At 71.0% G+C, this 51,288-nt stretch carries 47 protein-coding genes and 1 pseudogene (1 of these 48 cut by a window edge); 29 read left to right on the top strand and 19 right to left on the bottom strand.

The features are described 5' to 3' along the window. The 3 genes from ABD140_RS21230 to bluB form a co-directional block, all read right to left on the bottom strand. Positions 1-971, bottom strand: a 971-nt coding sequence (locus ABD140_RS21230) for a serine/threonine-protein kinase (RefSeq protein ID WP_344242648.1), incomplete at its 3' end; no start/stop codon positions are given. A gap of 79 nt (positions 972-1,050) precedes the next feature. Next, entirely contained in the window at positions 1,051-2,019 is a 969-nt protein-coding gene (locus tag ABD140_RS21225; protein WP_344242647.1) for an aldo/keto reductase, read from the bottom strand. A 45-nt stretch (positions 2,020-2,064) separates the two neighbouring features. Beyond that, on the bottom strand, positions 2,065-3,837 hold the full coding sequence (gene bluB, locus ABD140_RS21220; protein ID WP_344242646.1) for a 5,6-dimethylbenzimidazole synthase: 1,773 nt from the start codon (positions 3,835-3,837) through the stop codon (positions 2,065-2,067). A gap of 56 nt (positions 3,838-3,893) precedes the next feature. Here bluB and ABD140_RS21215 point away from each other — a divergent pair, with 56 nt between their 5' ends. Then, positions 3,894-5,294, top strand: coding sequence for an NAD(P)/FAD-dependent oxidoreductase (locus ABD140_RS21215; protein WP_344242645.1), 1,401 nt, complete (start codon positions 3,894-3,896; stop codon positions 5,292-5,294). On the opposite strand, the gene pgm is transcribed toward ABD140_RS21215, so the two are convergent. After that, positions 5,252-6,877: a phosphoglucomutase (alpha-D-glucose-1,6-bisphosphate-dependent) gene (pgm, locus tag ABD140_RS21210; protein WP_344242644.1), complete on the bottom strand. Its 1,626-nt coding sequence runs from the start codon at positions 6,875-6,877 to the stop codon at positions 5,252-5,254. The genes ABD140_RS21215 and pgm overlap by 43 nt on opposite strands. Before the next feature lie 56 nt (positions 6,878-6,933). Then, on the bottom strand, positions 6,934-7,743 hold the full coding sequence (locus tag ABD140_RS21205; protein WP_344242643.1) for an Fpg/Nei family DNA glycosylase: 810 nt from the start codon (positions 7,741-7,743) through the stop codon (positions 6,934-6,936). Positions 7,744-7,804: 61 nt separating this feature from the next. Here ABD140_RS21205 and ABD140_RS21200 point away from each other — a divergent pair, with 61 nt between their 5' ends. Next, a complete protein-coding gene (locus ABD140_RS21200; RefSeq protein WP_344242642.1) occupies positions 7,805-8,428 on the top strand; it encodes a TetR family transcriptional regulator in 624 nt (207 codons plus the stop codon). Here ABD140_RS21200 and ABD140_RS21195 read toward each other — a convergent pair. Beyond that, complete coding sequence (locus ABD140_RS21195) at positions 8,418-9,071, bottom strand: carboxymuconolactone decarboxylase family protein (protein ID WP_344242641.1); 654 nt, start codon at positions 9,069-9,071, stop codon at positions 8,418-8,420. The two genes, ABD140_RS21200 and ABD140_RS21195, sit on opposite strands and share 11 nt — an antisense overlap. 9 nt (positions 9,072-9,080) lie before the next feature. Then, a complete protein-coding gene (locus ABD140_RS21190; RefSeq protein WP_344242640.1) occupies positions 9,081-9,647 on the bottom strand; it encodes a VOC family protein in 567 nt (188 codons plus the stop codon). A 279-nt stretch (positions 9,648-9,926) separates the two neighbouring features. Between ABD140_RS21190 and ABD140_RS21185 the strand changes: the two genes are divergently transcribed. Next, positions 9,927-12,104: an anthranilate synthase component I gene (locus ABD140_RS21185; protein WP_344242639.1), complete on the top strand. Its 2,178-nt coding sequence runs from the start codon at positions 9,927-9,929 to the stop codon at positions 12,102-12,104. A gap of 81 nt (positions 12,105-12,185) precedes the next feature. Here ABD140_RS21185 and ABD140_RS21180 read toward each other — a convergent pair whose 3' ends face one another. Further along, positions 12,186-12,800 (bottom strand): TetR/AcrR family transcriptional regulator, encoded by a 615-nt coding sequence (locus ABD140_RS21180; protein ID WP_344242638.1) that lies wholly within the window; start codon positions 12,798-12,800, stop codon positions 12,186-12,188. A 122-nt stretch (positions 12,801-12,922) separates the two neighbouring features. On the opposite strand from ABD140_RS21180, the pseudogene ABD140_RS21175 reads away from it, so the two are divergent. Further along, positions 12,923-13,516: pseudogene (locus ABD140_RS21175) on the top strand (gamma-glutamyl-gamma-aminobutyrate hydrolase family protein); the annotation flags it as partial. Between the two features lie 198 nt (positions 13,517-13,714). Here the strand turns inward: ABD140_RS21175 and ABD140_RS21170 are convergent. Next, complete coding sequence (locus tag ABD140_RS21170; RefSeq protein ID WP_344242636.1) at positions 13,715-14,896, bottom strand: acyl-CoA dehydrogenase family protein; 1,182 nt, start codon at positions 14,894-14,896, stop codon at positions 13,715-13,717. A 320-nt stretch (positions 14,897-15,216) separates the two neighbouring features. Between ABD140_RS21170 and ABD140_RS21165 the strand changes: the two genes are divergently transcribed. Genes ABD140_RS21165 through leuE form a run of 11 tightly spaced genes read left to right on the top strand, consistent with a single transcriptional unit; the run spans position 15,217 to position 27,550 of the window. Then, the gene (locus ABD140_RS21165; RefSeq protein ID WP_344242635.1) at positions 15,217-16,008 is read left to right on the top strand and encodes an MlaE family ABC transporter permease; all 792 of its coding nucleotides are present in this window, start codon (positions 15,217-15,219) and stop codon (positions 16,006-16,008) included. A 42-nt stretch (positions 16,009-16,050) separates the two neighbouring features. Then, the gene (locus ABD140_RS21160; RefSeq protein ID WP_344242634.1) at positions 16,051-16,875 is read left to right on the top strand and encodes an ABC transporter permease; all 825 of its coding nucleotides are present in this window, start codon (positions 16,051-16,053) and stop codon (positions 16,873-16,875) included. After that, positions 16,872-17,918: an MlaD family protein gene (locus tag ABD140_RS21155; protein ID WP_344242633.1), complete on the top strand. Its 1,047-nt coding sequence runs from the start codon at positions 16,872-16,874 to the stop codon at positions 17,916-17,918. Before ABD140_RS21160 ends, ABD140_RS21155 begins: the two co-directional genes overlap by 4 nt. Further along, the gene (locus ABD140_RS21150) at positions 17,915-18,970 is read left to right on the top strand and encodes an MCE family protein (RefSeq protein ID WP_344242632.1); all 1,056 of its coding nucleotides are present in this window, start codon (positions 17,915-17,917) and stop codon (positions 18,968-18,970) included. Before ABD140_RS21155 ends, ABD140_RS21150 begins: the two co-directional genes overlap by 4 nt. Next, the gene (locus tag ABD140_RS21145; protein WP_344242631.1) at positions 18,970-20,001 is read left to right on the top strand and encodes an MCE family protein; all 1,032 of its coding nucleotides are present in this window, start codon (positions 18,970-18,972) and stop codon (positions 19,999-20,001) included. The genes ABD140_RS21150 and ABD140_RS21145 overlap by 1 nt, the downstream gene beginning before the upstream one ends. Next, entirely contained in the window at positions 19,998-21,059 is a 1,062-nt protein-coding gene (locus tag ABD140_RS21140; RefSeq protein WP_344242630.1) for an MCE family protein, read from the top strand. The genes ABD140_RS21145 and ABD140_RS21140 overlap by 4 nt, the downstream gene beginning before the upstream one ends. Next, positions 21,056-22,099: an MlaD family protein gene (locus ABD140_RS21135; protein ID WP_344242629.1), complete on the top strand. Its 1,044-nt coding sequence runs from the start codon at positions 21,056-21,058 to the stop codon at positions 22,097-22,099. Before ABD140_RS21140 ends, ABD140_RS21135 begins: the two co-directional genes overlap by 4 nt. Next, on the top strand, positions 22,099-23,391 hold the full coding sequence (locus tag ABD140_RS21130; RefSeq protein WP_344242628.1) for an MCE family protein: 1,293 nt from the start codon (positions 22,099-22,101) through the stop codon (positions 23,389-23,391). The genes ABD140_RS21135 and ABD140_RS21130 overlap by 1 nt, the downstream gene beginning before the upstream one ends. 16 nt (positions 23,392-23,407) lie before the next feature. Continuing rightward, positions 23,408-24,289 carry a hypothetical protein gene (locus ABD140_RS21125; RefSeq protein WP_344242627.1) on the top strand — a complete coding sequence of 294 codons (882 nt, stop codon included), beginning with the start codon at positions 23,408-23,410 and terminating at the stop codon, positions 24,287-24,289. A gap of 41 nt (positions 24,290-24,330) precedes the next feature. Then, positions 24,331-26,814, top strand: a complete 2,484-nt coding sequence (locus ABD140_RS21120; protein ID WP_344242626.1) for a hypothetical protein — start codon at positions 24,331-24,333, stop codon at positions 26,812-26,814. A gap of 55 nt (positions 26,815-26,869) precedes the next feature. Next, positions 26,870-27,550, top strand: a complete 681-nt coding sequence (gene leuE / locus ABD140_RS21115; RefSeq protein WP_344242625.1) for a leucine efflux protein LeuE — start codon at positions 26,870-26,872, stop codon at positions 27,548-27,550. A gap of 161 nt (positions 27,551-27,711) precedes the next feature. Here leuE and ABD140_RS21110 read toward each other — a convergent pair whose 3' ends face one another. After that, positions 27,712-28,734: a CHAP domain-containing protein gene (locus ABD140_RS21110; RefSeq protein ID WP_344242624.1), complete on the bottom strand. Its 1,023-nt coding sequence runs from the start codon at positions 28,732-28,734 to the stop codon at positions 27,712-27,714. A 201-nt stretch (positions 28,735-28,935) separates the two neighbouring features. Here ABD140_RS21110 and ABD140_RS21105 point away from each other — a divergent pair, with 201 nt between their 5' ends. Together ABD140_RS21105 and ABD140_RS21100 are read left to right on the top strand one after the other, a co-directional pair. Then, a complete protein-coding gene (locus ABD140_RS21105) occupies positions 28,936-30,171 on the top strand; it encodes an MFS transporter (RefSeq protein WP_344242623.1) in 1,236 nt (411 codons plus the stop codon). 39 nt (positions 30,172-30,210) lie between these two features. After that, positions 30,211-31,005, top strand: a complete 795-nt coding sequence (locus ABD140_RS21100; protein ID WP_344242622.1) for a hypothetical protein — start codon at positions 30,211-30,213, stop codon at positions 31,003-31,005. Between the two features lie 22 nt (positions 31,006-31,027). Here ABD140_RS21100 and ABD140_RS21095 read toward each other — a convergent pair whose 3' ends face one another. Together ABD140_RS21095 and ABD140_RS21090 are read right to left on the bottom strand one after the other, a co-directional pair. Further along, on the bottom strand, positions 31,028-33,454 hold the full coding sequence (locus tag ABD140_RS21095) for a Tex family protein (RefSeq protein ID WP_344242621.1): 2,427 nt from the start codon (positions 33,452-33,454) through the stop codon (positions 31,028-31,030). Beyond that, positions 33,384-33,614 (bottom strand): hypothetical protein, encoded by a 231-nt coding sequence (locus tag ABD140_RS21090; protein ID WP_344242652.1) that lies wholly within the window; start codon positions 33,612-33,614, stop codon positions 33,384-33,386. Before ABD140_RS21090 ends, ABD140_RS21095 begins: the two co-directional genes overlap by 71 nt. 93 nt (positions 33,615-33,707) lie before the next feature. Between ABD140_RS21090 and yczR the strand changes: the two genes are divergently transcribed. From yczR to ABD140_RS21075, 3 genes are all read left to right on the top strand, one after another. Next, the gene (gene yczR, locus ABD140_RS21085; RefSeq protein ID WP_344242620.1) at positions 33,708-35,156 is read left to right on the top strand and encodes a MocR-like transcription factor YczR; all 1,449 of its coding nucleotides are present in this window, start codon (positions 33,708-33,710) and stop codon (positions 35,154-35,156) included. 99 nt (positions 35,157-35,255) lie between these two features. Next, positions 35,256-35,621, top strand: coding sequence for a hypothetical protein (locus tag ABD140_RS21080; RefSeq protein ID WP_344242619.1), 366 nt, complete (start codon positions 35,256-35,258; stop codon positions 35,619-35,621). Then, on the top strand, positions 35,614-36,006 hold the full coding sequence (locus ABD140_RS21075; RefSeq protein WP_344242618.1) for a hypothetical protein: 393 nt from the start codon (positions 35,614-35,616) through the stop codon (positions 36,004-36,006). The genes ABD140_RS21080 and ABD140_RS21075 overlap by 8 nt, the downstream gene beginning before the upstream one ends. Before the next feature lie 41 nt (positions 36,007-36,047). Here the strand turns inward: ABD140_RS21075 and ABD140_RS21070 are convergent, their stop codons facing one another. Together ABD140_RS21070 and ABD140_RS21065 are read right to left on the bottom strand one after the other, a co-directional pair. Beyond that, entirely contained in the window at positions 36,048-36,281 is a 234-nt protein-coding gene (locus tag ABD140_RS21070; protein WP_344242617.1) for a DUF5302 domain-containing protein, read from the bottom strand. 41 nt (positions 36,282-36,322) lie between these two features. After that, the gene (locus ABD140_RS21065; RefSeq protein ID WP_344242651.1) at positions 36,323-36,667 is read right to left on the bottom strand and encodes an ankyrin repeat domain-containing protein; all 345 of its coding nucleotides are present in this window, start codon (positions 36,665-36,667) and stop codon (positions 36,323-36,325) included. A gap of 110 nt (positions 36,668-36,777) precedes the next feature. On the opposite strand from ABD140_RS21065, the gene ABD140_RS21060 reads away from it, so the two are divergent. Next, positions 36,778-37,452: a DUF402 domain-containing protein gene (locus tag ABD140_RS21060; RefSeq protein WP_344242616.1), complete on the top strand. Its 675-nt coding sequence runs from the start codon at positions 36,778-36,780 to the stop codon at positions 37,450-37,452. Between the two features lie 121 nt (positions 37,453-37,573). Here ABD140_RS21060 and ABD140_RS21055 read toward each other — a convergent pair whose 3' ends face one another. Next, the gene (locus tag ABD140_RS21055; protein ID WP_344242615.1) at positions 37,574-38,779 is read right to left on the bottom strand and encodes a beta-ketoacyl-[acyl-carrier-protein] synthase family protein; all 1,206 of its coding nucleotides are present in this window, start codon (positions 38,777-38,779) and stop codon (positions 37,574-37,576) included. Between the two features lie 189 nt (positions 38,780-38,968). Here ABD140_RS21055 and ABD140_RS21050 point away from each other — a divergent pair, with 189 nt between their 5' ends. The 5 genes from ABD140_RS21050 to ABD140_RS21030 all read left to right on the top strand — a co-directional run bounded on the left by ABD140_RS21050 (position 38,969) and on the right by ABD140_RS21030 (position 41,543). Beyond that, a complete protein-coding gene (locus ABD140_RS21050; RefSeq protein WP_344242614.1) occupies positions 38,969-39,583 on the top strand; it encodes a helix-turn-helix transcriptional regulator in 615 nt (204 codons plus the stop codon). Positions 39,584-39,595: 12 nt separating this feature from the next. After that, positions 39,596-40,036, top strand: coding sequence for a DUF3291 domain-containing protein (locus ABD140_RS21045; protein ID WP_344242613.1), 441 nt, complete (start codon positions 39,596-39,598; stop codon positions 40,034-40,036). A 12-nt stretch (positions 40,037-40,048) separates the two neighbouring features. Next, complete coding sequence (locus ABD140_RS21040) at positions 40,049-40,504, top strand: FluC/FEX family fluoride channel (RefSeq protein ID WP_344242612.1); 456 nt, start codon at positions 40,049-40,051, stop codon at positions 40,502-40,504. Continuing rightward, entirely contained in the window at positions 40,501-40,857 is a 357-nt protein-coding gene (locus tag ABD140_RS21035; protein WP_344242611.1) for a fluoride efflux transporter FluC, read from the top strand. The genes ABD140_RS21040 and ABD140_RS21035 overlap by 4 nt, the downstream gene beginning before the upstream one ends. 134 nt (positions 40,858-40,991) lie before the next feature. Further along, a complete protein-coding gene (locus tag ABD140_RS21030; RefSeq protein WP_344242610.1) occupies positions 40,992-41,543 on the top strand; it encodes a TetR/AcrR family transcriptional regulator in 552 nt (183 codons plus the stop codon). A gap of 6 nt (positions 41,544-41,549) precedes the next feature. Here the strand turns inward: ABD140_RS21030 and ABD140_RS21025 are convergent, their stop codons facing one another. After that, positions 41,550-42,500, bottom strand: a complete 951-nt coding sequence (locus ABD140_RS21025; RefSeq protein ID WP_344242609.1) for a DMT family protein — start codon at positions 42,498-42,500, stop codon at positions 41,550-41,552. Positions 42,501-42,669: 169 nt separating this feature from the next. Between ABD140_RS21025 and ABD140_RS21020 the strand changes: the two genes are divergently transcribed. The 3 genes from ABD140_RS21020 to ABD140_RS21010 all read left to right on the top strand — a co-directional run bounded on the left by ABD140_RS21020 (position 42,670) and on the right by ABD140_RS21010 (position 46,387). Then, positions 42,670-43,488: a hypothetical protein gene (locus ABD140_RS21020; RefSeq protein ID WP_344242608.1), complete on the top strand. Its 819-nt coding sequence runs from the start codon at positions 42,670-42,672 to the stop codon at positions 43,486-43,488. Positions 43,489-43,583: 95 nt separating this feature from the next. After that, complete coding sequence (locus tag ABD140_RS21015; RefSeq protein WP_344242650.1) at positions 43,584-44,729, top strand: acyl-CoA dehydrogenase family protein; 1,146 nt, start codon at positions 43,584-43,586, stop codon at positions 44,727-44,729. A gap of 620 nt (positions 44,730-45,349) precedes the next feature. Beyond that, a complete protein-coding gene (locus ABD140_RS21010) occupies positions 45,350-46,387 on the top strand; it encodes a RelA/SpoT domain-containing protein (RefSeq protein ID WP_344242607.1) in 1,038 nt (345 codons plus the stop codon). 746 nt (positions 46,388-47,133) lie between these two features. Here ABD140_RS21010 and ABD140_RS40185 read toward each other — a convergent pair. The 3 genes from ABD140_RS40185 to ABD140_RS21000 all read right to left on the bottom strand — a co-directional run. Next, on the bottom strand, positions 47,134-47,328 hold the full coding sequence (locus ABD140_RS40185) for an IS3 family transposase (RefSeq protein ID WP_425544139.1): 195 nt from the start codon (positions 47,326-47,328) through the stop codon (positions 47,134-47,136). A gap of 348 nt (positions 47,329-47,676) precedes the next feature. Next, entirely contained in the window at positions 47,677-50,577 is a 2,901-nt protein-coding gene (locus ABD140_RS21005) for an RNaseH domain-containing protein (RefSeq protein WP_344242606.1), read from the bottom strand. Positions 50,578-50,632: 55 nt separating this feature from the next. Continuing rightward, positions 50,633-51,288: the 3' end of a hypothetical protein gene (locus tag ABD140_RS21000; protein ID WP_344242605.1), read on the bottom strand. 2,677 nt of this gene lie beyond the right edge of the window; 656 of the gene's 3,333 nt are visible here — the last part of the coding sequence; the start codon falls outside the window, past its right edge; the stop codon is at positions 50,633-50,635.

Genomic DNA, 51,288 nt, shown 5'->3' with positions numbered 1-51,288 from the left:
GCCGGGGCGGGCCGGGTGGCGTCGAAGGCCGACGCCCCCGCGGCGGCGGGCGCGGGCCACGGGTCGGACGACAGCGGGGCGGTCGTCCGCTCCGGTACCGCCCTGTCCTCGCCGAGCTCCAGCAGCGCGGTGGGCGGCGCCTGCGCCGCGGCGGCCGGGAGTTCGGGCCCGCCCAGCAGCCGCAGCAGCAGGTCCTGCGCGCTGGGCCGGGCGTTCGGGTCCTTGGCCAGGGACTCCCGCACCAGGTCGCGCAGCGGCCCGCTCATCCCGCCGAGGTTGGGGTCGGCGTGCAGGATCCGCCCGATGACCGTGGTGATGCCGTCCAGCCCGAACGGCGGCACCCCCGTCGCGGCGAACACCAGGGTCGCCGCCCACGCCCACACGTCGGCGGGGCGGCCCACCGCCTCGCCCCTGACCTGCTCGGGCGCCATGTAGGCCGGGGTGCCGATGACCTCGCTGGGCTGGGTGGCCAGGGCCGCGCCGTCCAGCGCCTTGGCGATGCCGAAGTCGATGACGCGCGGTCCGTCCCTGCCCAGCAGCACGTTGCCGGGCTTGAAGTCGCGGTGCACCACCCCGGCCTGGTGGATGGCGGCGAGCGCGGTGAGCGTGCCGGTCGCCAGGCGCTCCAGCGCGCCGTCGGCCAGCACGCCCTCGGCCTCGACCGCGGCCGACAGGGAGGGCCCCTCCACGTACTCGCTGACGATGAACGGGCGGTCGCCGTCGAGGTCGGCGTCGAGCACCTGCGCGGTGCAGAACCGCGCGACACGCTTGGTGGCGGCCAGTTCCCGCACGAACCGCCGGCGCGCGGCGTCGTCAAGGTTGGCGTGCAGCAGCTTCACCGCCACCGGGCGCCCCTCGGGCCCCTCGCCGAGGTAGACCACGCCCTGCCCGCCCTGTCCCAGGCGTCCCGTCAGCCGGTATCCGCCGACGGCCTCGGGATCGCCGGATCGCAGGGGTTGGACATCGGGCATGGGCGGGCTCCTCGCATACGTCGTCACCGGTAGGACGCCCGAGCGTCCCCGGAGGTTTGCCCCGTGACCCTACGGTGACTCAGTAGCGGCTGCCTGTCACCTGCGCGGCGAGCGGGTCGAGCCTTTCCCGTTCGGAGGGGGTCAGTTGCAGTTCGGCGGCCGCGGCGTTCTGCTCCAGGTAGGCCGGGCGCTTGGTGCCGGGAATGGGCACGACGTCCGCGCCCCGGGAGTGGACCCAGGCCAGGGCGATCTGGCCGGGCCGCACGCCCCGCTCCGCGGCGATCTCCTTCACGACCTCGACGATGGCCTGGTTGGCGGCGATGGCCTCGTGGCTGAAGCGGGGGTTGGTGCGGCGCATGTCGTCATCGGTGAACTCCGCCCCGGCGACCGTGCCGGTGAGGAAGCCGCGGCCGAGCGGGGAGAAGGGGACGATCCCGACGCCCAGCCGGCGGGCGGCGGGCAGCACCGACTCCTCGATGCCGCGCGTCCACAGCGAGTACTCGCTCTGCAGGGCGCTGATGGGGTGGACGGCGTGCGCCTTCTCCAGCTGCTCGGCGGTCACCTCGGACAGGCCGAGGTGGCGCACCTTGCCCTCGCGGACGAGTTCGGCCATCGCGCCGACGGTCTCCTCGATGGGGGTCTCGGGGTCGACGCGGTGCAGGTAGTACAGGTCGATCCGGTCGGTGCGCAGCCGCTCCAGCGAGTCCTCGCAGGCCCGCTTCACGTATTCGGGGGAGGCGCCCACCTGGAATCCGCGGCCGCTGGGGTGGATGCCGTGGATGCCGCACTTGGTGGCGAGGACGATCTCGTCGCGGCGGCGGTGGAGGGCGTGGCCGAGCAGCTTCTCGTTCGCGCCGAACCCGTAGACGCCCCTCTCCCCGTACACGTCGGCCGTGTCGAAGAAGTTGACGCCCAGCTCGAGCGCCCGCTCCAGGGTGGCGATGGACACCGAGTCGTCGGCGTGCCCGTACGACTGGCTCATGCCCATGCAGCCCAGTCCCTGCGCGGAGACGGTCAACCCTTGGGACCCCAGCTTCACCTGCTGCATCTCATGTCCTCTCAAAGATCCTTAGGTCAGACTAATCACCCTGGATCATGATGTACGAGCCATTTCCCTACGGATGCGCAGGCCGTCGAGGACGAGCCCGGCGGCCAGACAGGCACCGGCGCCCTCGCCCGCCCGCAGGCGCAGGTCCAGCAGCGGCTCCAGGCCGAGCGCGCGCAGCACCGGGGCGTGGCCGCGCTCCCGGCTGCGCTGGCCGGCCACCAGGTGCGCGGCGGCGCCCGGCGACAGGCGCACGGCCGCCAGCGCCGCGACCGAGGTGGCCAGCCCGTCCAGCAGGACGATCCCGCCCTCCTCCGCGGCGCCCAGCACCACGCCGGTGAGCAGCGCGAACTCCGCCCCGCCCGCGACCGCCAGCACCTCCAGCGGGTCGCGCCGCCCGTCCAGCCGGGTCAGGACGCGCCTCACCACCCCCAGTTTGCGCCCGACCATGGCGCTGTCGGCGCCGGCGCCCAGGCCCACCGCCTCCTCCGCCGGGACGCCCAGCAGCGCGGCGGCCAGCGCGGCGGCCGGAGTGGTGTTGCCGATGCCCGCCTCGCCCAGCACGACCAGCCCGCGCGGGGCCGTCCAGGCACCCACGGCGCGTCCGGCCTCGACGAGCGCCCGTACGCCTTCCGCGGTGAGGGCGTCCTTCTGTGCGAGGTCGCCGCGCTCGGAGGCCGCCTTCACCGCCCGCGCGACGATCTCCTCCAGTCCGTCGGGCAACGGCGGCCGGGGCACGGACTCGGGCGGCAGCACCCCCGCGTCCACCGCGAGCACGCCCAGGCCCGCCGCCCGCGCCGCGACGGCTCCCTGGGAGGTACCTGCGGAGGTCGCGTCGAGGATCTGGCGGGTGACCGACACCGGGTAGGCCGACACCGCGTGCCGGGTCACGGGGTGGTCGGAGGCCGCCAGCACGAGGTGGCCCGACTCCAGGCCTTGGGGGCGTACCGCCAGGATCCTGTCCAGGACGGCGTCCAGCACGCCCAGCGACGCGGGGACGGCCAGCAGTTCGTCGGCGTCGTCGCGGGCGGCGACGACCGCCGGGGGCGGGGGCGCGGCCAGATGGGACGGCGGGGGCGCCGGTTCGGCGCCGGGCCAGCGGTCGGTGAGCACGACCTCCTCCAGCGGCAGCCTGCTCGACCAGCCGCGGCGCTCCAGCCCCGGCTCGGGCGGGCGCTCGTCGGGCCAGCCCAGGCACAGCCAGCCCAGGGTGACCACGCCCTCGGGCAGGCCGAGCAGCATGGCGAGCTCCTCGGGCGGGAACAGCGTGACCCAGCCCAGGCCCAGCCCCTCGGCGCGGGCGGCGAGCCACAGGTTCTGGATGGCGCAGGCGCAGGACCAGACGTCGGAGTCGGGGAAGGTGGCGCGGCCCAGGACGCCGGCGGCGGGCGTCCGGCGGTCGCAGCAGACCACCACGCCCAGCGGCGCGGCGCGGATGCCCTCCAGGGACAGGTCGCGCAGCCGCCGGGCGCGCTCCTCCTCCAGCAGGTCGGCCTGGGCGAGCTTCTCCCGTTCGGCCATGAGCGCGGCGGCGTCCCGCAGCGCGGCGTCCCGGACCACCAGGAACCGCCAGGGCTGGCTGTGCCCCACCGAGGGCGCGGCGTGCGCGGCCTCCAGCACCCGGCGCAGCACGTCGTCCGGCACGGGGTCGTGCCGGAACCGGCGGATGTCGCGCCGCGCCCCCACGACCCCGTAGAAGGCGGCACGCTCCGCCGTGTCGAAGGCCCAGGCCGCGGGGTCGGCGGCGCGCTCGGCGGCGGCCGAGGCGTCTCCGATCAGCGGAATCGGACGGGTCCAGCGTGACGGTTCCGAACGTGACATGTCACTGAAGATAGGCTCACAGTTTCCGAACCGGGACATCGGGCACCGCATGAGATATGGCGAAAAGAATCCTGATCGTCGGCGGGGGATATGTCGGCCTCTATACCGCTCTGCGGCTGGAGCGGAAACTGCGCCGCCAGCTCCGGCGCGGCGAGGTGGAGCTCACCCTCGTCGACCCCGAGTCCTACATGACCTACCAGCCGTTCCTGCCCGAGGCCGCGGCGGGCAACCTGGAGCCCCGGCACGTGACCATCCCGCTGCGCAGGGCGCTGCACCACACCCGGTTGATCATCGGCAGGATCACCTCCATCGACCACGCGCAGCACACCGCCCGCGTGGAGATCGTCGAGGGCGAGAACTGGCCCGTGCGCTACGACCTGCTCGTCATGGCGGTCGGCTCGGTCTCGCGCACCCTGCCCGTCCCCGGCCTCGCCGAGAACGGCATCGGCTTCAAGACCATCGAGGAGGCCATCCACCTGCGCAACCGGGTGCTGGGACTACTCGACCGCGCCGCCTCCACCCGCGACCCCGACGAGTGCCGCCGCTCCCTGACGTACGTGGTCGTCGGCGGCGGATTCGCCGGTGTCGAGGCGCTGGCCGAACTGGCGGACATGACCGACGACGCCCTGCGCTACCTGCCGGAGCTGGCGGCCGAGCCGCGTTGGGTGCTGGTCGAGGCGACCGGCCGCATCCTGCCCGAGGTGGGCGAGGAGATGGGCCGCTACACCGTGGACGAGCTGCGCCGCCAGGGCATCGAGGTACTGCTGAACACCCGTTTGGAGTCCGCCGAGAACTGCCGCATCGTGCTGTCGGACGGGCAGGAGTTCGACGCCGCCACCCTGGTGTGGACCGCGGGCGTCAAACCTCACCCCATGCTGCGCGAGACGGACCTGCCCCTGGACGACAAGGGCAGGCTCAAGGCCGAGCCCACCCTCACCGTCGAGGGCCACCGCGACGCCTTCACCGCCGGTGACAACGCCGCGGTGCCCGACCTCACCAACCCCGGCCAGTTCTGCGCCCCCAACGCCCAGCACGCCGTCCGCCAGGCCAAGGTGCTCGCCGACAACATCGTGGCCACCGTCACCGGGCAGCCGCTGAAGCCCTACCGGCACGCCTACGCGGGCTCGGTCGCCAGCCTCGGCCTGCACCGGGGCGTCGCCCAGGTCTACGGCGTGAAGCTGCGCGGCCTGCCCGCCTGGTTCATGCACCGCACCTACCACCTGATGCGGGTGCCGACCTTCAACCGCAAGGTGCGGGTGATGGCCGACTGGACGCTGGCGTTGTTCTTCCACCGGGAGATGGTGGCGCTCGGCCGCCTGCAGAACCCCTACGAGGAGTTCCGCCTGGCCGCGGGACGCGACCAGGGGACGCTCACCGCGGCGGAGTCGGCGCAGGCGGCCGGGGAGCCGGCGGGTCAGTCCAGGACCGAGGAGACCAGGGCGCGCGCCTCCTCCTGAACCCGGGCCAGGTGCTCGGGCCCCTGGAAGGACTCGGCGTAGATCTTGTACACGTCCTCGGTGCCCGAGGGGCGCGCGGCGAACCAGGCGTTCTCGGTGGCGACCTTCAGGCCGCCGATGGCCGCGCCGTTGCCCGGCGCGGCCGTCAGCACCGAGGTGATCGGCTCGCCGGCCAGCTGCGAGGCGGTGACCTGCTCGGGCGAGAGCCCGGCCAGCACCGCCTTCTGCTCGCGGGTGGCCGGGGCGTCCACCCGGGCGTAGCTCGGCGCGCCGTACCGCTCGGTCAGCTCCCCGTACAGCGCGCTCGGGGACTTCCCGGTCACCGCGATGATCTCCGCGGCGAGCAGCGCCAGGATGATCCCGTCCTTGTCGGTGGTCCACACCCCGCCGTCGCGGCGCAGGAACGACGCGCCCGCGCTCTCCTCGCCGCCGAAGCCCAGCGAGCCGTCCATCAGGCCCGGCACGAACCACTTGAACCCGACGGGCACCTCCACCAGCGGGCGGCCCAGGCCCGCGGCGACGCGGTCGATCATGCCGCTGCTCACCAGGGTCTTGCCGACGCCCGCCCCGGCCGGCCACTCGGGCCGGTGGGCGTACAGGTAGGAGATCGCCACGGCCAGGTAGTGGTTGGGGTTCATCAGGCCCGCGTCGGGGGTGACGATGCCGTGCCGGTCGGAGTCGGCGTCGTTGCCGGTGGAGACGTCGTAGGCGTCCTTGTTCCCGATGAGGGAGGCCATGGCGTACGGGGAGGAGCAGTCCATGCGGATCTTGCCGTCCCAGTCCAGGGTCATGAACCGCCAGGTCGGGTCGGCCACCGGGTTGACCACGGTCAGGTCGAGCCGGTGGGCCTCGGCGATCGCCCCCCAGTACTCCAGGCTCGCCCCGCCCAGCGGGTCGGCGCCGATGCGCACGCCCGCCGTGCGGACGGCGTCCAGGTCCAGCACCGAGCCGAGGTCGGCCACGTAGGTGCCGAGGTAGTCGTAGGTCTCCGCGGTCTTCAGCGCCCGCTCGTACGGCAGGCGCTTCACCTCCTTCAGGCCGTTCGCGATGATCGCGTTGGCCCGGTCCTGGATCCAGGAGGTGGCGTCGGTGTCGGCGGGGCCGCCGTGCGGCGGGTTGTACTTGAAGCCGCCGTCCTGGGGCGGGTTGTGCGAGGGCGTGACGACGATCCCGTCGGCGAGGTGGGCGGTGCGGCCCTTGTTCCAGGTGAGGATGGCGTGGGAGACCGCCGGGGTGGGCGTGTAGCCGTCCTGGCGGCGCACCGCCACGTCGTTGGCGGCGCAGACCTCCAGCGCGGTGACCCGCGCGGGCTCCGACAGCGCGTGGGTGTCGGCGCCCAGGAAGAGCGGCCCGTCGATGCCGCGGGCCGCCCGGTACTCGCAGATCGCCTGCGTGGTCGCCAGGATGTGCGCCTCGTTGAAGGACGAGCGCAGCGCCGACCCCCGGTGCCCGGAGGTGCCGAAGGACACTCTCTGGGCGGGGTCCTGCGGGTCGGGCTGCAGGGCGTAGTACGCCGTGACCAGCTTCGCGACGTCGACGAGATCCTCGGGGCGGGCCTGCTGCCCGGCGCGCTCGTTCACCATGGACTGATCTTAGGGGCCGCCCCGCGCGCCCGGCCCCGCTTTCGCGGACGAGATGATCAAGGGGAGTTCTGGCAGCCCGGGCACCAGAAGAGGTTGCGCGCCTGGAGGCTCTCGGTGCGCACGGCCAGCCCGCAGACCAGGCAGGGCAGCCCGGCCCGCCGGTAGACGTAGACCTCGCCGCCGTGGGCGTCCACGCGCGGCGGCCGCCCCATCGCCTCGGGCATGTGCTCGGGGCGCACGGTGTCGATGCGCCCGGCCTCGACGCCGTCGGCCATCAGCGACACCAGGTCGGCCCAGATCGCCTTCCACTCCCGGGGAGTGAGGTCCTTCCCGGCCTTGCGGGGGTCGATGCGGTGCCGGAAGAGCACCTCGGCCCGGTAGATGTTGCCGACGCCGGAGACGACCTTCTGGTCCATGAGCAGGGCGGAGATCGGCTGCCTGCTGCGGGAGACCGTCGCCCAGGCGCGGTCGGGGTCGGCGTCCGGGCGCAGCGGGTCGGGGCCGAGCCGGGCGTGCAGCGCGTCCTTCTCACCGGGGGTGAGCAGCTCGCAGACGGTGGGGCCGCGCAGGTCGCAGTAGGCCTTCTCGCCGACCAGCCGCAACCGGATCTGGCCGACCGGGGCGGGGGCGGGCGGCTCCCCCCAGGCGAACTTGCCGTACAGGCCCAGGTGGACGTGCAGCCAGCCGGCGGGGAACCCGGCGAACAGGTGCTTGCCGTGCGCCTCGGCGGCCAGCAGCGGCCGGCCGTGCAGCAGCGCCGCGCCCTCGGAGAACCGGCCCTGGGGGCTGGCCGCGGCGACGGGCTCGCCCGCGAACGCCTCGGTGAGCCTGCGGGCGAGACGGTGGATGACATGACCTTCGGGCACGCGCCGACCCTACCCGGCTCCGACTGGCGGGGGAGAATGTCCTGCCCGTAACGTTTGCGGCGTGAGCACAGGCAGCGTGAGCACCGACACCGGCGCGGCACCGGGCGGACGCGACCCCGACCGCCGCCGCGCGCTGCTCGAAGCCGCCGACGCGGTGATCCGGCGGGAGGGCCCCGAGGCGTCCATGGCGGCGATCGCGGCCGAGGCAGGGGTCAGCAAACCCATCCTCTACCGGCACTTCGGCGCCAAGAGCGGGCTGTACCGCACCCTGGCCGAGCGGCACAGCCGGGTGCTGATCGAGGCGATCAGGGAGCGCATGCTCGCCGCCGACGGGGCGCCCGAGCGGGTGCGCGGCGGCGTCGACACCTATCTGGCGATGATCTCGGAGAACCTGAACCTCTACCGGTTCCTCATGCACCGGGCGCGGACCGAGGACAGCGCGACGCACAGCGTCATGTCCACGGTGATGCAGACCCTGGGCCGGGAGATCGCCGAGCTGATGGTCGCCGAGGGCGCGGAGGCCGACCGGGTGCGCGCCCAGGTGTGGGGGCACGCGATCATCGGGATGGTCCAGAACGCCGGTGACTGGTGGCTGGACCACCCCGAGGTGCCGCGGGAGGACGTGGTGGACGCGCTGGCCGAGCTGGTGCTCAGCGGCCTGCCCGCCACGGCCCTCACGTCCTGAGGCCGGGCCCGCCGGTGATGTCGTCGGCGATGTCGCGGGTGCCGTACCCCTCGGGGGCCGCGACCTCGGTGATGGCCTCCTCCCTGTCGTCGTACTCCAGGCGCAGGGCCTTGGTCATCACCGCGTGCATGTCGTACAGGCAGGTGGTGTAGGTCAGCTCGAGGATCTGCTCGTCGGGCAGGTGCTTCTGCAGCACCGCGAATACCTCGTCGCGGACCCGGCCGCCGCCCAGGACGAGCGCGTTGGTGTAGGCCAGGACGGCGCGTTCCAACTCGTCGAAGACGTCGCTGACCTCCCAGGACGGGATCGCCTGGATCTTCTCCTCGGGCACCCCCATCGCGCGCATCTGCTTGCAGTGCTGGGAGAAGACGAACTGGCTGCCCTTCAGGTAGCCGGCGAGGGTCTGGCCCAGCTCGCGCAGCAGCGGGTCGAGCTTGACGCCGCGGTAGAGCTGGAAGCCCTTCACGCAGTGCTTGAAGATGGTGCTGTCGAGGGCGAAAGTGGTCCACCAGTCGCCGGGGGTGCCGGTGGCGGTGCCGGGGTTCTCGACGGGGTCGACGCCCTCGCCGAACAGCCGGTCGTAGAAGAACAGGACGAGCGGGTCGTCGGTCTCGGCGCGCTTGACCTGACGCAGTCTCGGCATGGTGGCCTCTCAGTCGGCGGTGCGGTTGCGGGTGAGGTCGGCGGCGGTCCTCGGGGTGTGCCGCACGTCCTCGGGGCGGTCCAGCGCGCGGGTCCAGCCCGCGAATTCCACGAGGATCCCGTCGGGGTCCTTGAAGTACAGGGACCGCACGAACACGCCCTCGTCCCAGGCGGGCGCGACGCCGTACTCGCTGTCGTCGTGGTTGAGGATGTTGCCGACCTCCAGGCCCTTGGCGATGAGCTTCTCGCGGTACTCCTCGAGCCGCTCGGCCGGGACGTCGAGGGCGATGTGGTTCATGGAGCCGACCGCCGAGAGCAGCTCGCCGCTGTCGGGCACGCCCTTGGGCGCGGAGATCCCGGGCACCGCCTCGGGGGCGTCGGCGAACCAGAAGAAGGCGAGGGCGTTGCCGTTCCCGGCGTCGAAGAAGAAGTGCTGGCCGTAGCCGAAGGGCAGCTCGATGGTCTTGATCAGGGGCATGCCGAGCACGCCCTGATAGAAGTCCACCGTTCGCTGCATGTCACTGCATACCAGGGCGAGGTGGTTGAAACCCCGCATCTCGAATTCACTGTTCGCCACGACCACCACCAAGTAAGTGATTGCTTTGGTCGTATCCTGGCAGGAACCGGGCCGAGACAAAACCCTCCCGAGGGGCTGTCATGCTTGGCCAAGGCCGCGTCGAGCGGATAACCTGCTGCCATCATGCGGACCGTGACGATCGTCCAGACGATCAGCAAGTGGTGGTGGCGTCGCTGAGGCGGCGCAGGTTGAGCATGTTCTGAACCCAGCGACCGCCCTCGGGGCGGTCGTTTCGCGTTTCCGCCCTGAGTACCGGTCCGGCCAAGAGGAGACCAGAGGGTGGAAAGCCAGACGAGCACGACCTACCGGACCGCCGGTGGCATCACGGTGTCCCGCACCGCGGTCCCGGTGGACGCCGACAGCGAAGCCGAGCTCCTCGCCCGGCTCGTCTCCGCCGTCGAGGTGCGGCGCGGCGGCGTCCTCAGCTCCGGCATGGAGTATCCGGGGCGCTACAGCCGCTGGGCGATGGGCTACGTCGACCCCTGTCTGGAGATCACCGCCCGGGGGCGGACCATCGGCGTCCGCGCCCTCAACGCCCGCGGCGAGGTGCTGCTGCCCGCCGTCGCCGCCGCCGTGCGCGGCTCGGGCGAGGTGCGCGCCGACGAGCCGGGCCTCATCGAGGTGCACGTTCCCCGCGGTGAGGAGGTCTTCGCCGAGGAGGAGCGCAGCCGCCAGCCCACCGTCTTCACCGTCCTGCGCGTCCTGGCCGACCTGTTCCGCCCCGCCGACCCGGCCGTCGCCGACCCCCACCTGGGCCTGTACGGCGCCTTCGGCTACGACCTGTCCTTCCAGTTCGAGCCGATCGAGCAGCGCATCCGGCGCTCCGCCGACCACCGCGACCTCGTCCTGCACCTGGCCGACGAGCTGCTGGTCATCGACCGCAAGCGCGAGTCCTACACCCGCTTCTCCTATGAGTTCTCCACCGGCGCCGGCGACACCCGCGGCCTGCCCCGCGGCACCGAGCCGACCCCGGTCCCGGTGCCCCGGGAGGTGCCCGCCCAGCCGGTGCCCGGCCAGTACGCCGAGGTGGTGCGCAAGGCCAAGGAGAAGTTCATCAGGGGCGACCTGTTCGAGGTCGTCCCCGGCCAGGTCATGTACGGGCCGTGCGAGTCCCCGGCCCGCTTCTTCGACCGGCTGCGCGAGACCAACCCGGCCCCGTACGAGTTCTTCTTCAACCTCGGCGAGGGCGAGTACCTCGTCGGCGCGTCCCCCGAGATGTTCGTCCGCGTCAACGGCGACCGCGTCGAGACCTGCCCGATCTCCGGCACGATCAAGCGCGGCCGCGACCCGCTGGAGGACGCCGAGAACATCCGCACCCTGCTCAGCTCCCTCAAGGAGGAGTCGGAGCTGACCATGTGCACCGACGTCGACCGCAACGACAAGTCGCGGGTCTGCGTGCCGGGCAGCGTCAAGGTCATCGGCCGCCGCCAGATCGAGATGTACTCCCGTCTCATCCACACCGTCGACCACATCGAGGGGCGGCTGCGGCCCGGCTTCGACGCCCTGGACGCCTTCCTCACCCACATGTGGGCGGTGACCGTCACCGGCGCGCCCAAGACCTGGGCGATGCAGTTCATCGAGGACCACGAGGAGACCCCGCGCCGCTGGTACGGCGGCGCCGTCGGCTACGTGGGCTTCGACGGCTCGATGAACACCGGCCTGACCCTGCGCACCGCGCAGATCCGCGACGGGGTGGCGGCGGTGCGCGCCGGGGCGACCCTGCTGTACGACTCCGACCCCGACGCCGAGGAGAGCGAGACCCTGCTGAAGGCCAGCGCGCTGCTGGAGGCACTGGCCTCCTCCCAGGGCGGCGCGGACGCGGCCGGCGAGGCCGCCGCCGAGCCGGAGGCCGAACTCGCCGGGCAGGGCCTGAAGGTGCTGCTCGTCGACCACCAGGACTCCTTCGTCAACACCCTGGCCGACTACTTCCGCCAGCAGGGCGCGGAGGTGACGACGCTGCGCTTCGGCTTCCCCGAGCGCGTGCTGGACGAGCTCGACCCCGACCTGGTGGTGCTCTCACCCGGCCCGGGACGCCCGTCGGACTTCGACACCGAGGCGCTGCTCAAGGCGGTCGACGTCCGCGACAAGCCGGCCTTCGGCGTCTGCCTGGGCCTGCAGGCGATGGTCGAGCACGCGGGCGGCGAGCTGGCGGTCCTGTCCTACCCCCAGCACGGCAAGCCGGGCCGGGTGCGGCGCCTGGGCGGCGAGGTCCTGGCGGGACTGCCGGAGGAGTTCACCGCCGCCCGCTACCACTCCCTGCACACCACCGAGGACCTCCTGGGCGACACCGGCTTCACCATCACCTCGCTGACGGAGGACGGCGTCGTCATGTCCATCGAGGACCCGTCCCGCCGCCGCTGGGCCGTGCAGTTCCACCCGGAGTCCATCCTCACCGCCGCCGGCGGCCACGGCCACCGCATCATCACCAACGTCCTCCGCCAGGTCCGCGGGTCCTGAAGGGGCGAAGAGCACCGCGGACCCGGTCCCGCCGCGCGAACGGCGGCGGGACCGGCCGCCTCCGGGAGCCACGTGCGGGTGTCACAGGGCCGTGGCGCCGGCGGAGGGCCGGGTCAGGTGGGTGAGGAGGGCGTGGAGGTAGGCGCGGAAGCCGATCAGGGTCTGGGGCTCGTAGGGGGTGCGGTAGCCGGGGTGCACCTCGGGGGCGGTCGGCTGGTTGGCGCTGGTGAGGAAGCCGAAGATGCACCAGGTGATCGTCCAGACCAGGTGGCCGATGTCGACGTCGGGCTCCACCACGTCCCGTATCGCGTCGGCCAGCTGCTGCGACAGCCTGCGGATGTACTCCTCCTGGCCGGGCACGTCGGCGGCGTCGCCCATCCAGCGGTGCATCCACAGGGTCAGGTACTGCGGGTGGGTGGCGTAGAAGTCCAGCAGGGCGTCGAACAGGGCGATCACACCCTGGCGGGTGGGGACGAAGGCGGCGAGCGCCACGTCCACGGCGCTCTGCTCGGCCTTCATCGTCCGCGCCACCACCTCCTGGTACAGCCGCGGTTTGTCACCGACGAGCTCGACCAGCCGCTCCACCGGGATCCCGGCGGCGTCGGCGATCAACCGCGTCGAGGTCCCGTCGTACCCCAGCTCGGCGAACAGCCGCATCGCCAGGTCGATCAGGTGATCCGTCTCGCTGTCCTCCATGCGGCCCCCCTCTGTGTCACTGTAGGTAATCGTATGCCGACGGCCGGGGAGGCGGAGAGGGGAGGGGCTGCGGCCGCCGCCGGATTGCGGCAAGCTGGTTTCTCCAGACGGAAGGGACGGCCATGACCAGACCTCTGATCGGGATCACGACCTACCAGGAGGCCGCGCGCTGGGGCGTGTGGGTCAGGGAGGCCGCGCTGCTGGCCACCGCCTATCCGCGCGCGGTGGAGCGCGGCGGGGGAGTGGCGGTGCTGCTGCCTCCCCCGGCGGGGCTGGACGGGGTCGAGGTGCTGGTGTCGCGGCTGGACGGGCTGGTGATCGCGGGCGGCCCGGACGTCGAGCCCGCCCGGTACGGCGAGGAGCCCCACGAGAGCACCGGCGGCCCGGACGTGCCGCGCGACCGCTGGGAGTCGGCGCTGCTGCGCGCCGCGCTGGAGGCCGACAAGCCCTTCCTGGCCGTCTGCCGCGGCATGCAGCTGCTCAACGTGGTGCAGGGCGGCACCCTGATCCAGCACCTGCCCGACGAGGTGGGGCACGACAGGCACCTGCCGCGGCAGGGCAGGTTCACCCGGCACAAGGTGCACATCGCCGCCGACAGCCTGGCCGGGCGCGTCCTGGGCGAGTACGCCGACGTGCCGACCTACCACCACCAGGCGGTGCGGCACCTGGGCCGGGGCCTGACCCCGGTGGCCTGGGCGGGCGACCAGGTGGTGGAGGCGATCGAGGCGCAGGACCACCGGTTCGGCCTCGGCGTGCAGTGGCACCCCGAGGAGAGCGACGACCTCCGCCTCTTCGAGGCACTTGCGGAGGCCGCCGCCGGAACAGCCGACCGCAGCGAAGCGAGGATCGGTTCACCCGACTTCGGGGGTCTGGGGGTCGCCCCCCAGATGATGGAGCCGGGTGACCGGGCGTGCTCAGTAGCTCTTGGGCAGGCCCAGGTCGTGCTGGGCGATGTGGGCGAGCACGAGCTCCTCGGCCACCGGGATGTTCTTGCCGATGCGGGCGTCGCGGAACATCCGCGCCACCGGGTACTCCAGGGAGTAGGCCATGCCGCCGTGCGTCTGGAAGGCGCGGTCGGCGGCCTGCCAGGCGGCCTCGGAGGCGGTCAGCTTGGCGATGTTGGCCTCGCTGCCGCACGGCTGGGCGCGGTCCCACAGCCAGGCGGCCTTGTAGGTCATCAGCCGGGCCAGCTCGGTCTGCGCCTTGATCTTGGCCAGCGGGAAGGCCAGCGCCTGGTTGGTGCCGATCGGCTTGCCGAAGGGCGCGCGCTCGGTGGCGTAGTCCACCGCGACCTTCAGGGCCGCCTCGGCGCCGCCGACGCCGGAGGCCGCCGCCAGGATGCGCTCGGGGTTGAGGATGTCCCACAGCACCGCGAACCCGGCGTCCACCCCGCCCAGCACGTCGGCCTCGGTGACCCGCAGGTCGTCCAGGAAGACCATGCTGGAGGCGACGGTGTTGGTGCCCATCTTGGGGATCGGCTGGTAGGTGAGGGTGCCGGCCTCGACGCCCGCCTTGACGTCCACCAGGAAGACGGTGAAGCCCGAGGTGCGCGGCTTGGCCTCGGCCGCCGGGATGGTGCGGGTGACCAGGAGCATGTGGTCGGCGCGCTCGACGCCGGAGATCCAGATCTTCTGGCCCTTGACGAGCCAGCCGTCGCCGTCGCGGCGGGCGTGGGTGGCGATGTTGATGGCGTTGCTGCCCGCGTCGGGCTCGGTGAGCGCGAAGCAGGTCTCGGACTCGCCGGCGGCCAGCTTGGGCAGGAGCCTGCGCTTCTGCTCCTCGGTGCCGTGCCGGTTGACGGTCAGCGCGCCGAAGCCGGGGGTGAGCAGGTAGATGAAGGACGCCGCGGCGCCCGCCCCGGAGGAGGCCAGGGTCTCCAGGGCCACGGCCAGCTCCAGCAGGCCCTGCCCGCCGCCGCCGTACTCCTCGGGGACGGCCAGGCCCAGCCAGCCGCCTTCGGCGAGGTCCCGGAAGACCTCCTCCGGCCACCGGTGGTCGGCGTCGCACCTGTCCCAGTACTCGTGGCCGTACTTGGCGGTGACGGCCGCGATGCCGTCGCGGACGGCCTGTGCGCTCTCCGGCAGGTCGAAGTCCACCGGTCGCCTCCTTGGTCTCGTCGTGCCTTCGGCGACCACCCTAGCCGATTCAGTAAGTGGTCACTGACATGGCCCCGTCGCGGGCGGCCGCGGCGAGGGGGCGCGGTGGCACAAGGGGTGCGAAAGAGATGGCCGGGGTCGGCCGGATGGCACCGCGGAAGAGGTGTCCAGGGGTAAGAGAGGGGGAAGACGGGAAAGTCAGTACTTCATCTCTATTTGCCATCTATAGGAACCTGGGGTCTTGTGGTTCCCGTGTGACGCGCGTTACCGTACCAAACGCTTGGTCGGTAAACGTTTCATTACTGCAATGGAGGTGGCCTGTGGCGAGCGTGCCCGTGCTGGTCACCAGCAGGATCCGCGGCGTCCTCACCCAGATCGGCGACCTGTTCACCATCGCCTTGGAGGGGTTGCGGCGTACCTGGGACGTGCGGAACTGGTTCTGGGAGTTCGTCGAGCAGTGCTGGTTCCTGGCCAGGGTCACGACCCTGCCGGTCATCCTCATCGCGCTGCCGCTGGGCGCGACCGTCGCCCTCCAGGTCGGTGACCTCGCCGCCCAGCTGGGCGCGCAGTCGGCCACGGGCGGCGCGGTCGTGGTGGGCCTGGTCCGCGAGGTGGCGCCGATGGCCGCCGCCCTGATCATGGCGGGCGCCGGCGGTTCGGCGATGACCTCCGACATGGGGGCCAGACGCATCCGCGACGAGCTGTCGGCCATGGAAGTGATGGCCGTCAACCCCATCCACCGCCTGGTCACCCCGCGCATGTGGGCGGCCAGCCTGGTCTCCACGATGCTGGCCTCGCTGGTCATCCTCTCCGGGGCGATCGGCGGATTCTTCTTCAACGTGCTCCTGCAGAACGTGACGCCCGGTGCCTACTTCGACGGCGCGCTCAGCCAGCTGCGCGTCTCCGACCTGGTCGTCACGCTCTTCAAGTCCTGGTTGTTCGGCCTGATCGCCGCGATGGTCGCCTGCTACAAGGGCATGACCTGCGAGCAGAGCCCCGTCGGCGTGGGACGCGCCGTCAACCAGGCGACGGTGGTGGCCCTTCTGCTGGTCTTCGCGTTCAACTACATCATCACCACCATCTACGTCATCGCCTACCCCCCGAAGGTCTGAGACCGGATGCTGATCAACGCTCCCCGCAAGGTCGCGCTAGGCGTGACCCAGAATTCCGCGGTCGCGGTAGAGAAGTTCGCCGGGCTCTCGGGCGTGCCGCTCTTCCTCGGCCGGCTCCTGCTGTACCTCTTCCGCGACATCCTGCGCTTCAAGTACGCCAAGACCGTCGCCCAGCACGTCAGCGACATCGTCGTGGGCGTGGGCGGCACCGTGGTCGGCGGCGGCATGGTCTTCGTGACCTTCACGATGTCGCTGTTCGTCGGCACCGAGGTCGGCCTGCAGGTCTACACCGGCCTGGAGGTCATCGGCGCCGAGTCCTTCATGGGCCTGGTCGGCAGCTTCATGAACGTCCGCGAGATCACCCCGATCATCGCGGCGATCGCCCTGGCCGCCCAGTGCGGGTCGTCCTTCACCGCCGAGCTGGGCGCGATGCGCATCTCGGAGGAGATCGACGCTCTCGAAGTGATGGGCATCAACTCCTTCGCCTATCTCATCGCCACCCGGGTCGCCGCGGCGCTCATCGCGCTCGTGCCGCTCTACCTGATCGCGCTCTTCGCGAGTTTCTTCGCCACCCGGTTCATCTCCACGTCGTTCTTCGGCCTGGCACCGGGTGTCTACGACTACTACTTCCACCTGTACCTGCCTTTGAAGGACCTGGTGTTCAGCTGCATCAAGGTGGGTGTCTTCTCCTTCGCCGTCATCGCGATCCACTGCTACTACGGCTTTTACGCCAGCGGCGGCCCCGTCGGCGTCGGCACTGCGGCCGGCCGGGCGATCCGGCTGTCGATCGTGGCGATCGTGACGCTCAACCTGCTGCTGTCCTATGTGTTCTGGGGTCAGGGCGGATCGGTGAGGTTGTCCGGATGAACGACGAACGCTCCCTGCGGTCCAAAGCCCTCATCTCGCTGGCCACGGTGCTCGTGGTCGTCCTGGTGCTCTACATCCTGATCTTCAAGCCCTTCGCGACCGAGGGGCCGAAGTTCACCGCCATGTTCGGCCAGGCGGGCCAGGGGCTCGGCACCTCCTCCCCGGTGAAGGTGCGGGGCATGCACGTCGGCCGGGTCAGCGAGATCGAGCTCCTGTCCAACGGCCGCGCCCGCATCACCATGACGATGGACAAGGGCGTGAAGGTCCCCGACACCGCCACGGCCTCGCTGGAGCCCGAGTCGGTGTTCGGCCCCAAGTTCATCAACCTGCTGCTGGGCGCCCACGAGACCTCCGGGCCCTTCCTGAAGCCCGGCTCCAAGATCGAGAACACCGCCGACCCGCGCGACCTCAACGACCTGCTCGCCGACGCCAACGCCACGTTGGCGGCGCTGAACCCCGAGGACATCTCGGTCGTCGTCCACACCCTCGCCGAGGGCCTGGGCGGCCAGGGCCAGAACCTGCGCGAGACGATCGACAGCGTCGAGACCATCGTCGAGGTGGCGCACGACAACCGCGGCAACGCCAAGGCGTTCCTGAACGACCTGGCCCGGCTGGCGAGCATCCGGGGCGCGGGCGCGGACATCGCCTCGATCGTCGCCGACACCAACGCGATCATCGACACCGCCGCCGACGGCGACGGCAGGCTGCGCGCGTTCGCCGCGAACATCTCGGGCGTCTCCTCGCTGGTCGCCCACGGCTTCCGCTCCCACGGCGGCGACCTGCGCGAGGGCTTCCACTCCAGCGAGCGCGCGGTCGGCGTCATCCACGCCCAGCTCGGCCTGATGGGCGACGCCCTGCGGACCGGCAACAACCTGCTGCCCGTCTACAAGGCGGTGAGCTGGCCCGCCGCGCCCCACGACAAGCGCATGCTCGCCGTCAAGGTGCTGCTGCCCGCCAATCCCTGCGCGATCCTGCTGGGGGTCTGCGCGAACCCGAACTCCAAGCCCGTCAAGACCACCAAGAAGAAGGGAGGTCGGGGATGAGCACCGACGTGCGCAACCGCCAGCGCCGGTCGACCCTTCTGCGGCTCGCCGTGTTCTTCGCGGTGACCGGCACGCTGACCTTCCTCATCGGCACCCAGATCGCCCGCATCTCCTTCAGCGGCGGCTACCCGATCGTCGCGGTCTTCGACGACGCCACCGGCCTGATCGACGGCGATGTGGTCAAGATCGCCGGCGCCCCCGTCGGCCAGGTCGACTCCGTCAAGGTGGAGAAGGGCAAGGCCGTCGTCACCCTGACCGTCCAGGACAAGTTCCGCGTCCCGGCCGACAGCGAGGTGGCCATCCGCTGGCGCAACGCCATCGGGCAGCGGGTGGTCTACCTGATCCCGGGCACCAGCGCCGAGAAGATCAAGGACAACGCCCGTATCACCAGGACCCGGTCGGTGGTGGACATCGGCGAGCTGGTCGACCAGCTCGCCCCGCTGGCCAAGAGCCTGGACCCCGAGCAGCTCAACCAGATCCTCACCTCGATCTACCTGGCGCTGGACGGCAACAAGCAGAACGTCACCCAGCTCATCGGCAACGTCGACCAGCTCGCCTCCACCATCTCCGCCCGCCGCACCACGCTGTCGCAGATGCTGGAGAGCTACACCACGGTCACCGGGGTGATCGCCCGTCGCGACGACCAGATCCGCCAGATGACCGACAACCTGGTCGAGATGTCCGACGCGTTCGTGCGCAACCGCAAGCTCATCGACAACTCCCTGGTCGAGCTCGGCCGCATGTTCGAGACCTCCGACAAGCTGCTCACGGGCAACAGCGAGCAGCTGCGCCAGGTCATCGCGGGCCTGTCGATCGTCGCCGAGGGCGTGGACAAGAACAGCAAGAGCATCACCAACGTGCTCGACCTGGCCGGTCCCAAGCTCCAGCGGATGTTCACGGTCTTCAACGACGGCGAGTTCGCCAAGGGCCAGATCGCCTGCCTCACCCTCGTCGAGCAGCAGAGCTGCCCCTACCCGGTCGTCCTGAAGGACTACCAGGGCAATCCGCAGAGCCCGGACACCATGCGCAAGATCCTGGTCGGGGGTAACTGATGGCACTGAAGTCCTTCCGCGACCGCCCGCCGATCATGGTGGGCCTGGTCTCCCTGACCACCCTCGGCCTGGTCCTGACCACCGTCTTCCTCACCGGCACCATGGGCCTGCTGAAGAACCGCTACGAGATGAGCGGGATCTTCACCGACACCGGCGGCCTCAAGGACGGCAACGACGTCCTGGTCGCCGGCGTCCTGGTCGGCGAGGTCACCGCGGTGGAGCCCGACTTCAAGTCCGGCCACGTGCTGGTGAAGTGGAAGGTCGACCACGGCATCGAGCTGGGGCCGCAGACCCGCGCCGAGATCAGGATGGTCAACATCCTGGGCGGCAGGTACATCCGCCTCACCGGCCCGGTGCCCGACAAGGGCCCCTACATGGAGGACCTGCCGGACGCCGAGCGCCGCATCCCGGTGGGCCGCACCCAGATCCCCATCACCGTCAACGACGCGCTCAAGGAGGGCGCCACCGCGATCGGCGGCCTGGACGCCAAGACGTTCGCCAAGGTGCTCGACCAGCTCGACGGCCTGTCGGACAAGAGCAAGCAGCAGCTCGTCCACGCGGTGGGGCGGCTCGTCGAGATCGCCGAGACGCTGGAGAAGAGCGACGCGAAGATCAGCGAGCTGCTCGACAACAGCGACCGGATCGTCAAGACCGTCCAGGAGAAGGACGCCTCGCTGTCGCGGCTGGTGAACAATGCGATGACCCTCATCGAGACCCTGCGCAAGCGCCGCGACCAGCTGACGCTGCTGCTGGGCAGCGGCAGCGCCGCGGTGGGCGAGATGAACGACCTGATCGACAGGCAGCAGAAGCAGCTGAACGGGATCATCGGCGACCTCCAGGGCACCATGAAGTCGCTCGATCCCCGCGTCGACGACCTCAACACCGCGCTGGCCTGGGCGGGCCCCTCCCTGGGCGGGTTCGCCGCCATCGGCAACTACGGCAACTTCGCGGACGTCATCTTCACCCAGCTCGGCCAGCTCAACGGCAACGACCTGGCCAAGCTGGCCCAGATGTTCAAGGGGGCGAAGTGAGAAGACCGCTCACGGTCCTGCTGGCCCTGTCCATGACGGGCGCGCTCGGCGGCTGCTCGGCCGTCGGCACCGGCGGGACCTACAAGCTGACCGCCTACTTCGCCCAGTCGCCCTCGCTGTACGAGAAGTCGCGGGTCAAGGTGATGGGCGCCAACGTCGGCACCATCGACAAGATCGAGGTCGACCAGGCGACGCAGCGGGTGAAGGTCACGATGTCCGTCCGCGGCGACGTGCCGGTTCCGGCCGACGCGCACGCGGCGATCGTGTCGGCCAACACCATCGGCGAGCGCAACATCGTGCTGTACCCGGCCTGGAAGCCGGAGAAGCCGAAGATGAAGCCGGGCGCGGTCATCCCCCTGGAGCGGACGGAGCTGCCGGTCGAGATCGACGACGCGCTGGCGGCCTTCACCACCCTCTCGGAGTCCATCGACCCCAAGCAGCTGAGCTCCGCCTTCCGCGGCGGCGCGAACATGCTGCGCGACAACGGCGAGGACATCAACGGCGCGCTGGAGACCGTCGGCGAGCTCACCAACGACCTGGCGGCCCAGGACGAGCGGATGGTCTCGCTGCTCACCTCGCTGAACGAGCTGGCCGGTTCGCTGAACCGGCGTGACGAGAAGCTGAAGGCGTTGTTCAAGGCGTTCAACGACGCCGGCGGCATGCTGGCCGACGAGCGCGAGCAGGTGCGCGGCTTCCTGTCGGGTCTGGAGGCGGTGATCCGCCAGGGCGACGCGATCGTGGAGGTCTACCACGAGAAGCTGCCGTCCACGGTCACCGACCTGTCGGAGATCGTGATGACGATGAAGGCCAACACCGGCTCGATGGCCCAGGCCATCGAGTCGCTGGCCAGCATCACCGGCGCGGTGGTCAAGGCATACGACCCCAAGCGCAAGGTCGTCACGATCCGGCTCCAGCTCAACGCGGTCGCGCGGGCCTGGTTGCAGCCGGTCTTCACCGCCATGGGCTGGAAGGACGTCCCCTGCCTCGACGCGCCCTTCGGCAACTGCGAGAAGACCGTCACGAAGAAGGCGAAGAAGAAGAAGGCGGGGGGCTCGTGAAGAAGATCCTCGTCGTGACGGCGCTGGCCGTCTCGACCGGCGCCTGCTCTGTGACGACCCTGGGCGCGCCCAAGGGCGGCTTCGAGTTCAAGGCCGAGTTCACCGACGTGCAGACCCTCGTGGTGGGGCACAGCGTGCAGATCTCCGACGTGTCGATCGGCACCGTCACCGGCATCGAGCTCAAGCCGGACTTCCGCGCGCACGTGACCATGGAGCTGGAGCCGGGCCGCAGACTCCCCGTGGGGACGACGGCGGCGGTCGCCAAGACCTCCCTGCTGGGCGAGAACTACATCAAGATCATCCTGCCGGACGGCAAGAACCTGGAGTCCGCGCCCTCCCTGAAGGAGGGCGCGGTCATCACCCAGACCTCGGTCCAGCCCGACCTGGAGAGCATCTCCGAGAAGGTCGGCCCGATCCTGGCCTCCATGGGGGGCCAGGACCTCAGCCAGATCGTCGACGCGGTGGCGACCGCGGTCAAGGACAAGGGCCCGCAGCTCAACAAGCTCCTGGAGCAGATCTCCGAGGTCTCCGACAGCTACGCCGCGGCGGCCGACGACCTGCAGACCGCCATCGACGGGTTCGCCCGGCTGGGCGACTCGCTGGAGAAGAAGAGCGCGGAGCTCGACCGGCTGCCCGGACGGCTGGTGCTGGCCACCGACCGCATCGAACGCGACCGCAAGGAGCTGAAGGCGGCGGTCCAGGACCTGGTGGAACTCGGCGAGGCCTTCAACTCCACGGTCCACACGCGGCACGCCGCACGGCTGAAGACGCTGCTGCTGAAGGTCGACCGGATCCTCGACTCGATGGTCCGCGGCAAGGAAACCCTCAAGACCCTGATCAAGAGCCTGCACGACGGGATCCTCGCCGCGCCGTCGCTGACCTACAAGAGCCAGGGCCTGATGCAGGCGTGGCTGGCCGGCTTCATGGACTTCAACGCCGACGCCAGCCATGTCGCCGCCAACCAGGGCGCCGGTGAGAAGGTCGACCTGTCGGTCACGACCCGGCGCGCGCTGTCACCGGTCTCGGACAAGGGGAACTGATGCGTCCCAGGATCCTCATCAACCTGATCTCCTTCGCCCTCCTGGGCGTGGCGCTGGTCGTGTGGGCGCTGACCAGCATCGTCTCGGTCGACGCCCTGCGCAAGCCGTTCACCGTCCGCGCGGAGTTCGCCTCCTCGCCCGGCCTGCGGTCCGACCTGGAGGTCTCCTACCTGGGCGTCAAGGTCGGCTCGGTGGACAAGGTGCAGCAGGGCACGGGCATGGTCCTGGTCGACCTGCACCTGGACCGCGGCGTGGTCGTGCCGTCCAACGTCAAGGCCGCGGTGCTGCGCAAGTCGGCGATCGGCGAGCCCTACATCGCGATGGAGCCGGGCGACGGCGAGACGGCGCGCCCCATGCGCGAGGGCGACCGCATCCCGCTGGCGCGCACCAGCGTCACGGTGAACTACAAGGAGCTGTTCGACAGCGTCGGAGGCCTGCTGAAGGCCGTCGACCCGAAGGACGCCAACACCGTCATCCACGAGCTCGCGCTCGGCCTGGCCGGACGCGACAACACCCTGCGCGACATGATCGGCGACGCCAACCAGCTGACCGGGACGCTCGCGGAGAACGCCGAGGTCCTCGACGAGCTGTCCGTGCAGCTCACCGCGCTCACCAAGGTCCTGGCCGACGGCGGCCCCGAACTGGCGAACGGCCTGGACGGGCTGGCGGCGTTCAACGGCGAGCTGGCCGGCCGCCGCGAGGACCTCGACAGCGTCCTGGACCGCGGACCGCAGTTCATGGCCCAGGTGAAGCGGCTGGTCGAGGACGCGCGGCCGGGCCTGAGCTGCCTGCTGAACGCGCTGGGCACGCCGGCTCCGTCGCTGTTCACCCCGCAGGCGAGCAAGCAGCTCAGCCAGGCGCTCGGCCTGCTGCACAAGCGGTTCCCCAAGATCGTCGACAACGTGATCGAGAAGGAGCCGAGCGGCCGTCCCTACATCCGGGTCACCATGGCGCTGACGGCGGCGGGCCCGGTCCCGGCGGCCAAGGAGTACCGTCCGCCGCTGACGGGGATCCAGACGCCGGACCTCTACTACTGTACGAAGGCCTACAAGAGCACCGACCTCGAGGAGAAGGCCGAGAAGTCCGGAACGCAGGTCAACGAACCCCAGACGACCGCCCGGTCCGGTCCCTTCACCGCGGTCGAGGCACCGACGGCGCAGGCCGAGCCGGTGTCGCAGGAGACCGCGCTGGGCCGCTGGCTGCCCGTCCTGCCGGTCGTGCTGGCCGCGGCGGCCCTGGCGCTGACCGCCCGCCGGACCCTCGCCGTCGTCCGCCGCCGCGCCAGGCGCTGAACCATCGGGAGAACAGATGAGCAAGACCACCGAGACCGAAGAAGCTCTCGAGGCCGCCGAGGCGCCGGAGACGACGGAGGCCGAGACGACCGAGGCCGGGACGACCGAGGCCGGGACGACCGAGGCCGGGAAGCCGGAGGAGGGGAAGGCCGACCTTGAGAAGGCCGACCCTGAGAAGGACGAGGCCGAGGCCGGGAAGCCGGAGCCGAAGGCGTCGGTGAAGGCCGACGCAAAGGAGTCCGACGCCGAGGAGTCCGCGGAGGACGGCGCCGCGCCGGTGGCGAAGACCGCGGCGCGGGACGACGAGCCGGCCCGGGGCCTGCGGGACCGGCTGAACGGCGGCGTCGTCGGGGTGGTGGCCCTGGTGCTCCTGGTCGCCTCGCTGGTGGCCTCGGCGTTCCTGTGGACCTCCTACTCCGAGGCGTCCGGTGAGCTGAGCGTCCAGAAGCAGGTGCGCACGCGGTCGGCGGAGTTCACGCGTTCCTTCCTGCTGTACGACAAGGCCGACCTCGACGGCTGGGAGAAGCGGCTGACCGCGCTGGCGGCGCCGGACTACCGCAGTGCCATCAGCCAGTCGGTGAAGATGCAGTTCCCGGTCATCGAAACCTTCGAGGCCAGCTCCCAGGTCACGATCCGCGACGTGTTCCTCAACGACTTCGACGGGAGCGTGGCCAAGGCGGTGGTCGTGGCCGACAGCCGGGTGACGAGCAAGGACTTCGTGCGCACGGCCACCGGGATGCGCCTGCTGGTGGAGCTGAACCGGATCAAGGGCGAGTGGCTGATCAGCGGGGTCGGTGTGCTGGGCATCGACAACGAGGTGATGACCGACGCCGACGGCAAGGAGATCGACCCCAGCAAGATCGAGGTGCCGGAGGTCGTCCCGTCGACGACCCCGTGACCGGTTCGCCGGAGCACGTGGAAATGTGAGACGTTACGGCCATGAGCTCGGAGGAACTTCAGCAGCGGATCTCTGTGGAGTACGCCCCCCTGGTGGCGTTGTACCAGCTCCTGGAGGACCGCAGCAGAGAGCCGGGCTCGGCCGCCGTCTCGGGGCCCGACTGGAACGCCCGGCTCGCCGCGCTGCGGGTCCTGCGCGAAGGCGCCGTCCCCGGTGACGGGGCGGCGCTGGCGGAGGCGCTGCTGGACCCCGCGCACCGGGACGTCCGGCAGGTCGCCGTCGTCACCTCCCCGGACCGGCTCGCCGGACTGCTGGAGGAGGCGGTCCGGCTGGGCGAGCGGGTGCTGCTGTTCGGCGACGCCGCGCGGGTGCCGGACGGGCTCCTGGCGGTCGACGCGGCACTGCGCCCGGTGGGTCCGCGCTGGGAGGAGGAGCTGCGCGTCCTGCGGCGCGACCTGCTGAAGCTGGAGCAGTGGCCGGGTGACCTGGCCGCGCTGGAGGAAGCGGAAGCCGAGGCGGCACGGCGGGAGACCGCCGCCGCCGAGGAGGAGCAGCGGCTGGAGGCCGCTCTGGAGTCCCTGCGGGCGGAGCGGGAGCAGGCGGCCGAGGCGACGGCGCAAGCGGTCGGGGAGCGCGAGGCCGCCGTCGCCGCCGAGCAGGAGGCGGGCGTCGTGGCGGCCCGTTGCCTGGAGGTCTTCACCGAGGCGAAGGACGCCGCCGTCGCCGCGGCCCGCCGGGCGGCGACGGCGTCGTCCGCGGCGGGCGAGGTCGCCCGGCGGCGGAGCGAACTGGAGCAGCGGCTCGCGGCGCTGCGGGTGGAGGCGGCCTCGGCGCGGCAGGTGCAGGGCGACCTGGGGGAGCGGCTGGAACGGGCCAGGGCGAGCCTGCCCGAGGTCGCCGCCGCGGCCGAGCGGACCAGGGAGCAGGCGGCCGAGGCCGAGGCGCTGCGCCACGCCACCTATTACCGGCTGGCCGGCGCGGAGTCCTCGCTGGCCGCCGAGCGCAAGCGCCAGTGCCTCGCCCAGCGGCTGCACCTGGCGCCGGGCCGCCCGCAGCTGTCGGAGCTGCGGGCCGTGGTGGCCTCCCGGAAGCTCGACGCCGAGCAGGCGATGGCCCGGGCGAACGAGCTGAACGAGGCGAGGCAGCGGGCCGAGGGCGAGCGGGCCGGGCTGACCGCCTTCCTGGAGCAGGGCGGCCGGGAGATGGAGGCGGCGCGGGAGGTGCAGCGCCGGCTGACCGTGGAGCTGCCGCGCCTGGAGGCCGAGCTCGTCCCGGTGCGCGCCGAGCACGAGCGGCTGGCGGCGCGGGCCGCCGAGGCGGCGGAGGAGGCGGCCCGCACCGCCGAGCCCGCCGACCGCGCCAGGACCGAGGGCATGGCCGCCGAGGAGCGCCTGGCGGCGGCCCGCGCCGCGCTGGCCGAGGCCGAGGCGGCGATCGCGCGGGCCCGCGAGCACGAGACGGAACTGGACCGCGCTCTGGCCGAGAAGAGCGCGGAACGGGAACGGCACGAGACGGCCGGCGCCGAGACCGTCGCGGAGGCCCGTCGCGAACGGGACGCCGCCCGCGAGACCGCCGACCGACACCGGAACGAGATCGACGCCTTCCTGAACGGCCTGAACGAGGAGACCTGGCGCGAACAGGCGTCCGCCCGGCACGAGCTGCTCACCACCGCCCCCGGGGAGGCGGCCCAGGTGATCTGCGCGACCCCCGACGACATCCCACCCGGCGAATACGACGTCCTGTTCGTCGACGCCGCCGAAACCGTCACCGACGGCGACTTCCTGCTGGGCGCCGTCCGCACCCGCCGCCAGGTCCTCGTAGGCACCCCCGGCGCCTCCGCCCCCGCCCCCGCCACCGCCCTGCGCGACCTCCTGAACGCCCTCCACTCCCTGGCCGGCCTGCCCCTGCCCACCGCCCCCGACGAGCCGACCGCCCCCGAGGAGACGAACAGGCCCGAGACACCGACCGAGCCCGATGAACCGACCGTGCTCGACAGTCCGGCCGTGTCCGGTGGGTCGACCGTGCTCGACGGTCCGACGGAGCTCGACGGACCGACTGTGCCCGGTGAACCGACCGTGCTCGACAGTCCGGCCGTGTCCGGTGGGTCGACCGTGCTCGACGGTCCGACGGAGCTCGACAGTCCGGCCGTGTCCGGTGGGTCGACCGCGCTCGACGGTCCGACGGAGCTCGACAGTCCGGCCGTGTCCGGTGGGTCGACCGCGCTCGACGGTCCGACGGAGCTCGACGGTCCGACCGTGTCCGGGGGACCGACCGAGCTCGAGGGAACCGTCGAGAGCGGCGGGACGTCCGAGAGCGGCGGGGTCGGCGGGCTGAGCGAGGGGGCGGTGGCCGAGCGGGAGCGGTTGCGGGCGGGGTTGTGGGAGGGGCACTACGCCGAGCGGCACGCCAAGATCGTTCGTCGGCTGTCGGGGCTGGGGCTCGATCCGGTCGAGGCGCTCGAGCGGGCGGTGGCCGAGCGGCTGGAGACCGGCTTCTACCAGCGGTGTCTGGACGCGGTGGCCTGAGCGCCAGGGGGATGCTCACTTAAGGTCTAAGTCGGTCGAATGGCACACTAAGCGCATGTTCGGCATCACCGACCTCACGACCTACACCGTGGGGGCCTTCCTGATCATCCTGCTTCCCGGCCCCAACTCGCTGTACACGCTCTCCGTGGCCGCGGGACGGGGCGTCCGACACGGCTACCGCGCCGCGTGCGGGGTGTTCCTCGGCGACTCGGTGCTGATGCTGCTGACCGCGGCCGGGGCGGCGTCCCTGCTGCGGACCAACCCCGTGGCGTTCTCCGTGGTCAAGTACCTCGGCGGCGCGTACCTGGCCTGGCTGGCGATCGGCCTGCTCCGCACGGCCTGGGGCATGTGGCGGGACCGTTCCCGCGCGTCCGTGCGCGCCGCCTCCGCCGGGGCGCCGGTCGAGACGGCGGCCGAGGCGGCGGATCCGGAGCACCGCCCCTTCCGCCGCGCGCTGCTGATCAGCCTGCTGAACCCGAAGGCGATCCTGTTCTTCCTCTCCTTCTTCGTCCAGTTCGTCGACCCGGCCTACCCCTATCCGGCGGTGTCGTTCCTGGTCCTCGCGGTGATCCTGCAGGTCTTCAGCATGCTCTACCTGACCGCCCTCATCTTCGGAGGCACCTGGCTGGCCGAGGCGTTCCGCCGCCGCAAGCGCCTGTCGGCCACCGCGACCTCCGCCGTGGGCCTGGGCTTCCTGGGCTTCGCCGCCAAGCTCGCCACCTCCACCGTCGGCTAGACCCGCCCGGAGGCCGCCATCGGCCGACCCGTCCGAAGGCCGCCGTCGGCCGGTCCGTCCCGGAGGCCGCCGGCGTCCCGTCCGAAGACGGCCGTCCCGTCCGAAGACGCCGGGAGGCGCAGGCCCGCGGGCCTGCGCCTCCCGGCGTTCGCGGGACGCCGCTACGGGCGGCGGCCGGTGAGCTGGGCGTTGGTCTCGGCGGTCTGGGTGACCGCGGAGTGCAGCTCGGTCCAGAAGCCGAGCTCCTCGTCCTCCTTGAGGTGGGCGATGCGGCCCCAGAACTCGCGGTCCTCGACCTCCTGGGCGACCTGGGCCGAGATGGCGGGCATCATCAGCGTCTCGTTCTCGGCGTCGTCCAGGTCGTAGTGGGTCATCCCCGTGGGCAGCTTGACGGGCGGGGCGCCCGAGGTGCGGTGGTGGCGTCCGCGCTTGCGCACCCGGACCTCGGGGGCGGCCGCGACGGCGGCCGGGACCTTCACCGCGGCGGCCTTGGCCAGGCCCGCGGCGAGCACGCCCAGGATCGCCAGCCCGACCACGCCGGTGAGCGCCGCCTCCTTGACGGGCAGGGCGTCGCCCGCGCCCGCGTCCTGGCGGGCCTGCACCGCGGCCTGGGCGTCGGTGAGGGGGGCCTGGGCGAGCTGCTCGACCGACGGCGCGGGCGCCGAGTGCCGGGGCTGGTAGGCCTGCTGGGCCAGGGTCTCCTGGTAGGTCAGGCCGGACACCTCCACCTTGCCCGGGTAGCCGTAGCCGACGATGTCGGAGGCGTCGCGCTCGCGGCGGGCGAGGGTGTCGTGGGTGTTGGCCTCGATGGTGTGGACCTTGCCGTTCTCCACCTTCTCCACGATGCCCACGTGCTGGATGGACGCGAGGTCCTTGGCACCCGACCAGTTGAAGAAGACGATCGCGCCCGGCTCCGGGGTGGTGCCCCAGGCGTCGTGCTCGGCGAACCACGAGGCGTGGTCCTGGGTGGCGGCGAACTGGCCGGCGAAGTCGGTGAGCCCGGCCTTGTCGGCGGCCCAGGCGAGGAACATGTCACACCAGGGGGCCGTGGTGAAGTACGAGTTGGCGTCCTCGTCGATGTTCTTCGTCCACCAGTCGCCGAACTTGGTGTAACCACCGGCCTTCTCGGTGTAGCCCAGTTCGCTCTTCGCGATGTCCAGGAGCTTCTGGCCTACCGGATCCACGTGCTTACTCCTTGTTCCGCGACCTGAGATGGTCGATCACGGCTCGATCTCGGAAAAATGTACTCAAGGTAACTGGCGTGGGCAAGCGGTACTGAAAGATACGTCCTCCCCGGAGTAAACCGAGCCGGGTTTTCGGGAGGGAAAAAGTTTTCCCAGGTCAAGCGCACCTGGCAGACTGTCCACCCGGAGGTAAGGAACCAGATGAAGCTTGAGCCTTACCGGCGGGTGCTCTCCCTGCCGGGGCTGCGCGGTCTCATGGCCGTGGGGACACTCGCCCGGATCCCGGTGACGGCCACGGGTGTCGCCCTGACTCTGCACGTGGCCCGCACCCTGGACGAGGGCTTCTTCAAGGCGGGCCTGGTCGGCGCGGCCTGCACCCTCGGGGTGGCGATCGGCGCGCCGTTCGCCGGGCGCCTCATGGACCGCTACGGGATGCGGCCGGTCCTGGTGGTGACCGCGCTGGCGCAGGTGTGCTTCTGGCCGGTGGCCGGGCTCCTGCCGCTCTGGCCGCTCCTGGGCGGCGCGCTGCTCGCCGGCCTGCTGGCGCTGCCGGTGTTCGGGCTCACCCGCCAGTGCCTGAGCGCGATGGTCCCCGAGGAGCAGCGCCGCACCGCGTTCTCCCTGGACTCGATCCTGGTGGAGCTGGCCTACATGGTCGGCCCCGCCTTCGCCACCGCCTCGTTCGTGCTGGTGGGCAGCAGCTGGACGTTCGCGGTGATCGGCCTGGGCATGGCCGCGGCGGGGGCCGCCCTCATCGCGTTGAACCCGCCGATCCGCACCGAGGAGGAGGCGGCCGAGGCGGCGAAGGCCGGGCGGACCGCCGCGCCGCCCCGGCGGTCCTGGCTCACCGTCCCGATGCTGGCGCTGCTGCTGGTGACGTTCTCCGCCACCTTCCTCGTCGCCGCCACCGAGCTGGGCGTCATCGCGGTGCTCGCCGAGAACGACGCGGTGGGCTGGACGGGCCTGGCCATCGGGTTGTGGTGCCTGTGGTCGCTGGTCGGCGGCTTCGTCTACGGCGGGCTCCCGCGCGGCCTGCCCGCGCCGCTGCTGATCGGCACGATGGCCCTGCTGACCCTGCCGCTCGTGCTGGTCACCGACTGGCGGTGGCTGATCCTGGCGCTCGTCCCGTCGGGGCTGCTGTGCGCGCCCTCGTTGTCGACGACCGTGGAGACCATGTCCCGGTGGGTGCCCGCGCAGGTGCGGGGCGAGGCGATGGGCCTGCACGGCACCGCGATGACGCTCGGCCTGGCCTGCGCCACCCCGTCCGCGGGCTGGGTCATCGACGAGGCGGGCGCCGGGTGGGCGTTCGTGCTGGCGGGCGGCGTCGGCGTGGCCGTCGCCGTGGTCTCGGCACTGGTCTGGCGCGCGAACTCCCGCAAGGCGGTGTCCCCCGTGACGGAGGGAACAGCGGAACCGGTGCAGACGAAGGTCGCTTGATCCCCCCGGATGGGGCACAATCCGGACAGGAGGCGCCCGATGAAGCCGTACCGTACGAGAGCCGCAGGGCTCGTGCTGGGTCTCGCCTTGGCCGCCGGATGCGGTGGCGAGGCGGATCCGCGGCCGTCGCCCGCCCCGGCGAGCGGCGACCCGCAGCCCTCGGCGACGGCGTCCGGGCCGCAGTCCCCGCCGCCGTCATCTCCCGCGGCGCAGCCTCCGCCGCAGGATCGGAGAAGCCTGGTGCCCAGCGGTTACCTGCCGCTGTGGCCCTTCACCGACCTGGCGGAGTCCCGCTCGTTCCGGGCGGACGGGGGAGAGCGGTGGAACCTGGACGCGGGCGCCACCGCGCTCGCGTTCACCCGCTCCTACCTCGGTTTCGCCGAGATCGACCGGGTCACCAGCAGGACGGCGCACGCCACCGAGGCCAGGATCGGCGTCGGACACCGGATCGAGGGCCGCGACCACACCGCCGCGGTCGTCCACCTGTTCCGCGCGGGCGGAACGCCCGACGGCCCGTGGGAGGTCGTCGGCACCGACGACACCACCCTCAGCCTCACCACCCCCGCCTACGGGGCGCAGGCCTCCACCTCTCCCGTGACGGTGGCGGGCCGCATCACCGGCGTGGACGAGAGCCTGCAGGCCAGGCTGCTGCGCCCCGGGACCGCGAAACCACTCGGGGAGTACTGCTGCCTGCCCGCCGGGGGACAGGACACCCGCTGGCGGCTGGCCCTGCCGTTCACCGGCGGGATCGACGAGACCGCCACCATCGTGGTGTGGACGGGCGGCCATGTGGCCGAGGTGGAGCGGTTCGCGGTGACCGGCATCCGCCCCTGACCGCCCGTCCGGACGCGCGTCCCTAGGCCAGGCCCGCCCGGCGCAGCGCGTCGGCCAGGGCGCCCGTGGGCTCCTCGCGCCGGCCGCCGCCGCCCCTGCCCTTGCCGCCGTTCTTCCCGCCCTGGCCGTTCTGGCGGTTCTGGCCGCCCTGACCGCCCTTGCCGTTCCGGCCGCCGCCGCCCTGACCGTTCTGGCCGCCCTGACGGTTCTGGCCGCCCTGGCCGTTCTGGGAGCGGCCGCGCCGCTCGTCACCGCCGCGGCCCTCGCCGCGCCGGCCGCGCGGCGACTCCTCGTCCAGGCGCAGGGTGAGGGAGATGCGCTTGCGCTGCAGGTCGACCTCCAGGACCTTGACGCGTACCACGTCGCCGGGCTTGACGACCTCGCGCGGGTCGCTGACGAAGGTGTTCGACAGCTGGCTGACGTGGGCCAGGCCGTCCTGGTGCACGCCGACGTCGATGAACGCGCCGAACGCCGCGACGTTGGTGACCACGCCCTCCAGCAGCATGCCGGGCTCGAGGTCGGTGAGCTTCTCGACGCCCTCCTTGAAGGCGGCGGTCTTGAAGGCCGGGCGGGGGTCGCGTCCGGGCTTCTCCAGCTCGGTCAGGATGTCGGTGACCGTGGGCAGGCCGAAGGTGTCGTCGACGAAGTCCTGCGGCCGGAGCGTGCCCAGGGCGCGGCTGCCGATCAGCTCCTTGAGGCCGGTGCCGGTGGCCTCCAGGATGCGGCGCACCACCGGATAGGCCTCGGGGTGCACGGCCGAGGAGTCCAGCGGGTCGTCGCCGCCGGGGATGCGCAGGAAGCCGGCGCACTGCTCGAACGCCTTGGGGCCCAGGCGCGGCACGTCCCGCAGCGACCTGCGGTCGCGGAAGGGGCCGTTGGAGTCGCGGTGGGCGACGATGCTCTCGGCCAGGCCGGTGCTGACGCCCGAGACCCGGGTCAGCAGCGGCACCGAGGCGGTGTTGACGTCCACGCCGACGGCGTTCACGCAGTCCTCGACGACGGCCTTGAGGGAGCGGGAGAGCTTGGTCTCGGCCAGGTCGTGCTGGTACTGGCCGACGCCGATGGACTTGGGGTCGATCTTCACCAGCTCGGCGAGCGGGTCCTGCAGCCGGCGGGCGATGGAGACGGCGCCGCGCAGCGAGACGTCCAGGTCCGGCAGCTCCTGGGAGGCGTAGGCCGAGGCGGAGTACACCGAGGCGCCCGCCTCCGAGACCATGATCTTGGTGAGGCCGGGGACGAGCTTGACCAGCTCGCCCGCGAGCCGGTCGGTCTCGCGGGAGGCGGTGCCGTTGCCGATCGACACCAGTTCCACGCCGTGCGCCTTGACCAGCTCGGCCAGCTTCGCCAGGGAGGCGTCCCACTGGCGGCGCGGCTCGTGGGGGTAGATGGTGTCGGTCGCCACGACCTTGCCGGTGGCGTCGACCACCGCGACCTTCACCCCGGTGCGCAGGCCCGGGTCCAGGCCCATGGTGGCGCGGGACCCGGCGGGCGCGGCCAGCAGCAGGTCGCGGAGGTTGGCGGCGAAGACCCGTACGGCCTCCTCCTCGGCCGCCTCCCACAACCGGGTGCGTACGTCGCCGCCCACGTGCACCTGGACGCGGACGCGCCAGGCCCGCCGGACGGTGTCCAGCAGCCAGCGGTCGGCGGGGCGGCCGCGGTCGGCGATGCCGAAGCGCCGGGCGATGCTGCGCTCGAAGGAGCTCGGGCCCTCCTCCACCGGCTCCTCGGGCTCCAGGACGAGCTCGAGGACCTGCTCCTTCTCGCCGCGGAACAGCGCGAGGACGCGGTGGGAGGGGAGGGCGGTGAACGGCTCGGCGAAGTCGAAGTAGTCGGAGAACTTGGCCCCGGCCTCCTCCTTGCCCTCCACGACGCGGGAGATCAGGCGCCCGCCGTTCCACATGCGCTCGCGCAGCTCGCCGATGAGCTCGCCGTCCTCGGAGAACTTCTCGATCAGGACGGCCCGCGCGCCCTCCAGCGCGGCGGCGGCGTCGGGGACCTGCTCGTTCACGTACCCGGCGGCCAGCTCGGCCGGGTCGTGGGACGGGTCCTCCAGCAGGGTGAGGGCGAGCGGTTCGAGGCCGGCCTCGCGGGCGATCTGGGCCTTGGTGCGGCGCTTGGGCTTGTAGGGGAGGTAGAGGTCCTCCAGGCGGGCCTTGGAGTCGGCCGTGCGGAGCTGCGCTTCGAGTTCCTCGGTCAGCTTGCCCTGGGAGCGGACGGACTCCAGCACGGCCGTGCGGCGCTCCTCCAGCTCGCGCAGGTAGCCCAGCCGCTCCTCGAGCGTGCGCAGCTGGGCGTCGTCGAGGGCCCCCGTGGCCTCCTTGCGGTAGCGCGCGATGAAGGGAACGGTCGAGCCGCCGTCGAGCAGCTCGACCGCCACCTCAACCTGTCGCTCCCGCACATCCAACTCGTCCGCGATACGCCGGTGAATGCTCGGCAGACTCAAGCTCATGGCTGCATTCTTCCGGCTCCGGGGAGTGCTTGTCGCGTTGAACGTGACGCCGCGCGCCGTGCCGGGGCCGGGCGGTCCAGTCGCGGCCGTCCCGGGAGTCGGCGCCGAAGCGCGGTCCGAGCACCGCGAGCAGGGTGAAGAAGACCAGTGCGTAGACCATGGTGGCTCCTTGGGGAGGGGTTTTTCCGGGCCACTTCCATGAGAACAGGCCATTGGCTTGCCTGTTAAGGGCCAATCAGACAAAGTGGCTTCCATGGGTGACACGCGATATGTCGGTGGACTGCAACTGGCCAGACTCCTGGGCGAGCTCCCGGCGGGGCGCCCCTTCTACACGGTGCTCGCCGGCGCCGTCCGGACGCTGATCCAGGACGGGCGGCTGTCCCTGGGCGTCCGGCTCCCCGCCGAACGCGACCTGGCGTCCGCGCTGTCGGTCAGCCGCACCACCGTCACCTCCGCCTACGACGCCCTGCGCGAGGACGGCTACATCTCCAGCCGGCAGGGCTCGGGCAGCTGGACGACGCTGCCGCCGGTCGCGATGACGCACCAGTCCCCGGCCACCGCCTTCACCGCCGGACCGGTGCCGGGGGCGCAGCCCGACACCATCGACCTGGGCTGCGCCGCTCCCGGAGCGCCCGGGATCTTCCCCGAGGCGGTCGAGGCGGCGGTGCGCGAGCTGCCCCGCTACTCCTGCGGCACCGGATACGAGCCCGCCGGGCTGCCCGTGCTGCGCGCCGCCGTCGCCGACCGCTACACCGCCCGCGGCGTGCCCACGCGGCCCGAGGAGATCGTCATCACCACCGGCGCCCAGCAGGCCTGCGACCTGCTGGCCCGCGCCCTGGTCGGCAGGGGCGACGCGGTGATGCTGGAGCGCCCCACCTACCCGAACGTGCTCAGCTCGCTGCGCACCCACGGCGCGCGGCTCGTCCCGGTGGGCGTCGCCGACGGCTGGGACCTCGACCTGATCGCCGCCGGGATGCGGCAGGCCGCGGTCCGGCTGGGCTACTTCATCCCCGACTTCCAGAACCCCGCCGGCCACCTGATGTCCCAGGAGGACAGGGCGGCGCTGGTGGAGGCGGCCCGCGCCGCCCAGGCCCAGCTCATCGCCGACGAGACCTTCGCCGAGCTCGGCCTCGACGCCGACGCGGGGCTTCCCGTCGCCGCCCACGACACCGGCGGCCGGGTGATCTCGATCGGCTCGGCGTCCAAGCTCTTCTGGGGCGGGCTGCGGATCGGCTGGATCCGCACCACCATCCCGCTCGCCCGCAGGCTCGCCTCCCTCCGCGAGCCCATGGACATCGCCACCCCGGTCCTGGAGCAGCTCATCACCGCCGAGCTGTTCCGGCGCATCGAGGAGGTGCGGGACGAGCGGAAGGCGGGGCTGACCGCCTCCCGCGACGCCCTGGCGGAGGAGCTGCGCGCCAGGCTGCCCGAGTGGCGCTTCACCGTCCCGCCCGGCGGCATGACGCTGTGGGCGCGGCTGCCCACCCCGACGGCCTCGGCGTTCTGCGAGGCGGCGCTGCGGCGCGGCGTCCGGATCGTCCCCGGCCCGGTCTTCGGCACCGACGGCGTGCTGGAGGACGCCGTCCGGCTGCCCTACGTCCTGCGGCCCGCCACCATGCGCGAGGCGGTGGCGCGGATGGCGGCCGCCTACGCCGAGGCCGAGTCCCTGCCCGCGGCCCGCTCCCTGCCCGCCTGCGTCTGACGGTTCCGGCCGGCCGCCGGGGGTCGTCCCGGGGCGGGTCCGCCCTCTCCCGCGGCGGTTGTACGGTGGGTCCGCCGGAACGAGGAAGTGGAGGGGCCGATGGTCGGCTGGCTCGCGGGTACCATGATCGCGCTGTCGCTGGCGGCCGCGGTGTGGTTCCTGGTGCTCTCGGCGCGGGACAAGCCGATCCAGGCGGTGCACCTGCTGGCCATGGCGGTGCTGGAGGTCGGCCTGCTGGCCCAGGTGGTCACCGCCGCCGTCCTGCTGGCCGGCGGGGACGGTCCGCCGGGCAAGGGCACCTTCATCGGCTACCTGGCCGGTTCGCTCGTGGTGCTCCCCGTCGGCGCGTTCCTGGGCGCGGGGGAGCGCAGCAAGTGGGGTTCGGTGGCGGCGGGCGTCGCCTGCCTGACCGTCCCCGTGGTCATCCTGCGCATGCAGGACCTGTGGAGTGGTGTCGGTGTCTGAGCTGTCCAGCGGGCCGGGCCGCGCCCTCGTCGCGGTCTACGCCGTCTTCACCCTGTCGGCGGGCGCCCGCTCGGGCTACCAGCTGGCCACCGCGTTCGACCACGCGCCCGTGGCCTACGTGCTCTCCGCGGTCGCCGCGCTGATCTACCTGCTGGCCACCGTCGCGCTGTGGACCTCCCGCCGCCGCGTCGCGCTGGCGGCCGTCGGCGTCGAGCTCGCCGGGGTCCTGGGCATCGGCCTGTACAGCGTGCTCGACCCCGGCTCCTTCCCCGAGCCCACCGTCTGGTCGCAGTTCGGGGCCGGGTACGGGTACATCCCGCTGATCCTGCCCGTCCTGGGCCTGCTGTGGCTGCGCCGCGGAGCGCGGGAGCCGGCGAACGGGTGAGGGCCTCGCCCCCACCCGCCTTTCGTGGTGCGCGGTGGGGGTCAGCCGCCCGCCTTGCGACGGAAGGTCCGCTTGCCCCCGCCCTTGTTCTGCGTGCCGTGGATCTTGGAGCCGCCCGGGCCGCCCCCGGCTCCGGCGTGGCGCGCGTTCTGCTTGCGCTCCAGCGCCTCCCGGAACCTGCGCTTGGCCGCCTCCTCCGGGGTCTCCTCCGGCGTCTGGTCCGAGGCCTGCTCCTCGGGCGCGCCGGTCTGCTCTTCCTGCTCGTGATCAGCCATACGTCCAGCTTGCCACGCCTTCACCGGTACCGGCGCCAGGATCAGGCGTCGAACCAGGCGAGGAACTCGGTGTTGCCGAACATCCGGGCGGTGTCGCGGGCCGAGGGCTGCCCGGCGTCGGGGGAGGCCCCGCCGTCCAGCAGCGCCCGGACCACCTCGGGCTCCTTCTTGAAGACCGCGCCGGCCAGCGGCCGCTGCCCCCGGTCGTTGGCCCGCTCGACGTCGGCGCCCAGCTCCAGCAGCATCCGGACGGTCGCGGCGTGCCCGTGGTAGGCGGCGAGCATCAGCAGCGTGTCGCCCGTGCCGTTCGTCAGGTTCACCGGCACGCCCGCCTCCACGTAGGCGCGCAGCCGCTCGGTGTCCCCGGCCCTGGCCAGGCCGAACATGCGGGTCGCGAACTCCTCGAGTTCGACGTCGTTCTCGTCATCGGTCACGGGTAAGGCCTTTCCCCGGGCTGGCGGACCAGAAGTCCCATGAAGCTGATTCAATCAGTGTCATGACGACGCAGCACGACCTGGAGACCCTTCGGTTCGCCCCCGGGCAGGTCATCCTGCACCGCCAGTTCACCGGGGACCGGCTCGTCTACGTCAGGGCCGTCCGGGTGGTCGCCCACGACGAGCGGGGCCTGCGGCTGTGGATTCCCCGGGACACCGCGATGTCCCTGACGCTGACCGCCGACGGGCGCGGGCTGCGGGACATGCCGTTCGCCGAGTGGGTGAAGGTGGAGCGCACGCTCACCGAGACGCGCTGGCGCGGGCCGAACATCTTCATGTTCATGCCGCCGGGGGCCGCGCACTCGGTGCTGTTCTTCTGGTACCCGGCCGAGGAGTTCTTCGGCTGGTACGTCAACCTGGAGGAGCCGGGCGTCCTGTGGCGGGACGAGACCGCGGCCGGGATCGACATCTGCGACCAGGACCTCGACATGTGGGTCGACCGCGACCGCACCTGGTCCTGGAAGGACGAGCACGAACTGGCCGAGCGGCTCGGCTTCCCCGAGGACTACTGGGTCGCCGACGAGCAGGCGGTGCGCGCCGAGGGCCTGCGGGTCGCCGAGCTGATCGAGAAGGGCGAGTTCCCCTTCGACGGCACCTGGTGCGACTTCCGGCCCGACCCTTCCTGGACGGTCCCCGACGGGCTGCCGCCGGGCTGGGACCGCCCGCGCGCCCGCTGAGGCGCCGCACAGGACGGCGCCCCGCCCTCCTGCAGGAGGGCGGGGCGCCGTGCTCTGAGGGACCCCCGAACCCTTGAAGGGGTCCGGTTCGGCCTGGCCGCGGTCGGCCGAGCCGGACCGGTCAGGGCGTGATGACCAGGGAGACGTTGTGGCCGCCGAAGCCGAAGCTGTTGGCGACGGCCGCGCGGACCGGCATGCGCCGCGCGCCGCCCCGGGCGATCTCGACCTTGATCTCGGGGTCGATCTCCTCCAGGTTGAGCACGCCGGGGATGATCCCGTCGCGCACCGACAGCAGCGCGCTCATCGCGCCCAGCGCCCCGCTGGCGCCGATGAGGTGGCCGGTCATCGACTTGGTGGCGGTGACCACCGGGTGCGCGCCCAGCGCGGTGGCGATGGCCTCGGCCTCGGCGACGTCGCCCTGGGGCGTGGAGGTGGCGTGCGCGTGCACGTGGTCGATGTCCAGCGGGGACAGGTCGGCGTCCTCCAGCGCGGAGCGGATCGCCCGGGACTGGCCCTCGGGGTGCGAGGCGGTGATGTGGTCGGCGCTGGAGGTGATGCCCGACCCGGCGATCCGGCCGTGGACCGTCGCGCCGCGCGCCGCGGCGAACTCGGCGCTCTCCAGGACCATCACGGCCGCGCCCTCGCCCATGACGAACCCGTCGCGGGTGACGTCGAAGGGGCGCGAGGCGGTCTCGGGCGAGTCGTTGCGGGTGGACAGGGCGCGCATCTGCGCGAAGGCGGCCATGGTGAGCTGGTGCACGCAGGCCTCGGCGCCGCCGGTGACCACGACGTCGGCGCGGCCCAGGCGGATCAGGTCGGCGGCCATCGCGATGGCCTCGGCGCCGGCCGCGCAGGCGCTGACCGGGGTGCGGGCGCCGCCCTTGGCGCCGATGTCCATGCTCACGTAGGCCGACGGGCCGTTGGGCATGAGCATGGGGATGGTGTTGGGGGAGACCCGCCGGGGGCCGCTCTCGTTGATGACCTGGCTCTGGCCCAGCAGGGTGGTGGCGCCGCCGATGCCGGTGCCGATGACCACGGCCAGGCGCAGCGGGTCGACCTCGGGCCGCCCGGCGGACTCCCAGGCCTCGCGCCCGGCGACCAGCGCCATCTGCTCCACCCGGTCGAGGCGGCGGGCCTCGACCCGGCTGAGCACCTCGGTCGGCTCGACCTTGAGCCGGCCCGCGATCCGGGACGGCAGCTCGCCCGCCCACTCGTCCTCGATCAGGGTGACCCCGGACCGCCCCGCGAGCAGCGCCTCCCAGGTGCCGGGCAGGTCGCCGCCCAGGGGGGTGGTCGCGCCCAGGCCGGTGACGACTGCTTCACGCATGGTGTTCTCCCGTCTAGATCTCACAAACCGTGTCCGCCTCGGGGGTCGGGACCGGTCCATCGGAAACTCAGTCTGCCAGGGGCGAGCGCGATTCTCTGTGCAGATCATGAACCAAGCTGACCGGTGGCCTCTTGTAGGGAACCTATAAGTCGATCTTGGACGCTTCACGGCATTCCCTAGGATGGCGGCGTGAGTATCGAGGCGATCGCGCTGCTGAACGACCCCGTCCGGCGCGGGCTGTACGAGTACGTGGTCTCCCAGGGGCACGACGTGGGGCGGAACGAGGCGGCCGAGGCGGCGGGCGTCCAGCGCACCCTCGCCGCCTTCCATCTGGACAAGCTCGTCGAGGCGGGTCTACTGGACGCGGTGTTCCGCCGGCCCGAGGGGCGCGGGGGGCCCGGCGCGGGCCGTCCCGCCAAGTACTACCGGCGGGCTTCGGGGGAGTTCGCGGTGAGCGTCCCGCCCCGCGACTACCGGACGGCCGCGTCGCTGCTGGCCGAGGCCGTCGAGCGCGCCGGGCTGGACGAGAAGGCGGAGGAGGCGGCCCGCGAACGCGGCCGCGCGTGCGTCGGCGAGCCGGAGGAGGCGCTGCGGGAGCGCGGCTACGAACCGTACGAGGAGCGCGGTGTGCTGCGCATGCGCAACTGCCCGTTCCACCTGCTGGCCGAGGAGCATCCGGTGCTGGTGTGCTCGATGAACCTCGCCCTGCTGGAGGGGCTGGTCGAGGGGACGGGGTGGCGGGCGCGCATGGACCCGGCCCCGGGCCGGTGCTGCGTGGCCCTTTCTAAAACCAATGAGATTTGACATATTGCTGCCATGCACCTCGCACAGTTCAACCGCGCCCGCCTCACGGCGCCCTCCGCCGACCCCGTCAACCGCGACTTCACCGACAACCTCGACCGCATCAACCGGCTCGCCGACGTCTCGCCCGGTTTCGTCTGGCGGTTCGTGGAGGAGGAAGGAAGCACCTTCAGCCCCTACGACGACCCGCAGATCATCGTCACGATGAGCGTGTGGGAGTCCCGCCAGGCGCTCTTCGACTTCACCTACCGCAGCGGCCACCTGGAGTTCCTCCGCCGCAGACGCGAGTGGTTCGGGCACATGGAGGAGCCCACGATCGTGTTGTGGTGGGTCCCCGAGGGGCACACCCCCACCGTCGAGGAGGGCATGGCGCGCCTGGAGCTGCTCCGCGCCCAGGGCCCCACCCCCGAGGCCTTCACCTTCCGCGAGCACTTCGAACCCGCCGCCGCTCGCTAGACTCGCGGGGCCATGGCCGACGAACCGCCCCGCGACCCCGACGTCGATCTCGGAGTCCCCGCCCAGCGCCGCGAACTGGAGCGCACACCAGCGCGGGTCCTCGGCGCGATCTCCCTGGGCGGGGCGCTGGGCGGGGCGGCCCGCTACGGCCTGACCGTCCTGCTGCCGCAGCCCCCGGGCGGATTCCCCCTCGCCGTCTTCCTCATCAACGTGAGCGGCTGCCTCCTCATCGGCGTCCTCATGGCCGCGCTCCCGTTCCTGCCCGCCCTGGCCCGGCCCTTCCTGGGCGTGGGATTCCTGGGCGGGTACACCACCTTCTCCACCTACGTCATGGACGTGCACCGGGCCGAGGCCGCGCACACCGCGCTGCTCGCCCTCCTGGCCACCCCGCTGGCGGCGCTGCCCGCCGTCTGGCTGGGCGCGGCCGCGACCCGCGCCCTGCTCCCCCGCGGGGGAGCGGTGCGGTGACCCTGCTGCTGGTGATGCTGGGCGCGGCGGTGGGCGCGCCGCTGCGGTACCTGACGGACCGGGCGGTGCAGAGGCGGCTCGGCGCGGAGTTCCCCTGGGGGACGCTCACGGTGAACGTCGCCGGCTCGTGGCTGCTGGGCCTGCTCGCGGGGGCCGCCGCGGGCAGCGGGACCGCGGCCCTGGCGGGCGTGGGTTTCTGCGGGGCGCTGACGACGTACTCGACTTTCGGATACGAGGCCGTGCGGTTGGCCGAAGCGGGGACGCGGGGGCGCTCGGCGGCGTACGTGCTGGTGAGCACGGGTGTGGGGCTCGGCGCCGCGGCCGTGGGGACGGTGCTCGGAGCGGCACTTTAGGCGGCCGGAAAAGGGCCGAAAGATTGCCCTGAAACGGGCATGATGCCTAAGGTTGCCGCCGTGGTCACGCTGAGGAAGAGCGAGTGAGGTCCGTCCCCGTCGGGTGGCACCCGCGCAGGCGCGGGAGGGAGACGGTGCCGAGGCTGCTGGACGCCGGCATCGAGTCCCTGCTGGAGCTGGGGTCCGCGCGCTGCACACCGCAGGCCGTCGGAGCGCGGGCCGGAGTGGCGCCGGCGGCGCTGTTCCACCATTTCGGCACGCTGGAGGACTTCTACATCGCGGTGGCCGAGGAGGTCGCCTGCCGCCAGCTCGTGGCGATGCAGAGCCTGCTGGACGCCGCGCCCCCGGACGAGGAGCCGCTGGAGACGGCGCTGCGCCTGCTGGCGGAGCTGAGCTCCAACCGCGTCAGCGTGATCTTCCTCGACCTGATGGGCGCGGCCCGCACCGACCCCGTCCTGGCCGCCCGGCTCGACGCCCTGATGGAGGCGTACCGCCGCGACATCCAGGAGATGGCCGCCCAGCTGCCCGGACTGGCCGGGCTGCCGTCCGGCCTGTTCGCCGACCTCGTCCAGCTCGCCCTCGACCTCTTCCGCGGCACCGGCCTGCGCGGTGGGGACCAGCGGGAGCGGCTCCCGCTGATCCTGGCCCTGCTGCAGGGGCGGCTCGCGGTGCTCCTGGACGACTGAGCCCCGCTACCGCCGCTGCGAGAGGGCGGCCTCCCGGCGGCGCGGCCCGTACCGCGGCGCGACGCCGGGCCGCGGCATCTCGTGGTGGGGGAACGACAGGATCGCCAGCAGGGCGAGCATGAACCCGCCGGTGCGCAGGAGCGTCGAGACGAGGTCGTCGGGCCAGGGCTCGGCGAAGAGGACGGGGCTGCACAGCACCAGCATCATCCGGCCGGTGACCGTGATGAGGGTGGCCACGATGACGATCCGGCAGCGCTGCAGGGCGGTCTGCAGCTGGATGAGCGCGATGCCCGCCATGCCCAGCGTCAGGTAGGGGTAGGGAGAGGTGAAGACCGCCATGACGGTGCCCTCCGACGCCCACACCGCCGCGATGCCGCGGATGCCCGTCTCGGCGACGCCCGAGCAGACGCCCGCCCCGATGCCGTAGGCGACGCCCGCCAGGGGCCGCGCGTGCCGTCCGCCCCGCCTGCGGTCGCCGACCAGCCAGACCAGGCCCGCGATCAGCAGCGGCGGGACGGTCACCACGGCCAGCTCCCACGCCGAGGGGGAGCGGGCGACCAGGTCGGCGCCGGCGGTGTCGGCGCCGGACAGGCCCAGCAGCACCGTCGCCACCCCGAACAGCGCGACGCTGATCCACTCCCGCGGGCCGAGCCGCTCGCCCAGGAAGAGCGTCGCGTAGACCAGCAGCAGCACGAGGCTCACCGAGAAGGCCGCCTGCGCGACGCCCAGCGGCAGCGTCGAGAAGGCGATCACCTCGTAGGCCAGGCCGATGAACAGCAGGATGCCGCCGGTGAACCAGATCCCGTCGGTGAGCATGTGCCATGTGGCCTGGAACGGGCGGCTGCCGCGCAGCGGGGGCATGCGGAAGGCGGCCTGCTGGAAGAAGAGGAAGGCCATGTAGTAGACGCTCGTCCCGAGGATCGCCGCGCCTACCGAACCCAGGGTGACTCCGTCCAAGGCGGCGGCTCCTCGTCTGTATTTAGTGTGATCTGTCTCTCTTCCGACGGATACCTTACGGGACGTCTGTCGGGATCGTTATCTCGCTCAGATATCACCTCTACCTCCACCTTCACGCTATGTGGCACAATCCTCACTCTCTTGGATCTTTCAGGGGAGGCGCGCCCGTATGAGATATGTGCACACCGCCGGGGCCGTACTCCTGGCCGCCGCTGCGATCCTCGCCACTCCCGGCGCGGTCTCCGCTTCCGCCCGCGCGGACAAGACCCTCCGCCTGCGGCAGGACACCCCCGTCACCGCCGCGAGCAGGGCGGGCGGCACCTGCCCGGTGCCCGCCGACAAGGACGGCTGGCACTTCACTCTCGCCGAGGCTCCGCAGAACGTGGAGTTCCGGTCGGTGACCGTCACCTTCGACAACGGGGGCACCTGGACCTCCGGCGCCGCGGGCCGCGACGCCTACGTGGCGTCCGAACGGGGGGCCTCGCTCACCGCCGCCACCGCCGTCGTGGACGGCTCGCTGCTCGCCCTGCCGCTGGTGCGCCACTTCGACCTGGCCGGCACCTGCCCCGGTCAGGCGCCCCCGCCCGCTCCGGCTCCGGCACCCGTGCTTCCGGTCGAGGAGCAGCCTCCGGGGGAGGGGCGGCCTCCCGTGGCGCCGCCGCCCCAGGACGGGGACCAGCAGTCCGGCGAGGACGAGCCGCAGCCCGCGGATCCGAAGCCGAAGGACGACGACCAGAAGCCCAGCGCCTCCCCGTCCCCCGCCGTCTCCGCGACGGACGCCACGCCGCTGCCCAAGATCGGCGACGGCCCCGACCAGCCGCGGCTCCACGTCAACACCGATGAGGGAGCGACCCCGGTGCCCGCCGCGGCCGACGAGCCCTCCGACGGCCTGGGCGTCCCCGGATTCGCCCTGCTCGCCTTGGGCGTCTTCCTGCTGGTCTTCGGCGGCGCGGCCGGCTTCCTCACCTTCCGCCGCCGCGGCGCCTGACCCCTCCTTCCGAAGCTTCCCGATCCCGGCGGATCGGACTCTTCAGGGCGTCCGGTACATTAAGCGCACGCTTAATGGAGGGGCTGGAGGACGACGTGCGGCGGACGCTGTTCAACGAGGACCATGAGGCTTTCCGGGAGACGGTGCGCGCGTTCGTCGAGCGCACGATCGTCCCGAACCACGAGCGTTTCATGGAGCAGCGCTCCATCGACCGCGAGGTGTGGCTGGAGGCCGGCGAACTGGGCCTGCTCGGCCTGGAGATCCCCGAGGAGTACGGCGGCTCCGGCGCCCACGACTTCCGCTTCAACGTCGTGGTCAACGAGGAGTTCTCGAAGGTCGCGCTGGCCTTCGCGTCCTGCATGAGCATCCACGCCGACATCTGCGCGCCCTACCTGATGAAGCTCACCACCGAGGAGCAGAAGAAGCGCTGGCTTCCGAAGTTCTGCACGGGCGAGATGTGGACGGCCATCGCCATGACCGAGCCCGGCGGCGGCTCCGACCTCGGCGCCCTGAAGACCACCGCGGTCCGCGACGGCGACACCTGGGTCATCAACGGCAGCAAGACCTTCATCACCAACGGCTACTCCGCCGACTTCGTGATCGTCGCCGCCCGCACCGACCCCGCCAAGGGCTCCAAGGGCATCTCCCTCTTCGCCGTCGAATCCGGCACCCCCGGCTTCGAACGCGGCCGCAAGCTCGACAAGATGGGCCAGCACGAGTCAGACACTGCCGAACTCTTCTTCAGCGACGTCCGCGTCCCCGCCGACAACATGATCGGCGAAGAGGGCACCGGCTTCATCAACATGATGAAGCTCCTGCCTCAGGAGCGCCTGGCCACCGCCGTCACCAACCTGACCCACGCCACCCAGATCTTCACCGAGACCCTCCAGTACGTGAAGGACCGCAAGGCCTTCGGCCAGCCCATCGGCTCCTTCCAGCACAACGCCTTCCAGCTCGCCGACCTCTCCACCCGCCTCGACGTCACCCAGGCCTACGTCGACAAGTGCATCGAGTTCCACGTCGCCGGCGACATGACCACCATCGACGCCTCGAAGGCCAAACTCTGGTCCTCCGACATCCAGAACGAGGTCATCGACACCTGCGTCCAACTCCACGGCGGCTACGGCTACATGCACGAATACCGCGCCGCCCGAGCCTGGGCCGACGCCCGCGTCACCAAGATCTGGGCCGGCTCCAACGAGATCATGAAGTTGATCATCTCCAGAGACCTCGGCCTCTAGCCTGACCAGCACCTTCATGAACTCGTTGGAGCCGTACGCTAACACAAAGTTAGAAAAAATGTTAGACGGGTGACCCCCGTGTGTCCCCGTAGCCACCCCTCGCACCCCGTGGCACCCCCTGCCACCTCGTCCAGAACGCCCCGCGTCCTCGACCGAGGCGGCAGGTGGGGCGACGAGTCAGGTGCGCTCGCTGTGTCGGTCGGGCACCGTGTGGTCGACCACCCGGACTATGACCCCTATCGCCCTTGTGTGGCCTTTCTGTGGTTACGGTCGCTTGCTTTTTTTGATCATCGAGCGATTGCCGTTAATCCCACGTGGCTCAACGGCTAGTGATCCGGTCCCACAGACAAGACCCCCTGCGAGTGCGGTGTTCTCGGTCGTCATCTCATGCCGATGAGCGTGCGTCATTTCGTCAGAAGGATGCGGGGGGGGGTAACTACAGATTGCCAACAGCGAGACGCTGCTGATGTTCGCAGAGGAGAAGCCAACAAGGCTGCCAGGCAGGCAGCGCGGGCGGAACCCCTGCGTCGCGGGCAGCGGAACTTGAAGAGCCTGAACTAGTCGCGTGGCATCGCGCAAATTCCTCCACCGACAGGGTGCCGATCGGTTACCGTTCAGGCATGGTTGCAAGAGTTGTTCCGGAGTACTCCAAGAGCGCCGTTGGTCGCGCGAGCAAACTAATGGGCAAGGGAAAGGGCACGCTCGACGAGCTCGCAGAGGCCCGTGCGATTTTGAGCAACTTCCGCAGCGCGCATGCGTTCCCGCTCAATGCCGTAACGGTGACGGTGAGGCAGAAGGCGCTCCGCGTCAACCCGAACGCGGTCGTGGCACAGAGGCTGAAGCGGCTCCCAACCATCTTGGACAAGCTGACTCGTATCCCGACGATGAGCGTCACCACCATGCACGACCTGGGAGGCTGCCGGGTCGTCTTCGAAACGGTGGACGAGGTCGACGAGCTCGTCAACGTGCTGCGCGAGCTCCCGCGAGCGCGTAATCGCGTCACGCGCGTCTACGACTATCTCCGTGACAGCCCAGGCCCGAAGAAGTCCGGCTACCGAGGGATACACCTCGCCTACGAGTACGGCGCCTCCAAGTCGGAGTATCACGGCCTGCGGATCGAGCTCCAGGTCCGTACACAGCTTCAGCACGCGTGGGCGACCGCGGTTGAGACGATGGACCTCTTCTCGGGCAGTGAGCTCAAGTACGGGAAGGGCGATCCCGAGGTCATCCGTTTCTTCGTCCTCGTCAGCTCGCTCATGGCATGTGAGGAGAGGACGGCGCCGGTTCCCGGCGCTGAGGCTCCGGCTCGGGACCTGCTGGATGAACTGGCGAAGTTGGAGGTCAGGCTGGGGATCGTAGGGCGACTGCAAGGGTACGCGGCCATTGTGAGCAGCCATGCGACCAGTGACCGCCGCAACGCGCTGACCCTGGAACTCCGACGTGGGGAGGGCGTTCTGACGGTCACGGTGCATGAGACGATGGCCGAGGCCGAGGCTCGCCTAACAGAGCTGGAATCGCAAAACGACGACGACCTGGACGCCGTTCTGGTCAACATCGCCCGCATCAGCCAGCTGCAGGCGGCGTACCCTAACTACTACGCCGACACGTCCATGTTCACCGACTTCGTGACATCGCAGATCGAGGGTCTCTCGCGGTAGGCAACTCGGCGCTCGGGCAGGCCACCAGGCCTAGTCAAGCGTGAGCAAGTTTCGAAGGAGCAAGGTTGTCATTCCGCGGCGCATCACGACCTACGATCAACCGATCCGTTCGGTCAAAGACACGGAGATTTTCTCCGGTCTGCATACGTAGGCCATGCGCCATACGTGCTCGTACTGACCGACACCCCCGACGAACTAGTAGCTATCCGCCGCCAGCTGGTCGATGGCCGCCTGGAGGTTGTCAACCTCGAACGCCAGGTTGCGCAACCCAAGTTCGTTGGCCATCGTTGCAGCAGGCGACCGGACAAAGCTTGGCAGCCGCCGTCGGGCTGCCCGCAACCACGTCCGCCAACGGCTCTCATCCCGCACGCCCTCGGGGACGAGGCACAACCGGGCGCAGCGTCGGCAGCAGGGTCTGGCGCGGAGGTGGCCCTGGCGACCCTAACGGCCGGAACCGGTGTTGGCCTCATCCGACCTCCGTTACGTATAGGTTTGTATTGCACTTGTCTGTAATGTCCATCATGGTGTCGCCTTCGCCTGGCGTTCCCACCGAGTTGGCCGGTGGCCTTTCTCATTGGTGGGTCCTTTTCTCAGATACTCTCTATCATGGAGTCCCTTGCTGCGGTCATGGGGACTGGGCCCTGCTAGAGATCCGCGAATCGTTCCACAGAACGGTGAGGCGGTCGCGTTTGCGGTCCTCGAGGGTTGAGGTTCCCTCGCAGCACGGCTATCTGCGGTGAGATGGGTCAGTCGGCATTGTGCGAGGCTCGATACTGCTCCTCATAGCCTGACAGGCTGAGCATTCCAAGGCTGGAATGCCTTCTGAACGGGTTATACCAGCACTCGATCCATTCAAACACCGAGGCGGCGAATTCTGCTCTGTTCTGCCATTTCCAGGTGTCGAGAAGCTCAAGCTGGAGTGTCCCCCAAAACGATTCAATGAGCCTCTTTCATCCTCGGCGAGGGCGTTGGTCACGGCATGATCGCGACTTGAGGATTCACCCCTGAACGTAGAGAAGACCCTGGTAGACGGACTGATCACCACAATCATCTTGTCCCACCAGGAGCTTGTGGATGCGGTGCAGCCCCGGCCAGGCAGGCCACCTGGTCAAAGCGATCGCCGTCCTTCAGAATGACCGAACCACTCAAGCCGCCCGAGGATGAAAAAGGTTCAGTGACAGGCCCCGGCGATCTCTCTTGCCATGGCTTGGTAGGTCAGGTAAGCACGGTTGATTCGCCAGGGCTCGCAGGCCCTCCCACGGTTGCAACGGTGGGAGGGCGCTGGAGTGTTAGTCCTCTGCGAACTCCTCGTCTTCTTCGCCGGTGTTGGGCTGGTCTTCTGGTGGGGCGGTACGGCGGTATTCGGGGTGGTCGCGGTCGATTTGCTTGGCGGCGTGCAGGGGTGCGGGGTAGCGGGATCGGTCGGACCAGGCGATGGTCTGGTGGCAGAGGCGTGCGACGGCGTGGGCGAGGGCTGCGCCGTTGATGCCGGGCTGGAGCACGATGGGGTGGATGCCGGTAGTGGTCATGGTGTACCAGGGCGCTTTGAGTTCGTTCTTGCGGCGTTCGGAGGCTTCTTCGCCAGCTTTGCCGAGGGAGGCGTGCCAGCGGGTGAAGGTCGATCCGAGACGGCCGCCGCCCCCTCCGTCGAAATTGCGGGGGAGGTTGAACAGCATCCACGTGGGGGTGCCGAAGTCGGTGATCACTTCATACAGTTGAGGTGAGGTACGGGTTTCCCGCGTGGTGCCGTCCTGGTTGAAGTGGGTGATAGAGGAGAGCTGCGGCATCTCCTTGTCGCTGATGTTGATCCGGATGACCGCAGCGGGCCTTCGGTGGGACGGGATTCCGGCACCGGGCAGCCAGGTGCGGCGTTCGTTGGGGTCAGGGGCGCGGCCGAGGTGCTGGTTTTGCAGGCCGGGCCAGATCCGGCGGCAGGCGTGGCCGTCAACGATGACGGCGTAGGGTGCTCCGTCGAGGTGCTCGGACAGGTCGGCGAGCGCCTGGTCGATGTCGCGGCCGGCTTCGGCCCACCGCTGGTTCTCAGTGGTGTTCTCGCTGTTGCGGTGCTCGGGGTAGCCGTGTGACTGGAAGACGTGGGCGGCTTCCCGGTAGGGAAGCCACTGGCGGTTGAGAGAAGTCCAGCCGAGCATCGTCCACACCCCGCCGGGAGCGGGGGAGGGAACGATCGCGGTGGCGAGGATGATGCGGCGCGGTTCGCTGCGGGTTCCGGGCGGGCTGGCCTGCTTCCGGACGTGAACGCCGCAGAAGGTGAGACGGGGCAGGGCCGGTGCGCCGTCGTCGGTGACGAGGGCGTCCTCCAAGCGCTGGTCGATGATGCCGAGACCGCGATAAAGGTCGCGGAAGGCCATGAAGGCGGGGTGGTCGACCTCGGAGGGCTGCACGACTTGGGCCTCCTTCCCGTACTTGCCGGGCTTCTTGCCCATCAGGTGCTGGGGGGTGATGCCCCGGCGGGTGAAGAACGGCTTGTTCTGGAACTTCGCGTCGATCTGCTCGACCCGCCGCGCGTACGCCTCGGCTTTCTCTCCTTCGTTCCGCTCGGGCTTGTGCTCCTCGTCGGGGAGTTCGGTCTCGCAGAACGCGCCGATCATCACCGAGCCGCTTTCGTCGTCGAGGAACTTCTCGAACGGCTGGGCGGCGCCGTTGCGGTCGGTGGCGGGGCCGTGGCCGAGGAAGTCGGGCGCGGATTGGAAGACGACGCTGACGTGGTCGGTGAGCGCGGTCTCTTCGCCTTCGGGCGGATCGAGGCGGGCGGGGTCGAGGCTGTACGCCTTCGCCAGGCAGTTGATCATGCGCAGGCGGGTGACGTCCCGATAGTACAGGCACAGGATCCGCAGCCGGGTGAACCCGGCATGCAGGATCGCGGCATGGACGTCGGGGACGGCGGGAAAGCCGAACGTGTCGGTGGGCAGCCCGGCCTCCTCACGCGCCTTCTTGTCCTTGGCCGTCAATGGGTCGGTCGGCCGGCGTTTGAAGCCCATGTCGGACTGGATGATGTTCAGGCCGCTGACTCGGTCGCCGAACACCGCATCGACGTGGTCTTCCAGCAGGCGCAGGTGACGCATGCCGGGGCCGGTCCCAACGGCGAAGGCGTAGTTCTTGGGCATGATCGGCCGGACTGTGTCGGGAGGCGGGGTGATGAATGAGGGTTTGCGGCCTGCCTCCCGGGCGGCTTTGGCGGTGAGGCGTTCGGTGGCGGCGCGCTGTTCTATATCGCGCAGCGGGGTGTCGTCCATCTTGAGGTGGGCCAGGACCTGCAGGGCATGCCGGTTGACGCTGCGCATGCCGCCTCCGCCGGTGAGCGCGACACGCAGCAGCGGCAGACCGGGTTTGGGCTGGGCGAGCAGCGTGGTCTTGGCGAAGACGAGGTTGCTGTAGACACGGGTGACGTGGGAGTCCAGAAGAAGTACCGGGTTGGCGATGTTGGGAAGCGTCTTCATCGTCAGGGAGATCGTCGACAGCGCGTACTGTGAGTCCTTGGCGGTGATCTTGTCGCGGCTGATCGGTTCGTCGCTGTTGTAGGCGCGGCCGAACGGCGCGTCCCAGGCGATGAGGTTGCCTTCGCTGTCAGGCAGGTAGTCGATCAGACGGGCCTCGCCGACCTCCCAATCGTAGGTGCGGAGGTTTCCGTTCTTGTCGGGCTTGCGGAGCGGGTGGAGCTGGGTGACGGTGAACGGCTGGGAGGCGAGCTGGCCGGCCAGATCCCACGTGATGGTCTCGTACACCCAGTCGGGGATGATGGGCTGCTGGCCGCTGCGGGGGGCGAGGAATTCGGCCAGGTGCATCTGCTGCTCAGGGGTGTCGGCGATCAGGCGGGCCAGGTGGGTGGACGGGCGGAGCACGCCGGCGTCGATGTTCTCGCCGAGCGCGACGGCCTCCAGGAGGGTGAACATCCGCAGGAGCGTGGCGTCGCTGATGGTCTCCTTCGAGGCCAGGAACCGGCAGGACTTGTCAAGGTGGACGTAGCCGCCAGTGAGCGCACGCAGGACGGTGGTGATGATGCTGTAGGGGACCTGTTCAGGCCCCCCTCGGCGGGTGCGCTTCTGCAGATCCCACCAGGCGCCGCAGGTCTCGTCGGTGAACAGGCGCAGGTGGACGGAGGAGTCGCCGACGAGGTGTGGGGTGCACCTCAGGGCGAGGGTGTTGGCGTGGGAATCGTGCTCGCGGGTCACGGGATCTAGTTCTCCATTTCGGGGAGGATGGGTCGGTGGGCGGCGGGGAAGTGCCTCATACCTGCTCGGGGTCGATGCCTGCGTAGGACAGGAATGCGCCGAGCGCTTCGCCGTACAGGTCGTTCATGCGGCGCCGGACTTCGGGGGTCCAGCGGGAGTGGATGCGCTCGATGATCGTGATCAGGTCCGAGCTCCAGGTCTCGTCCTGGAAGGAGTAGTCGACGAGGTGGAGGTTCATGTCGGTGCCGCCGCGGCGGGCGCGTCCGGCGAGCTGGATGAGGTCGACGAGCATCCCGGCGATGACCTGTTCTTGCAGGGTGTGGGTCATCGCGGAGAACTGGGTGGGAGAGCGTAGGATCAGTCCAAGTTGCTCCCACGCCCGCTCGGTGGCGGTATGGATCGCCTGGAGCGGGTCGGCTGTCCCTCCGGCAGGGAGGGCGTTCATGCCGGCGGCGTTGACGCTGCCGTACATCCAGGCGGGTTCGTCGATGGTCAGTGGCGGCCGGGTGCACAGATAGATCGACTGAACGGCTGACCGGGTCCCGACGACGATGTTGAGGCCGCGGGCGATCACCGATAGTGGCGCGATGAGAACGTCCCCGTCTTTGGGGAAGTCCTCGAACTGCTCGGGGGTGATCGGCCGGGCCAGGTTCGCGGCGGGCAGATACCTGGCGTACCGGTGGGGCTCTCCGGAGGGGACCGCGACCCATA

This window comes from Actinocorallia libanotica (assembly GCF_039525175.1).
Lineage (GTDB): Bacteria > Actinomycetota > Actinomycetes > Streptosporangiales > Streptosporangiaceae > Actinocorallia > Actinocorallia libanotica.
Note: the sequence above shows the minus strand (reverse complement) of the source record. Positions and strands in the feature narration are given on the sequence as shown.

What these genes read in the sequence shown, in the direction of transcription:
- ABD140_RS21100 (WP_344242622.1), top strand. Translation starts at nt 30,211, where the DNA reads ATGAAGCCGTACCGTACGAGAGCCGCAGGGCTCGTGCTGGGTCTCGCC.
- ABD140_RS21055 (WP_344242615.1), bottom strand. Translation starts at nt 38,779, where the DNA reads ATGCGTGAAGCAGTCGTCACCGGCCTGGGCGCGACCACCCCCCTGGGC.
- leuE (WP_344242625.1), top strand. Translation starts at nt 26,870, where the DNA reads ATGTTCGGCATCACCGACCTCACGACCTACACCGTGGGGGCCTTCCTG.
- ABD140_RS21180 (WP_344242638.1), bottom strand. Translation starts at nt 12,800, where the DNA reads ATGGAGGACAGCGAGACGGATCACCTGATCGACCTGGCGATGCGGCTG.
- ABD140_RS21145 (WP_344242631.1), top strand. Translation starts at nt 18,970, where the DNA reads ATGGCACTGAAGTCCTTCCGCGACCGCCCGCCGATCATGGTGGGCCTG.
- ABD140_RS21045 (WP_344242613.1), top strand. Translation starts at nt 39,596, where the DNA reads ATGCACCTCGCACAGTTCAACCGCGCCCGCCTCACGGCGCCCTCCGCC.
- ABD140_RS21130 (WP_344242628.1), top strand. Translation starts at nt 22,099, where the DNA reads ATGCGTCCCAGGATCCTCATCAACCTGATCTCCTTCGCCCTCCTGGGC.
- ABD140_RS21070 (WP_344242617.1), bottom strand. Translation starts at nt 36,281, where the DNA reads ATGGCTGATCACGAGCAGGAAGAGCAGACCGGCGCGCCCGAGGAGCAG.
- ABD140_RS21150 (WP_344242632.1), top strand. Translation starts at nt 17,915, where the DNA reads ATGAGCACCGACGTGCGCAACCGCCAGCGCCGGTCGACCCTTCTGCGG.
- ABD140_RS21040 (WP_344242612.1), top strand. Translation starts at nt 40,049, where the DNA reads ATGGCCGACGAACCGCCCCGCGACCCCGACGTCGATCTCGGAGTCCCC.
- ABD140_RS21095 (WP_344242621.1), bottom strand. Translation starts at nt 33,454, where the DNA reads ATGAGCTTGAGTCTGCCGAGCATTCACCGGCGTATCGCGGACGAGTTG.
- ABD140_RS21090 (WP_344242652.1), bottom strand. Translation starts at nt 33,614, where the DNA reads ATGGTCTACGCACTGGTCTTCTTCACCCTGCTCGCGGTGCTCGGACCG.
- ABD140_RS21120 (WP_344242626.1), top strand. Translation starts at nt 24,331, where the DNA reads ATGAGCTCGGAGGAACTTCAGCAGCGGATCTCTGTGGAGTACGCCCCC.
- pgm (WP_344242644.1), bottom strand. Translation starts at nt 6,877, where the DNA reads ATGGTGAACGAGCGCGCCGGGCAGCAGGCCCGCCCCGAGGATCTCGTC.
- ABD140_RS21020 (WP_344242608.1), top strand. Translation starts at nt 42,670, where the DNA reads ATGAGATATGTGCACACCGCCGGGGCCGTACTCCTGGCCGCCGCTGCG.
- ABD140_RS21155 (WP_344242633.1), top strand. Translation starts at nt 16,872, where the DNA reads ATGAACGACGAACGCTCCCTGCGGTCCAAAGCCCTCATCTCGCTGGCC.
- ABD140_RS21195 (WP_344242641.1), bottom strand. Translation starts at nt 9,071, where the DNA reads ATGCCGAGACTGCGTCAGGTCAAGCGCGCCGAGACCGACGACCCGCTC.
- ABD140_RS21080 (WP_344242619.1), top strand. Translation starts at nt 35,256, where the DNA reads ATGGTCGGCTGGCTCGCGGGTACCATGATCGCGCTGTCGCTGGCGGCC.
- bluB (WP_344242646.1), bottom strand. Translation starts at nt 3,837, where the DNA reads ATGTCACGTTCGGAACCGTCACGCTGGACCCGTCCGATTCCGCTGATC.
- ABD140_RS21065 (WP_344242651.1), bottom strand. Translation starts at nt 36,667, where the DNA reads ATGTTCGGCCTGGCCAGGGCCGGGGACACCGAGCGGCTGCGCGCCTAC.
- ABD140_RS21010 (WP_344242607.1), top strand. Translation starts at nt 45,350, where the DNA reads ATGGTTGCAAGAGTTGTTCCGGAGTACTCCAAGAGCGCCGTTGGTCGC.
- ABD140_RS21105 (WP_344242623.1), top strand. Translation starts at nt 28,936, where the DNA reads ATGAAGCTTGAGCCTTACCGGCGGGTGCTCTCCCTGCCGGGGCTGCGC.
- yczR (WP_344242620.1), top strand. Translation starts at nt 33,708, where the DNA reads ATGGGTGACACGCGATATGTCGGTGGACTGCAACTGGCCAGACTCCTG.
- ABD140_RS21060 (WP_344242616.1), top strand. Translation starts at nt 36,778, where the DNA reads ATGACGACGCAGCACGACCTGGAGACCCTTCGGTTCGCCCCCGGGCAG.
- ABD140_RS21225 (WP_344242647.1), bottom strand. Translation starts at nt 2,019, where the DNA reads ATGCAGCAGGTGAAGCTGGGGTCCCAAGGGTTGACCGTCTCCGCGCAG.
- ABD140_RS21215 (WP_344242645.1), top strand. Translation starts at nt 3,894, where the DNA reads ATGGCGAAAAGAATCCTGATCGTCGGCGGGGGATATGTCGGCCTCTAT.
- ABD140_RS21125 (WP_344242627.1), top strand. Translation starts at nt 23,408, where the DNA reads ATGAGCAAGACCACCGAGACCGAAGAAGCTCTCGAGGCCGCCGAGGCG.